Annotated in this window: 44 protein-coding genes and 4 pseudogenes; 28 read left to right on the plus strand and 20 right to left on the minus strand. The window is 57.9% G+C overall.

Annotated elements, in window-relative coordinates; genetic code table 11:
* Positions 1-478, minus strand: a pseudogene (locus tag EKM04_RS22625) (transposase); the annotation flags it as partial.
* A 134-nt stretch (positions 479-612) separates the two neighbouring features.
* Here EKM04_RS22625 and EKM04_RS22630 point away from each other — a divergent pair.
* Positions 613-921, plus strand: coding sequence for a type II toxin-antitoxin system RelB/DinJ family antitoxin (locus EKM04_RS22630; RefSeq protein WP_183897822.1), 309 nt, complete (start codon positions 613-615; stop codon positions 919-921).
* A pseudogene (locus tag EKM04_RS22635) lies at positions 918-1,186 on the plus strand (type II toxin-antitoxin system RelE/ParE family toxin). The gene EKM04_RS22630 and the pseudogene EKM04_RS22635 overlap by 4 nt, the downstream one beginning before the upstream one ends.
* 16 nt (positions 1,187-1,202) lie before the next feature.
* Here the strand turns inward: EKM04_RS22635 and EKM04_RS22640 are convergent.
* Genes EKM04_RS22640 through EKM04_RS22660 form a run of 5 tightly spaced genes read right to left on the minus strand, consistent with a single transcriptional unit; the run spans position 1,203 to position 7,023 of the window.
* Positions 1,203-2,318, minus strand: coding sequence for a glycerol dehydrogenase (locus tag EKM04_RS22640; RefSeq protein WP_183897821.1), 1,116 nt, complete (start codon positions 2,316-2,318; stop codon positions 1,203-1,205).
* A 30-nt stretch (positions 2,319-2,348) separates the two neighbouring features.
* Entirely contained in the window at positions 2,349-3,143 is a 795-nt protein-coding gene (locus EKM04_RS22645; RefSeq protein WP_183897820.1) for an SDR family NAD(P)-dependent oxidoreductase, read from the minus strand.
* Between the two features lie 54 nt (positions 3,144-3,197).
* Positions 3,198-4,757, minus strand: coding sequence for a GMC family oxidoreductase (locus tag EKM04_RS22650; protein WP_183897819.1), 1,560 nt, complete (start codon positions 4,755-4,757; stop codon positions 3,198-3,200).
* Positions 4,758-4,811: 54 nt separating this feature from the next.
* Complete coding sequence (locus EKM04_RS22655) at positions 4,812-6,350, minus strand: UxaA family hydrolase (RefSeq protein ID WP_183897818.1); 1,539 nt, start codon at positions 6,348-6,350, stop codon at positions 4,812-4,814.
* Position 6,351: 1 nt separating this feature from the next.
* Entirely contained in the window at positions 6,352-7,023 is a 672-nt protein-coding gene (locus EKM04_RS22660; RefSeq protein ID WP_174154496.1) for a GntR family transcriptional regulator, read from the minus strand.
* A gap of 302 nt (positions 7,024-7,325) precedes the next feature.
* On the opposite strand from EKM04_RS22660, the gene EKM04_RS22665 reads away from it, so the two are divergent.
* The 12 genes from EKM04_RS22665 (at position 7,326) to EKM04_RS22720 (ending at position 20,173) form a co-directional block, all read left to right on the plus strand.
* A complete protein-coding gene (locus EKM04_RS22665; RefSeq protein WP_174154498.1) occupies positions 7,326-8,438 on the plus strand; it encodes a 4-hydroxybutyrate dehydrogenase in 1,113 nt (370 codons plus the stop codon).
* Positions 8,439-8,501: 63 nt separating this feature from the next.
* Complete coding sequence (locus EKM04_RS22670) at positions 8,502-9,542, plus strand: sugar ABC transporter substrate-binding protein (RefSeq protein WP_113492351.1); 1,041 nt, start codon at positions 8,502-8,504, stop codon at positions 9,540-9,542.
* 66 nt (positions 9,543-9,608) lie between these two features.
* Entirely contained in the window at positions 9,609-11,117 is a 1,509-nt protein-coding gene (locus EKM04_RS22675; RefSeq protein WP_183897817.1) for a sugar ABC transporter ATP-binding protein, read from the plus strand.
* A complete protein-coding gene (locus tag EKM04_RS22680) occupies positions 11,114-12,094 on the plus strand; it encodes an ABC transporter permease (RefSeq protein WP_183897816.1) in 981 nt (326 codons plus the stop codon). The genes EKM04_RS22675 and EKM04_RS22680 overlap by 4 nt, the downstream gene beginning before the upstream one ends.
* 14 nt (positions 12,095-12,108) lie before the next feature.
* A complete protein-coding gene (locus EKM04_RS22685; RefSeq protein ID WP_234911057.1) occupies positions 12,109-13,098 on the plus strand; it encodes an ABC transporter permease in 990 nt (329 codons plus the stop codon).
* Positions 13,099-13,109: 11 nt separating this feature from the next.
* Positions 13,110-14,147 (plus strand): aldo/keto reductase, encoded by a 1,038-nt coding sequence (locus tag EKM04_RS22690; RefSeq protein ID WP_183897814.1) that lies wholly within the window; start codon positions 13,110-13,112, stop codon positions 14,145-14,147.
* 36 nt (positions 14,148-14,183) lie between these two features.
* Positions 14,184-14,606, plus strand: a complete 423-nt coding sequence (locus tag EKM04_RS22695; protein ID WP_113492586.1) for an RbsD/FucU family protein — start codon at positions 14,184-14,186, stop codon at positions 14,604-14,606.
* Positions 14,607-14,649: 43 nt separating this feature from the next.
* Positions 14,650-15,474, plus strand: a complete 825-nt coding sequence (locus EKM04_RS22700; protein WP_183897813.1) for an amidohydrolase family protein — start codon at positions 14,650-14,652, stop codon at positions 15,472-15,474.
* 143 nt (positions 15,475-15,617) lie between these two features.
* A complete protein-coding gene (locus EKM04_RS22705) occupies positions 15,618-17,096 on the plus strand; it encodes a sugar ABC transporter ATP-binding protein (RefSeq protein ID WP_183897827.1) in 1,479 nt (492 codons plus the stop codon).
* Complete coding sequence (locus EKM04_RS22710) at positions 17,093-18,037, plus strand: ABC transporter permease (RefSeq protein WP_412762998.1); 945 nt, start codon at positions 17,093-17,095, stop codon at positions 18,035-18,037. The genes EKM04_RS22705 and EKM04_RS22710 overlap by 4 nt, the downstream gene beginning before the upstream one ends.
* Positions 18,038-18,048: 11 nt before the next feature.
* Positions 18,049-18,990 carry an ABC transporter permease gene (locus tag EKM04_RS22715; RefSeq protein ID WP_183897812.1) on the plus strand — a complete coding sequence of 314 codons (942 nt, stop codon included), beginning with the start codon at positions 18,049-18,051 and terminating at the stop codon, positions 18,988-18,990.
* 61 nt (positions 18,991-19,051) lie between these two features.
* Positions 19,052-20,173, plus strand: coding sequence for a substrate-binding domain-containing protein (locus tag EKM04_RS22720; protein WP_327786373.1), 1,122 nt, complete (start codon positions 19,052-19,054; stop codon positions 20,171-20,173).
* A 182-nt stretch (positions 20,174-20,355) separates the two neighbouring features.
* Here the strand turns inward: EKM04_RS22720 and EKM04_RS22725 are convergent.
* The 10 genes and pseudogenes from EKM04_RS22725 to kdgD form a co-directional block, all read right to left on the minus strand.
* Positions 20,356-21,351 (minus strand): annotated as a pseudogene (locus EKM04_RS22725) (IS3 family transposase).
* Between the two features lie 126 nt (positions 21,352-21,477).
* Complete coding sequence (locus tag EKM04_RS22730; RefSeq protein WP_183897811.1) at positions 21,478-22,494, minus strand: dienelactone hydrolase family protein; 1,017 nt, start codon at positions 22,492-22,494, stop codon at positions 21,478-21,480.
* Positions 22,478-23,236: an ABC transporter ATP-binding protein gene (locus EKM04_RS22735; RefSeq protein ID WP_183897810.1), complete on the minus strand. Its 759-nt coding sequence runs from the start codon at positions 23,234-23,236 to the stop codon at positions 22,478-22,480. The genes EKM04_RS22730 and EKM04_RS22735 overlap by 17 nt, the downstream gene beginning before the upstream one ends.
* Positions 23,233-24,087 carry an ABC transporter ATP-binding protein gene (locus EKM04_RS22740; protein ID WP_183897809.1) on the minus strand — a complete coding sequence of 285 codons (855 nt, stop codon included), beginning with the start codon at positions 24,085-24,087 and terminating at the stop codon, positions 23,233-23,235. Before EKM04_RS22740 ends, EKM04_RS22735 begins: the two co-directional genes overlap by 4 nt.
* Positions 24,088-24,090: 3 nt before the next feature.
* Positions 24,091-24,975: an ABC transporter permease gene (locus EKM04_RS22745; protein WP_183897808.1), complete on the minus strand. Its 885-nt coding sequence runs from the start codon at positions 24,973-24,975 to the stop codon at positions 24,091-24,093.
* Positions 24,975-26,057 carry an ABC transporter permease gene (locus EKM04_RS22750; protein ID WP_234911056.1) on the minus strand — a complete coding sequence of 361 codons (1,083 nt, stop codon included), beginning with the start codon at positions 26,055-26,057 and terminating at the stop codon, positions 24,975-24,977. The genes EKM04_RS22745 and EKM04_RS22750 overlap by 1 nt, the downstream gene beginning before the upstream one ends.
* A gap of 78 nt (positions 26,058-26,135) precedes the next feature.
* Entirely contained in the window at positions 26,136-26,489 is a 354-nt protein-coding gene (locus EKM04_RS22755) for a cupin domain-containing protein (RefSeq protein ID WP_183897807.1), read from the minus strand.
* Between the two features lie 57 nt (positions 26,490-26,546).
* Entirely contained in the window at positions 26,547-27,704 is a 1,158-nt protein-coding gene (locus EKM04_RS22760) for a mandelate racemase family protein (protein WP_183897806.1), read from the minus strand.
* Positions 27,705-27,723: 19 nt separating this feature from the next.
* Positions 27,724-28,587, minus strand: a complete 864-nt coding sequence (locus tag EKM04_RS22765; RefSeq protein ID WP_183897805.1) for an amidohydrolase family protein — start codon at positions 28,585-28,587, stop codon at positions 27,724-27,726.
* A 174-nt stretch (positions 28,588-28,761) separates the two neighbouring features.
* Positions 28,762-29,679 carry a 5-dehydro-4-deoxyglucarate dehydratase gene (gene kdgD / locus EKM04_RS22770; RefSeq protein ID WP_183897804.1) on the minus strand — a complete coding sequence of 306 codons (918 nt, stop codon included), beginning with the start codon at positions 29,677-29,679 and terminating at the stop codon, positions 28,762-28,764.
* Between the two features lie 414 nt (positions 29,680-30,093).
* On the opposite strand from kdgD, the gene EKM04_RS22775 reads away from it, so the two are divergent.
* Together EKM04_RS22775 and EKM04_RS22780 are read left to right on the plus strand one after the other, a co-directional pair.
* On the plus strand, positions 30,094-30,891 hold the full coding sequence (locus tag EKM04_RS22775; RefSeq protein WP_183897803.1) for an NAD-dependent epimerase/dehydratase family protein: 798 nt from the start codon (positions 30,094-30,096) through the stop codon (positions 30,889-30,891).
* A gap of 1 nt (position 30,892) precedes the next feature.
* Entirely contained in the window at positions 30,893-32,407 is a 1,515-nt protein-coding gene (locus EKM04_RS22780; protein ID WP_183897802.1) for an aldehyde dehydrogenase (NADP(+)), read from the plus strand.
* Between the two features lie 92 nt (positions 32,408-32,499).
* On the opposite strand, the gene EKM04_RS22785 is transcribed toward EKM04_RS22780, so the two are convergent.
* Together EKM04_RS22785 and EKM04_RS22790 are read right to left on the minus strand one after the other, a co-directional pair.
* Positions 32,500-34,110 carry an ABC transporter substrate-binding protein gene (locus EKM04_RS22785; protein WP_183897801.1) on the minus strand — a complete coding sequence of 537 codons (1,611 nt, stop codon included), beginning with the start codon at positions 34,108-34,110 and terminating at the stop codon, positions 32,500-32,502.
* Positions 34,111-34,200: 90 nt separating this feature from the next.
* Entirely contained in the window at positions 34,201-34,836 is a 636-nt protein-coding gene (locus EKM04_RS22790; RefSeq protein ID WP_183897824.1) for an SGNH/GDSL hydrolase family protein, read from the minus strand.
* A 380-nt stretch (positions 34,837-35,216) separates the two neighbouring features.
* Between EKM04_RS22790 and EKM04_RS22795 the strand changes: the two genes are divergently transcribed.
* Positions 35,217-35,933 (plus strand): IS6 family transposase, encoded by a 717-nt coding sequence (locus EKM04_RS22795; protein WP_183897800.1) that lies wholly within the window; start codon positions 35,217-35,219, stop codon positions 35,931-35,933.
* 130 nt (positions 35,934-36,063) lie between these two features.
* On the opposite strand, the gene EKM04_RS22800 is transcribed toward EKM04_RS22795, so the two are convergent.
* On the minus strand, positions 36,064-37,923 hold the full coding sequence (locus EKM04_RS22800) for a sigma 54-interacting transcriptional regulator (protein ID WP_174154538.1): 1,860 nt from the start codon (positions 37,921-37,923) through the stop codon (positions 36,064-36,066).
* A gap of 156 nt (positions 37,924-38,079) precedes the next feature.
* Between EKM04_RS22800 and EKM04_RS22805 the strand changes: the two genes are divergently transcribed.
* From EKM04_RS22805 to EKM04_RS22855, 11 genes are all read left to right on the plus strand, one after another.
* The gene (locus EKM04_RS22805; protein ID WP_183897799.1) at positions 38,080-39,453 is read left to right on the plus strand and encodes a CmpA/NrtA family ABC transporter substrate-binding protein; all 1,374 of its coding nucleotides are present in this window, start codon (positions 38,080-38,082) and stop codon (positions 39,451-39,453) included.
* Positions 39,453-40,292 carry a nitrate ABC transporter permease gene (gene ntrB / locus EKM04_RS22810; RefSeq protein WP_183897798.1) on the plus strand — a complete coding sequence of 280 codons (840 nt, stop codon included), beginning with the start codon at positions 39,453-39,455 and terminating at the stop codon, positions 40,290-40,292. The genes EKM04_RS22805 and ntrB overlap by 1 nt, the downstream gene beginning before the upstream one ends.
* Before the next feature lie 5 nt (positions 40,293-40,297).
* Complete coding sequence (locus EKM04_RS22815; RefSeq protein ID WP_174154544.1) at positions 40,298-41,203, plus strand: ABC transporter ATP-binding protein; 906 nt, start codon at positions 40,298-40,300, stop codon at positions 41,201-41,203.
* Positions 41,204-41,236: 33 nt separating this feature from the next.
* Positions 41,237-41,719 (plus strand): cyanase, encoded by a 483-nt coding sequence (gene cynS, locus EKM04_RS22820; protein WP_174154545.1) that lies wholly within the window; start codon positions 41,237-41,239, stop codon positions 41,717-41,719.
* A 53-nt stretch (positions 41,720-41,772) separates the two neighbouring features.
* Positions 41,773-42,231, plus strand: coding sequence for a nuclear transport factor 2 family protein (locus tag EKM04_RS22825; protein ID WP_183897797.1), 459 nt, complete (start codon positions 41,773-41,775; stop codon positions 42,229-42,231).
* A 63-nt stretch (positions 42,232-42,294) separates the two neighbouring features.
* Positions 42,295-43,917: an ABC transporter substrate-binding protein gene (locus EKM04_RS22830; RefSeq protein ID WP_183897796.1), complete on the plus strand. Its 1,623-nt coding sequence runs from the start codon at positions 42,295-42,297 to the stop codon at positions 43,915-43,917.
* Positions 43,917-44,864, plus strand: coding sequence for an ABC transporter permease (locus tag EKM04_RS22835; protein WP_183897795.1), 948 nt, complete (start codon positions 43,917-43,919; stop codon positions 44,862-44,864). Before EKM04_RS22830 ends, EKM04_RS22835 begins: the two co-directional genes overlap by 1 nt.
* On the plus strand, positions 44,864-45,757 hold the full coding sequence (locus EKM04_RS22840) for an ABC transporter permease (protein WP_183897794.1): 894 nt from the start codon (positions 44,864-44,866) through the stop codon (positions 45,755-45,757). Before EKM04_RS22835 ends, EKM04_RS22840 begins: the two co-directional genes overlap by 1 nt.
* Positions 45,754-46,701, plus strand: coding sequence for an ABC transporter ATP-binding protein (locus tag EKM04_RS22845; protein WP_183897793.1), 948 nt, complete (start codon positions 45,754-45,756; stop codon positions 46,699-46,701). Before EKM04_RS22840 ends, EKM04_RS22845 begins: the two co-directional genes overlap by 4 nt.
* The gene (locus EKM04_RS22850; RefSeq protein WP_174154554.1) at positions 46,698-47,720 is read left to right on the plus strand and encodes an ABC transporter ATP-binding protein; all 1,023 of its coding nucleotides are present in this window, start codon (positions 46,698-46,700) and stop codon (positions 47,718-47,720) included. The genes EKM04_RS22845 and EKM04_RS22850 overlap by 4 nt, the downstream gene beginning before the upstream one ends.
* 54 nt (positions 47,721-47,774) lie before the next feature.
* Complete coding sequence (locus EKM04_RS22855; protein WP_234911055.1) at positions 47,775-49,361, plus strand: gamma-glutamyltransferase family protein; 1,587 nt, start codon at positions 47,775-47,777, stop codon at positions 49,359-49,361.
* 796 nt (positions 49,362-50,157) lie between these two features.
* Here the strand turns inward: EKM04_RS22855 and EKM04_RS22860 are convergent.
* Positions 50,158-51,074, minus strand: a pseudogene (locus tag EKM04_RS22860) (IS701 family transposase); the annotation flags it as partial.
* Between the last annotated feature and the right edge of the window lie 142 nt (positions 51,075-51,216).

Genomic DNA, 51,216 nt, shown 5'->3' on the forward strand with positions numbered 1-51,216 from the left:
GCGGCGACGTTCATGCGCCAGCGCCTTCATCCGCTCGCGAAGGTCATGGTCATCGCTGCGCCTGGTTTCGTAACGGATCGTCATACGGCAAAAGCCCATGGCTTTACACACCCGCCCCTCTCAGCGGTGTAAACACCGCCTGCCGGGCAATGGTTCGCTCATCTGGTGGTGATCCATCAGATGAGCGACAGCTTTCCGCCTTGCTGCGGGCGTCACCACTTCTTTCCCAAAAGGTCTTTCAAAGCGGCGTTGTCGAGCATGGCATCTGCCAGGAGCCGTTTCAGCTTCGTGTTTTCGTCTTCCAGCGTCTTCAGTCTCTTGGCTTCGGATACGTCCATGCCGCCGAACTTGGCCTTCCACTTGTAGATGCTCGCATCACTGACACCGTGCTTGCGGCAAAGCTCCGAGACCGGCGCGCCCGCCTCGGCTCCTTCAGAATGCCGATGATCTGTTCGTCTGTAAAACGGTTGCGCTTCATTCCCTGGTCCTCTCAATGGGCCAGAGCTTACTTCAAAATGGATTATTTCAACGGGGCAAGGTCGTAGCGAAAAGACAAGCGCTAGATTTTGTAATTCAATTGCATTACCAATAGATATCAATCTGGAGATAGCGATGGCTGCCAATGCGCTCGTCCAAACTCGCATCGATGCTGACGTTCGTGACCGGGCGTCCCTAGTTCTTGAAGGTATGGGACTTACGGTGTCAGACGCGGTTCGCATATTGCTGACGAGAACCGCCAGCGAGGGCGTTTTGCCGCTTGAACTTTTTTCAGGCAGCGAGGCTCACGATACTTGGTTTCGTGCCAAAGTGTTTGAGGCGCTAAATGATACGATGCCGGATATTTCCGACGATGAAGTCGAGGCTCATTTCGAAAAGCGTCGGCAAGCTGCGCGCAATAAGGCGGCGGGTATAACGTCTTGAGACTAACCTGGTCTGCGTTTGCCTTACCGGATCGCGATTCAATTTTTACTTTTATCGAGTTGGAGAACCCCGCCGCCGCCATTTTGGTCGACGAGGCATCGTAGTTGCAGTCCGTCGCCTGATCAATTTTCCCGCAAGTGGAAGAGTCGGGAGAATTGCTGGCACACGTGAGCTTGTAATCAGTGGAACGCGTTACTTAGCAGCGTACACAATCATGGACGCTACGGTTCGAGTACTGCGTGTATTACACGGGGCTCAGGAATAGCCTGAATCTTTTTCAATCAGTTAGACCTTGCCTCTTTTCGCTGTTCAGAGAGCATGCTCGCAGTCCATAAACAGTCTGCAATCATTTTTGCGTTGAGTGATACAGGGACTGAATGGATGACGTTCGTTGGCTGCATCGCAAGCTCTCCGACCATGGCAAGATCATCAGGCAAGACATCGTCCAGACCCAGATCAGCAAGCGTGGTCGGCAGTCCAAGGTCGATGCAGAAATCGATAGCCTCATCTAATTCGTCGGGTGCACGGTTTTCCAAAACCAACAGGCAGATAACACCAAAGGCTACCTTTTCGCCGTGGAAAAAGTGGTGGGTCGGCTCCAGCGCTGTCAAAGCGTCGTGAATGCCGTGTGCCGCCGACACGCCGCAGTTTTCGAAACCAAGGCCACTCAGCAACGTGTTGGCTTCGATGATGTTTTCAACTGCTGGCGTCAGCTTTCCGCCGCGCGCGGCATGAAACGCAGCGCGGCCATCGCGCATCAGTGTTTCATGGCAGGCACGGGCGATTTGCATGCCGGCAATCGTCGTTGAATACCCATCACCGATGTGGTTTTTGGATCGTGATTCAAGATTGGAGCGGGCCTCGTACCAAGTCGACAGCGCATCCCCCATGCCAGAGACCAGAAAGCGGACTGGGGCCTGAATGATCAATGCGCTATCGACCAATACGACATCCGGATTACGGCCACAGCGCACAACCCGGTCATAGACCCCATCTGCCGAGTAAATGACTCCAAGCGAACTGGTCGGTGAATCCGTGGAGGCAATGGTCGGCACGGTCACTATTCTGGCACCAAGATTGAAGGCAGTGATCTTTGCCGTATCAAGCGCCTTGCCACCTCCAATGCCGATAATGACACCGGCCCCCATGGCGCTGCCCTCATCGATGCATCGCGCTACTTCAGCATCGGTGGACTCTCCGCAAAACCGAACAAATCGTGTAGCAATGCGCTTTTGCGCCAGCTCTGCTTCGACAGTTAGTCGAAGCGTATCCCAGAAAAAGCCATCGATAATGATGAGTGCAGCCTTTGCCAGAGGTTCGACAAAGTAGGCAAGATCACCAAGTACGCCCTGGCCCTGAACATATCGAAGCGGGCCGCCATAACCGCGTTGTATCATCTTTCGCGTTCCTCTTTGAAATCAGTTGCGTCAACGCAGCGTCAGTCCACCGTCGATCGTCATGATCTCGCCGGTGGTAAAGCTTGCAGCATCGCTTGCAAGGTAAACGGTGGCTCCTGCCAATTCTTCAACGCCACCGATCCGGTTCTGCACCGCCCCTTTTGCCCAGTGATCACGCACGACATCGGGATGCTCTTTCAGCACGTCATCTGTCAGTTCCGTCCTGATGTAGCCGGGTGCGATGGCGTTGACCCGGATGCCGTGTTCGGCCCACTCGGTCGCGAGGCATTTGGTCAGCATGTGAACACCCGCCTTCGAGACATTGTAGGCAGCGTGGCGGAAAGGCCAATTGACGATGCGGCCCGACATGGAGCCGATATTGATGATCGAACCACTTTTCTGGGTGATCATCTGTCTGCCGACAATCTGCGAGACCAGAAAAACGCCATCGAGATTGACAGACATGGTCTGTCGCCACGTGTGGAGGCTGCACTCTTCTGCCGCAGCGGGAAATACGATGCCGGCATTGTTGACGAGAATGTCGATGCGTCCCCAGCGATCAATGACCGCGTCGGCCATACGCTGCACATCCGCCTCATCGGAAACGTCGGCCTGAATGGCGACGCTGTCGACACCGGTCGCCTTCAAATCGTTCACCAAAACCTGCGCTCTGTCCATGGAGGAGCGAACGACAATTGCTACATCCGCTCCTTGCGCAGCCAACGCCTCTGCCAGTGCCTTACCAATGCCACGCGAGCCGCCGGTGACGATAGCCTTGCGGCCTTTGAGATCGAAGATGGTTTTATAGTTGTTCGCGCTAGACATCGGCAACATCCTCCAGTTTTGAAAATATGATCCTGGTCCTCCACACGGAGCGGGTCAGGCGACCGACGACGTTGTGACCGGCTGCATCTTGACCTCACCCCATTGGCTCAGAATGTGGTCTGCCGTGCGTGTCGCTTGCGCGACAATCGTCAGGGACGGATTGAGAGCCGTTGATGAGGGCAGGAAGGACGCATCCACCACATAGAGATTATCGACGTCCCAGACCTTGCAGTGCGGATCAAGCACGGATGTCTTCGGATCATTGCCGAAACGGGCCGTGCCGCACTGGTGCATAGAAACCTTGATATCCATCTTGTTGGTGATGATCAGCTGGTAACCAAGAGAGCGCATGTGGCGGCTCCACACCTGAACGAGTTCGTTGTGGGATTTTAGGTTATTGGCGGTGTAGCTCAGACGGATTTTGCCATCGGCATCGAGTGTGACCCGGTTTTCAGGATCGGGAAGGTCTTCGGACATCAACCACCAGTCGACGCTGCGTTCGGCAAATATTGCCATCAGCCATTCCGGTGCCCAGCGCGCATTTGCCGTCAGCATGCCGCCCTGCAGTTTCCCAAGCCCCTGCACATTGCCCAGCGGATAGGGTTTTTCACTGTTGGCGAGATAATAATCATTGATCGCCATCGACTTCTGGAATGTCACGCGATTCTTCTTGAACGGAGAGATTGCCATCATCGCCGTGTTGTTGTGCGCCATGTAGTTGCGGCCAAGCTGATCCGACATGTTATTGCCAAGACCACGCTTGTGGGCGTCGTTGGCAGAGCGCAAGAGCAAGGCAGACGAATTGATTGCACCGGCACTGGAAATGAACAGGTCGGCAGAGATCGTGCGGGTTTGCCCGGCCTGTGTGATCTCGATTCCCGTCACGCGATTGCCGGTCGGGTCGGTCAACAATCTGTGGACGAAAGCTTCCGTCACCAGATCAACATCACCTTTGGCAAGGGCGGGATTGACCAGCCTGACTTCCGCATCACCCTTTGCACCCAGCTGGCAGGCAAAACCGTCACAGGTGCGACAGCGGATACAACTTCCACCCTGATGGTAATCGATAGCAATGGGCAGAGGAAAAGGACGAAGCCCTTTTTCACGCAGCTTCTTATCGAAGAAAGCGATTTCAGGCTCGTGACCGATAGCCGGATAGGGCATCGGCCCGGAACGCGGTGGCTCCGTCGGGTCCATGCCGGCGGTGCCGTGAGTTCCCATCAACTGTTCTGCTACATCGTAATAGGGTGCGAATTCGTCGTAAGTGACCGGCCATGCGGGTGCAACGCCGGCCTCGTGCTTAAGGTCACCGAAGTCCTCGGCCCGGAAGCGCAAGGTCGCGGCACCAAAGAATTTACTGTTGCCACCAACATAGTAATAGGTGCTGGGATTGAAATCCTTGCCGTCGCGGTCGCGCCATGTTTCCTTGGTTGCGTATTTGAGCGTATGGAAAACAGCATCGACGCTCCAGTTGTCGGGTTCGCGGGGCAGCCGTGGGCCGCGCTCGATCATCAAAATGCTGCGTCCGCGGCCTGCGAGCCGGTTGGCCATTGCACCGCCACCGACGCCTGCGCCGATGATAACGACGTCATAGAAATCTTTGATTGCGTTCATGTCATTCCTCCCGTTGGCGCGCCCATCCCGCGCAGCCACGTACCTTCACAGGCGTTACATCACTGCCCCGACTTGCCAGGGCACGAATTCGTTATCGCCATAATCGTAGGTTTCGCTCGCAGTCTTTCTTCCAGACGCGGTGTCGAGAACCAATTGGAAGATGCGCTCTCCGGCCTGCTCGACTGTTTCGTCACCGGTGACGATGCTGCCGCAATTGATATCCATGTCCTCGCTCATCCGCTCGAACATCGGCGTATTGGTTGCAAGCTTCAGCGACGGTGCAGGTTTGAAGCCGGAGACCGAACCGCGCCCGGTGGTAAAGCAGATGAGATTGCATCCGCCCGCCACCTGTCCCGTCACGGCCACAGGATCGTAGCCGGGCGTGTCCATAAAGACGAAACCGGACTGGGTGATTTTCTCGGCATATTCGTAGACGGCGTTGAGACGTGACGTGCCGCCCTTGGCGACGGCGCCCAGTGACTTCTCAAGGATCGTCGTCAAGCCGCCCGCCTTGTTGCCGTGTGAGGGATTGTTGTTGAGTTCGGCATTGCCGCGCTCGGCGTAATCCCTCCACCAATCGATGCGTTTCAACAGTTTCTCCGCAACGGCGGGCGATGCCGCCCTGCGTGTCAGCAGGTGTTCGGCTCCATAGATTTCAGGCGTTTCGGCAAGACAGGTCGTGCCGCCATGGCGGATCAGCAAGTCGGATGCATAACCGAGTGCAGGATTGGCGGAGATGCCGGAATATCCGTCGGACCCGCCGCATTCCAGCGCAAGCTTCAGCATCGAAGCCGGCTGGGACGTGCGCACATCGCTGTTGATGGCCGGAAGCATGGCCTCGATTGCCGCAATGCCTTCTTCGATCGTGCGCCGCGTGCCGCCTGTCGCCTGGATCGTCATCGTGCGGAAGCGATCTCCTTCCACCAAACCATGTGCTGTCAGCAGCGCAGGAATCTGGTTGGTCTCACATCCAAGTCCGATCATCACCACGCCACCGACATTGGGATGGGTCGCGTAACCTGCAAGCGTGCGGGTCAGAAATGAATAGCCCTCGGTTTTGGTGTTGATGGCGCAGCCACCACCATGGGTGAGAGCAATGATGCCATCGACATTCGCGAAATCGTTCAGTCGACCCGAAGTGGTAAAGTGGCTCGCGATCGCCCGCGAAACCGTGGCGGAACAGTTTACCGAGGAGATGATCGCGATGTAGTTGCGCGTACCGGCCAGCCCGCCTGGCCGCGCATAGCCCATAAAGGATGCGCGTTCGGATACGGGGACAAAGTCTGGCTCGTGGGCGTCGACGCAGAATTCATGAGCAAGTTCGACATCGCCCATGGCCAAGTTGTGGGTGTGAACATGCTCGCCGATGCCGATATCCTTGCTGGCAAAACCGATGATCTGGCCGTATTTGATGACAGCGTCTCCCGCCTTCATGGGCGAAATCGCCACCTTGTGGCCCTGCGTGATCCGCTCGAACAGCGACGCACCGCCAAGTTCGGAAAACGGTGCCGGGTCCAGCGAAACACGGGCAATCAGGACATTGTCGCGGGGATTTAGGCGCAGGAATGGAGAGCCGGTGCTGTAGGCTGTCATGTCAGTCCTCCTCCCTTTCGAACAAGGCGATCTTGTCCTCGTACATATTGGCCATGACCGCGAACGAGGAATCGAGATGGATGCGCATGGCCAGCTCAGCCTGGTCGGCGCTGCGGTTTTTCAAAGCCTTGACGATGGCTTCGTGCTGCTCTGTCACCATTGCGAGATGCCCCGGCACCGGCGCGCTCAGCTGGCGCATCCGGTCGAGGTGGACCTTGGCAAGGGTGATGAATTTCCAGATGCGTGGATAACCGCTGATCGCCGCGATCCTGCCATGCAGCGCGTCGTCGGCGTCGAGATATCGATCCAGCGTGTTGTTGGCCAGAAGCGTTCGCATACCCGCCACCATCGTGTCGAGCTCCGCAATATGGGCATCCTTGATGAGTGTGGCAGCCTTGCGAACGCTTTCGATTTCAAGCGCTCGCCGTATGACGAAACCTTCTTCGGCGACGGTAAAAGAGATGCGGCTGACATAGGTGCCGGAATGCGGAAAAATATCCACAAGGCCTTCTTCGGCAAGCCGCTGGAGCGCCTCGCGAACCGGCGTGCGTGACACACCCAGCTCAACACACAGGTCTTTTTCGGAGATCACTGCACCGGGCTGCATCTCCAAATGCACGATTGCCTGGCGGAGCGACCCATATATCAATTCGGATTTTGGAGCGACCTTCATCTTTAGTGTGTTCCTAGCGATTTCAACCTAAAGCCTCAGAAAACAGGCATTTCTATGGTCTATAATTTCCGTTGACAGACGAATTGTCATCTGCATTTATATAACTCATATATTAGTTGGCGGCGCAAGTGAAAATTTACCGCCGCCAACAGGGGAGGAGAAGCATCGGTCGGGAGCCCGGTGTGATCCAGCAAAGAGCAGGAAACCAACGGTGATAGTCATTGTTGTGCGCGAAAGGACACGGCGTCGCCTGTCCTTCGTCTTCAACTCTGACAAGCCTCGTCAACAGGTGAATACTCGACATGGCCTTGATCAATTATCTGACGCGTATCGAATTTGAAGAGGGGGCGATTTCACGCTTACCGGCGCTTCTTGCTGAGCTGGGCGTGCACCGACCGCTGATCGCGACCGATCGCGGCCTCGTTTCGACCGGGTTGGTGGAGCGGGTTCTTGGCCTGTTTTCCGAACGTCCCATCGTGTTTGACGGAACACCCGCCAACCCGACAGAAGAGGCGGTCGAGGCTGCTTATGCGCTCTATGTCAAGGAAGGGTGCGACGGGATTGTCGGGCTGGGCGGCGGCTCTTCACTCGATCTTGCCAAGGCTGTCCGCTTGCTCAGCGGCCATGAAGGACCGCTAGCGCAATATACTGCTGTCGAAGGTGGCGCATCCCGCATTCATGGGCGCATCTGCCCCATGATTGCCGTGCCGACTACATCCGGCACCGGCTCCGAAGTTGGTCGCGCGGCTGTCATCATTACGGCTGAGTGCCGCAAGTTAGGTATATTGAGCGGCTTTATGTTGCCCAGCATAGCGCTGTGCGATCCGGAATTGACCCACGGGCTTCCACCCTTCCTGACTGCGGCCACGGGCATGGATGCACTGTCGCACTGCCTCGAAACCTATATGGCGCCCTCCATCAATCCGCCTGCCGAAGCTATCGCCCTCGATGGCCTGAAGCGTGGCTTTCCCGCTATCCGGCAGGCGGTGAAGAATGGCCAGGATCGCAAAGCGCGCTGGGACATGATGATGGCGGCGCTCGAGGGTGCGATGGCATTTCAGAAAGGGCTGGGTGCCGTGCACGCTCTGACCCACCCCCTTGGAGCGATCAGGGAACTCAACCTGCACCACGGCACGCTCAATGCCGTGCTGATGCCAGCGGTGCTGCAATTCAATCGGTCCGTCATCGGCGAGAAATGGGATGTGCTGACGAACATTCTGGATGGTGAACCAGATGCTGTCATCTCGGCGCTCAATCAGGACATCGGAATGCCCTCCGGGCTCGGTGCCATGGGTGTGACGGAAGCCATGATGAACAAGGTTTCGGGCGAGGCGCTGAAGGATCATTGCCATGCAACGAACCCGCGGCTGGCCACGAAAGAAGACTATCTGGAGATCATGCGCCAGTCGTTTTGACGGCGGCGAAGGGAGATGAGACGGCCGGATGGTTCCGGTCGTGTTGACGGGAGGAAGTTATCTATGTCTGACACTGAAATCGGAATGCAGGGTGAAGAGACCGGTCTCTCCAGCCTCAAACTGACGCGACGTGGCGTGTTGAGCGCAGGCGCCGCAATGACGGTGGCCGCAGCACTCGGCAGACCCAATTTCGCCTACGCGCAGGATTTGAAATTCTGTGCGTCGCTGGGCTGGACAGTGTGGGAATCGGGCCGTCACATCGTCAATGGCTATAAGGATGCGATACAGCGTCTGGGTGGGTCGTTGACGATCGCCGACGCCAATTACGACATCAAGAAGCAAGCGGACCAGATCGCGGCATTCGTCGCCTCCAAGCCCGCCGCCATCTTCATCACACCAGCCGATGCCGCAGCTATATCTCCAGCCGTGCAGGCCGCTGTCGCTTCCGGTATTCCGATCTTCTGTGGTGACAGTTATGTGCCCAACACCACCGTTACCTCGACTGCCATGTCGAACAATTTCGGCCTGGGTGCTGCCGGTGCGGAATATATCGCCAAGCGCCTCAACGGTAAGGGCAAGGTGGCGCTGGTCAGTCTTCCTTCCAACGAATCCTGGGACCAGCGCACGCTCGGAGCGCGCTCTGTCTTTATCCGCTTCCCCGATATTACAATTGTTTCGGAAATTGCATTTGCGCTGGGCGGAACCACGACGCCACGCCAGGTGGTGGACAATATTCTGACGGCCAATCCTGAACTGGACGCCATATGGTGTGCTTGGGATGGCGCCGCCTCCGAAGGCACGCTTGCCATCCGCGCAGCCTCCCGCAAAGTGTTCATCACCGGCATCGATGGCGGCAAGCAGTCCTTTGAATACATCAAGGCCGGATCGCCCTTCGCACTGACGATGGCGCAAAGCTTTTATGAGATGGCCTACATGAACGCGTTTTACGCGCATGAGGTCGCAGCCGGGCGCAAAGCGCCACGCTTCGTCATCACGCCGTCCTACGCCGTTACCCAGGACAGTTTGAAAAACCTCTCCGAGATACCGGACAATTACGACCAACCCGGTGAGGCTCTCAAGCTTGGCTGGCCACGCGCACTCTAAAGCGCATCCATCAAAGGCGGGTCCGAAACGTTCGGCCCGCCGCACACCAACAATCGGGACATGATAATGGCCACCGTATTGAGCATGCGGCAAATCGAGAAACGCTTTGGTGTCGTCAAGGCACTGGATGGCGTTCACTTCGAATTGGAAACCGGTGAAATTCATGCGTTGCTAGGTGTCAACGGCGCAGGCAAATCGACGTTGATCAAGATTTTGTCGGGCGTCTACGCCAAGGATACCGGAACAATTGAAATTGCTGGCAATCCGGTCGAACTGGGAACGCCAGCAGCCGCAATCGCGGAAGGCATAGCCTGTGTCCAGCAGCACCCGGAGCTGGTCAACGACTTCACCGGTGTCGAGAATATCTTTCTCGGAGAAGAGGCGCACAAGCCGGGCCTTACCGGACGCATCAACCGTTCTGCCATGCGGCTGGCCGCACAAAAGTTGCTGCAACGGTTCCCTATCGAAATCGATCTCGAACGGCGCGTTGGCGAAATGCCAGCCGTGGACAGGGAAATTGTCGCGGTGCTACACGCCCTACGGCGTGACGATATTAAGATTTTGATCCTCGACGAGCCGACCTCTACCCTGACAGAGCGTGAAAAGGCATCGCTTTTCCAGTTGATGCGCACGCTGAAGGCGGCCGGGATCGCCATCATCTACATCACTCATCGCCTCGAAGAGGTGTTCGAAATCGCAGACCGTTTCACCGTGTTTCGCGGTGGCCGCAATGTGGCGACCTTCACTGCGAAAGAAGCGCTTGAGGACGGCGTTTCCATTCCAGAGCTCATGCTGGACGAAAAGTCCGGCGACATCTTCCCTCCCAAGGCAGACGGTGCGGGCGGTGACGTGATGATGGAGGTCAAGGGTCTCGAAAAGAAGGGACTGTTCACAGACATCAGCTTCACCCTCCGCCGTGGGGAAATTCTCGGCATTTTCGGCCTTGTCGGATCAGGCGTGGATGAATTGTCAAAAGCGCTCTTTGGCGTGATGCGGCCAGATGCAGGCGAAATCACCATCGATGGACAACAAATCAAGTTGAAAGACCCGCACGACGCGCTTCGGCGCGGCATCTTCCTTGTGCCCGGTGACAGGCGCACCGAGGGTCTGACTTTGTCAAAGGACGTGATTTTCAACACGGTGGTCGCGCATCTCGGCAAGGCCTCTTGGGCCGGCGGCCTCATGCGCTTCGGGCGCAACCGCAAGGCCGCCGAGGATCTGGCCAGACGCGTCGCGCTCCAACCGCCAAAGCTGGATCGGCCGGTCAGCGCCTTTTCGGGCGGCAACCAGCAGAAGATCGTGATCGCGAAAGGGCTCTACCGCGACGCCCGGATCTATATCTTTGTGGAACCGACCGTGGGTGTCGATATCGGCGCGCGCGCAACGTTGTATGCACTGATGCGGGAGTTGTCACACAAGGCCGGGGTGATCGTCATTTCGTCCGATTGCGATGAAGTCCACGGTGTCGCTGACAGGTCGCTTGCTCTTTACAAGGGGCGTCCCATCGCCCAGACGGACGCGGCTCCTAGCCGTGATCAGCTTCTTGCTGCAGGTATCATGGGGGTTCGGTCATGAACGAAGGTTTCAAGGTTCCACCGATCGCGCTTCGGCTGGGCGCATTCATTGTACTGCTTGCGTGTATCGCCGCCTTCTTCCAGACATTCGCGCCGGTCTATCTCAGCAATGGCAATCTGCACGGACTTTTGCGCCATATGGCCGTCAACGGTCTGGCAGCCATCGGCCTGACATTCGTCATCGTCGTCAGGCAATTCGATCTTTCATTTCCCGGCGTCGCATCCCTGGGCGCCATGACGCTCGGCTTTCTACTCGCAGCCGGTTATAGTCTCAGCCTTTCGATCAGCGGCGGCATCGCTATCGGCATCCTGGCCGGTGTGCTCAACGGCACTGTCATCGCCTATCTGCGGCTTCCCGATATCGTCGCAACCATCGCAACGGGCGGCGTCGCAATCGGACTGTCCTATTTCTACAGCAACGGTACCTCGATCTCGGAAAACTTCTTCATGTCGGGCATTCTCGACCTGAACGATGCCAAGGTTCTGACCTTCGATATGCCGGTTGTCATTCTGGCCGCAGCCGCAGTCATTGCCGGGATTGTGCTGCATGCATCGCGTTTCGGTCGCGCCTTTTATGCAACCGGCGAGAACCGCGTATCCGCCCGCTTTTCGGGTATTCGTGTCAAACTTTATGTACTGGCAGCCTTTGCGCTCTGCGGCGCCATGTCCTGCCTAGCCATTACGCTTTTGGTCGCTTCCTCGGGCGCGGCGAATGTGACGGCCGGCAACCAGTTGCTGATGCCGGCATTTGCTGCGGTCTACCTAGGAGCTGCTCTGTTCGGAGCGCCGTCCATTCCGGCAACTCTTGCTGGCACCTTGCTGATGTCAGCCATGCTGAACGGCTTCACGCTGCTCGCCATCCCCTACTACTACAGCGATGCGATCGTAAGCCTCGTGCTGATCGCCGCAATCTCGATTTTCGACCCTAAACTGACAGCGGCGCTGGGCAATCTGCTCGGCGGTCGCATGGCCCGATGACGGGAGGAAAAAGGATGACCGTATTGAGCGAAAACATGAGAGCGCAGCGGACGCGCCCGGATATCGAGACATTTTTTGTCCGCTATGGGCTCTTTCTTCTGGTGCTGGCCGCGTTCATTCTGTTCGCCTGGTTGAGACCGACTTTCGTCAGTGCTGGCAATATCAATGACATGCTACGGTCTGCAAGCATTGCCGCGATCATGTTCCTCGGACTGACCTGGATCATCGCAGCTGGTGAAATCGACGTCAGCTTCATGTCGGTGGCTGCACTAGCCAATATGATCGTCGCCGGTTTGGTACAGGCGGGTTACGGCTGGCCGCTTGCATGCTTATGCGGTCTTTTGGCGGGCGTCGTCATCGGCCTCATCAATGGCGGACTTGTTGCGGGTTTCAGGCTGCCTGCGCTGGTCATCACCATCGCAACAGGCGGCCTCGCAGGCTCAATCGCTGCCGCCATCGGCCTTGGCACCTCGATTTCACTGTCATCGACTGGCTTCGTCGGGTCGGTGTTGTCTGCAAATCTTGGCGTCGTTCCGGTCATCGCCATCGTGGTGGCTGTTGTTTACGCTATGTTCTACGTCGTTCAGGAACATCTCACCTTCGGCCACTATCTCTACGCCATGGAACAGAACCGCGCAGCAGTCGTGGAAGCAGGCGTACCGGTCAACCGCATCCTGTTTTTTCTCTATATTCTGTCAGGCGTTGTCTCTGCACTCGCCGGCATTCTGCTGACCGCCGATCTGTCCTCTGGTCAGCCTTACATAGGCAGTTCCTATTTCATCGACGGGCTAACGGCTGTCCTGCTGGGGGGCATGGCGCTGAAATACGGCAAACCCAATGTCGTAGGTACATTGGCCGCCGTTCTGCTGCTCGCTGCCCTTTTGAGCGGTGCCGCCCTTCTCGGCTGGACTGACCAGCAAAGGCAGATCGTTCGCGGCCTGCTGCTTCTCTTCGGCGTAACCGTTGTCGTCTGGGCGCGTCGCCAGAACCGTGCAAAAATCTAAGGCAAAGCATCATGAGCAAGACAATCAAGGCATCCACCCCGCGCCCCGTCGGCAAGACCGGGCTTGAGGTCACGGCACTCGGTATCGGCAGCGCCCCGCTCGGTGGTCTCTATGCACCGGTTACAACGGCTGACGCCGTCGACATGCTGCAAGCCGCCTGGGCGGCGGGCATCCGCTATTTCGATACGGCCCCCATGTACGGCAATGGACGCTCGGAACACTTGGTGGGTCAGGTGTTGCGCGAAACCGGCGAAAAGAGCTTTGTTCTTTCCACCAAGGTCGGGCGTCTGATGACCACCGAAAGGGCCGGTCGCAAACTCCCTCCGGCGCCGCCAAAGAACCCGCTCGACCCCGGCTGGTGGAACGGCCTGCCGTTTCGTGAAGTCTTCGATTACAGTTATGATGGCGTCATGCGCAGCTTCGATGACAGCCAGCAGCGTCTAGGCTTCTCCAATCCCGATATTCTCTACGTTCACGACATCGGCCGCGTCACCCATGCGGATCTGCATGATCACCACTGGACCGCATTGACCAAGGGCGGTGGCTTCAAGGCGCTAACGGAACTGCGGGCTGCGGGCGATATCAAGGGTTTCGGCCTTGGCGTCAACGAATGGCAGGCCATCCGTGATGCGCTCGATGAGGCCGATCTCGATTGTAGCATGCTGGCCGGTCGCTACACGCTGCTCGACCAGGATGCGGAGCGAGATTTTCTGCCGCTCGTGCAAAAGCGTGGCATGGCGCTGGTCGTGGCAGGTGTCTATAATTCGGGCATCCTGGCATCGACGTCGGCCAAGCCGAAGTTCAACTACGCCGATGCGCCGGTCGAGATCATCGAAAAGGCGGATCGTCTGCGCACGATCTGTAATCGCTTCGAGGTACCGCTACCCGCCGCTGCCATCCAGTTTCCCATGCGCCATCCGGCCACCACCTGCGTCGTCATCGGTGCCAAGACGGCGGCCCAGCTCAACGGAAACGTCGCTTGGTTCAATCAGGATATTCCCGAGGAGCTTTGGACAACGCTGGAGACCGAAGGCCTCATTGGTGCGTGATGCGCCGCCCATTCATTTTCACAGGAAGACATGATCATGCTGAAGAATATTCATCCTCTGCTTACCAGCCAGTTGCTGTCAGTGTTGGCGGATATGGGCCACGGCAACGAAATCGCCATTGTTGATGCGAACTTTCCGGCAGCCGCCTGTGGGGAACGCCTGATCGACATGCCAGGCATTCCCGCCACTGATATCGTCGATGCCATCCTCACCGTTTTCCCGTTGGACGACTTTGTCGATCAGCCGGTGAGTTACATGCAAGCTCCCGGCGAGCCGCTGCCGATCTATGCGGAATTTGCCGCCTGTGTCGAGAAGGGTGAAGGGCGCAAAATCGCGCTTGCCGGTATTGAACCATCTGACTTTTACCAGCGTGCAACAAACGCATTTGCCGTCATCGCGTCCGGCGAGCGCAGGCTCTACGGCAATATTCTGCTGAGAAAAGGCGTCGTCCGCCCCTGACGCGTCGTGCGCGGGAGGAGAATGTCACAATGGGGAGGACAATATGCTGGATTCCCATCAGCATTTCTGGATGACGAGCCGTACCGATTACGGCTGGCTGACGCCAGAGTTGGGCTCGATCTACCGGGATTTTATGCCCGATGACCTACGGCGCGAGATGCAGCGAGCAGGCATCAAGCGTACTATTCTGGTTCAAGCGGCAGAGACCGAAGCGGAAACCGATTTTTTGCTCGACATTGCCGCGAAAACGGATTTCGTCGCAGGCGTGGTCGGCTGGCTGGACCTCGATTCCGATGGGTTCGAAAGCAGGCTCGCGCACTATCGTGCCAATCCCCTCTTCGTCGGTGTCAGGCCCATGTTGCAAGGCCTTCGCGACGACGATTTCATCCTGCGACCACGGGTACTGAAAAGCCTGAAGGCCATCGAGGCAGTGGGCGTGCCGTTTGATATCCTCACGTTCACACGCCATCTTCCGCACGTGGCGCAAGCCCTTCAGCATGTACCGAAGCTGAAAGCCGTCGTCGATCACATCTCCAAGCCAGAAATCGCCGCTGGTCAGTTCGAACCCTGGGCAAGCCACCTGCGCGATATTGCTGCCTATCCGAACGTGTCCTGTAAAATCTCAGGAATGGTAACCGAGGCGTCGCCCGATTGGCGACTGGAGGACTTCCGGCGCTACGTTGACCATGTCGCATCGGTTTTCGGTGCGGACCGGCTGATGTTCGGCAGCGACTGGCCCGTCTGCCTGCTGGCCGCCAGCTATGGCGAGGTCTGCAATCTCGCCAGAACGCTCCTGTCCGCGCATTTCGACACCCATCAACTCGCTCGGATTTTCGAGACGAATGCCGCTGACTATTACGGCGTCTGAAACAGCCATGCCGTCACCCATGAACGGAATAGAGACATGACGCTACAACGACATCTGATGACCGCCGCCAAGATAACGGGAGGAGCAAGCCGTTGAGCGATGACGTTGGTGAGAGAAACAACGCAGATACGCCGGTGCTGGCAATGCGCGATATCGAGAAATCCTTCGGCCCGGTCAAGGTTCTCAAGGGTGTGGATTTCGAGATCCGTGCCGGTGAAGTGCATGCGCTGATGGGCGAAAACGGTGCGGGCAAATCCACTATGATCCGTATTCTATCGGGTACGCACCAACCGGATAACGGCGAGGTTCTGCTTGAGGGGAATGCAGCCCGCTTCGCACATCCGCGCAGCGCCCAAAGTGCCGGTATCGCGGTGGTTCATCAGGAATTGCTGCTGTTTCCCGACATGACGGTTGCTGAAAATATCTTTCTCGGTCACGCGCCCCGGACATCCATCGGAACCATAGATCGCGGGACCATGCGTGAGGAAGCGCGAAAGCTTCTGGTGCGGCTCAATTGCCCTGATCTGGATGTGGACGGCATGGTGGGTCAACTCTCCGTTGCCAATCGCCAGCGCGTCGAAATTGCCCGGGCGCTGTCCAGAAATGCGCGGGTTCTGACCATGGATGAGCCGACAGCCGCGCTTGCCGAGGCCGATGTGGTCCGACTGCTGGATGTCGTGCGCATGCTACGCCGCGATGGCGTCGGCATCGTTTATGTCAGCCATCGGATGAACGAGATTTTCCAGATCTCGGACCGCGTTACCGTTCTTCGTGACGGAAAGACCATCTCGACCAAACCGATTGCCGACGTAACGGAGGCAAGCCTAGTCTCGATGATGGTTGGACGGGAGATCACCCATCTCTTTCCCAAACAGGATGTGGAGATGGGCGCGACAGTTCTTGAGATCGCCAATCTCTCTTGCACCGGTCGCATCGAAAACGTTAGTTTCAGCGTCAGGGCGGGCGAAATTTTCGGGATTGCCGGGCTTGTCGGTTCCGGGCGCACGGAACTTGCAGAAACGATCTTCGGCGTCACGCCTTCGTCTTCCGGTACCATCCGCCTCAATGGCGAGCCGGTCAAGATATCCAGAATCCGTGATGCCATCGACCTCGGCATTGCCTATGTGCCGGAAGATCGCGGCCAGCACGGCCTCGTGCGGCAGCAAAGCATTCGCGACAATGTCGTCATGCCCATTCTCAACAGGATTGCCAAGGGATGGATGGTTGATCGCAGCCGTGAACTGAAACTGGCTCAGACCGCAATCGAGCGTTTTGCGGTTCGTGCCAGAGGGCCGATGCAGATCGTCGGAGAACTCTCCGGCGGCAATCAGCAGAAGGTCGTGATCGCGAAGTGGCTGGCAACCAAGCCCAGGGTTCTGATCCTGGACGAACCCACGCGCGGTGTCGACGTCGGTGCGAAATCCGAGATTCACAAATTGATGGTCGAACTCGCAAGGGAAGGTATCGCCATCGTGATGATCTCCAGCGAGTTGCCAGAGGTCCTGGGCATGAGTGATCGTGTGCTGGTGATGAACAGCGGCAAGGTCGCCGCTATCATCGACCGTGAACACGCGACGGCGGAAACCGTCGGCTCAGCCATGATGCAAGGACGGGCAGCATGATGAAGACGCGCTTTCAAAAGATCATCGGTCAGGAGATCGCACTCGCCGCTGTCATCGTCCTGCTGTTTATCGTCGTCACCGCGATCAATCCGCGATTTCTGTCTGCCAACAATCTATCCACCATCTTCGTTGGAAACGCGTATGTCGCAGTGGCAGCGATCGGCATGTCACTGGTCATCATTTCAGGGCACATCGATGTTTCCATCGGCGCCTTGATCGGCGTGCTCGCCACCATATCCGGTCTTCTTGTGACCAACGGATATCCCGTCTGGTTCGCTTGGATAGCCCCAATCCTTGCGGGTTGCTTCATCAACGCCTGTCTTGGTGCACTCATCGCCTATGTGCGCATTCCCTCGATCATTGCCACGCTTGCAATGCTCTCCATTCTCCGGGGGCTGCTGATCACGGTGACGGGCGGGGCCTGGATTTCCGGACTGCCGCCGGCCTATCAGCTGGCCCAGTTCCGTCTCCTGGGACTGCCTGTGCCCATCATCGCGATGGTCGCACTCACCACGGCGATGGCCTTTATCATGGCGCGCACCCCGTTTGGCAGGACCGTCTATGCCGTGGGGGGCAACAGCGAAGCCGCAGATGCTGTCGGAATTTCGCACCAGCGCACAACGGTGACGGTCTTTGCCATTCATGGATTGTTTGCGGGTGTGGCCGCGATCATGTTTGCCACGCAATTGCAGGTCATCCAATCGACGGTGCCGAACGGGCTCGAACTGCTGATCATATCGGCTGCGGTGGTCGGTGGTGTCTCCATTCTCGGAGGCATCGGCACTGTGACGGGGTCAACCCTCGCTGCTATCCTGTTTGCCGCCATCGGTTCCGCGCTGATCTTCGTCAATGTCTCCGCTTACTGGCTTCGTGCGGTTCAAGGCACCCTCATTCTCGCGACGGTCCTCGCGGATGTCGCCAGACGTAACCGGGCAGGGTGAGGACTAGATCGATGAATTACAAAATCCTTTTTCGGCACGAAACGTTGCTGTTTTTGATCCTTCTGTGTGTCGGCGCCGTGCTGGCCCAGCAGAACGACCGGTTTCTCACAAGTGCCAATCTGTTGAACCAGACGCGGTTGATGACCGAACTTGGTCTGATCGCCGTGGCCATGACGTTCGTTATCATCACCGGCGGCATTGATCTGTCGGTTGGCTCCATTTTCGGTCTGTCCGCCATTCTGGTGGGGGAACTGTGGAAAATGGGCGTGCCGTTGCCACTTGCGGCAGTCCTTGCCATTGCGGCGGGAACCCTGGGCGGCATTGCCAACGGCATCATCATCACGCGATTTCGCGTACCGCCGCTGATCGCAACCCTCGCAACGCTTGCTCTCTACCGCGGCCTCGCCGAAGGGATAAGTCAGGCGCAATCCGTGCGCGGTTATCCCGCGTGGTTTCTCAGCCTGGGGCAAGGCGACTTTCTCGGCATACCGGTACAATTATGGTTGCTGGCGGTAGTCGTCATCATCGCCATCGTCATTCTGCGGGCGACCCCGATTGGTCGCGCCGTCTATGCCATCGGCAACAACGAAGCCGCCGCCCGTTACTCGGGCATTGAGGTCGACCGGATCAAGCTGTGGATCTATGCCGCGTCCGGTTTTCTGGCCAGCACCGCCGCCGTCGTCTTCGTTGCCCGCGTGTCGACCACACGTTCTGACATGGGAACGGGGCTGGAACTCGACGCCATCACGGCAGTCGTTCTGGGGGGGACCTCGATCTTCGGTGGTCGTGGCACCATCATCGGCACGCTGCTGGGACTGATGCTCATACAAGTCCTGAAAAACGGGTTGTCGCTCTCTGGCGTAAAGGGCGATGGAACGGTCATCGTCATCGGCGTGGTTCTCATCGTCGCCGTCGTCATATCCAATCTGGTCAACCGCTTCTCGCGTGACTGACCATCCATCAACACGCACCCGAAAAGGGCGTGCAACGTGAACATAAAGAGGAGGAATTTTTATGCGATCCATTATCACGACCTTACAAGCGGGCGCCTTTTGCCTGGCAAGTCTAGCGCCGATGGCGCTGCATGCGCAGGAGGCGACATGGACGGGTGGCGACGGCGCCCCGACAAATCCGCTGGCCTGCGATTCAGCAGCACCAGCCGTTGATCCCGGCGCTTATAACGGCGCAAGCCCGACAAATGCTGTAGACCGCAAGGGCAAGCAGATAAAGATTGTCGATGTACCGAAGCTCGTCGGCATTGGCTACTTCATGTCCAGTGCAGCAGGTGCACAACTTGCCGCCAAGGAAATCGGCAGTATGCAGGTTACGACAGATGGGCCGACCAAGGCCAACATCGATGAGCAGATTACGTCCATCGACAACTATGTCACCAGCGGCATCGATGGAATCATGTTATCGGCAAACGATCCAGTCGCTGTGGCCCCAGTGTTGAAAAAGGCGCTCGAAAGCGGCATCAACGTCGTCACCTATGATGCCGACGCCGAGCCCGATGCCCGTCAGTGGTTCATAAATCCAGCCACGGCCAATGGTGTTGCCAAGACGCTCATCGACCAGCTTGCCGAGCAGATTGGCCAGGATGGTCACTTCGCCATTGTAACCTCAACCTTCACAACGCCCAACCAGGCGCGCTGGATCAGCGAGATGGCGGCATACTCAGCCAAGTGCTATCCGAAAATGAAGTTCCTGGAAACGGTAGAGGCGCAAGAGGACAACATCCTGTCCTTCAATCAGGCGCAGACCCTGATCAACAAATACGGCGATGAGCTTAATGGTATTGTCGGCATGACAAGTGTTGCGACACCGGCGGCATCGGAAGCCGTACAGCAGAGCAATCTCTGTGGTAAAGTGTCCGTCGTAGGTCTTGCCTTGCCCAACGCCATGAAGCCCTACGTCAATAGCGGCTGCGTAAAGTCCGCCGTGCTGTGGAGCACCGAGGATATGGGTTATGCAGCCGCAACCGCATTGCGGGCCCTTGCCGACGGTACGCTCAAGCCCGGGGACAAGACCTTCAAGGCCGGAAAACTCGGTGATCTCCAGATCATCAACAAGAGCCAAATCCTCCTTGGCGCACCGAAGGTCTTTACCAAGGACAACATCGGGACATTTAACTTCTAACTAAACATAGTTGAGGTCGGTGCGGCAATGGCCGGGCCGACTAACTCCCGATCTCAGGCCAATCAAATTTGGGATGTGTTGCACTACATCAGGCCCACTCTCCTGATTGTTCGTCTGCATCAGAGGTGGCTCGGTTTGTCTGAACAGTTTCGGGCGTTTCGTTAAGTGGATTTCTGCCTCGATTATGCCGCCACCATCATCGGTGTCAGCGCGTTGAAGTAGGCCTTTTCCGGTGTCTGCCGGTCAAGGGATGAATGTGGGCGTCGAGTATTGTAAAAGGTCAGATAGCGGCCGATGCGCGACGCGCGCCTCGGACACTGTTTTGTAGGCGTGGAGGTAGACTTCCTCGTATTTGATCGAACGCCAGAGCCGCTCGACGAAGACATTGTCTCTCCATGCGCCCCTGCCATCCATCGAGATGGCGATTTCCGCCTTCTTCAGCACCGCCGTGAAGTCCATCGAGGTGAACTGCGAACCTTGGTCGGTATTGAATATGTCGGGTTTACTATGCCGGGCCAGCGCTTCCTCGACTGCTACGATGCAGAAGGCTGCTTCCATCGTGATCGACAGCCGCCACGACAGAACCCGCCGACTGAACCAGTCCACGACGGCGCAGAGCCTTACGGCAATTGCAAGCAATTGCCGTAAGGCTAGGGTATAGACAAAGCCGCGAGCCATCGGAACATACGTTTATCCATTGCCCAGACCTGATTGGGACGGGTGACCGCCAGCTTGCGCAGGAGGTAGGGATAGATTTTGTGACCGGGTGCTGGTTTGGATGTGTTCGGGCGACGGTATATGACCTCGATGCCCATCTTCTTCATCAGCGTGGCGACATGCAACCGCCCAGCTTCCAGCCCATCTCCTCTCAAGAGCCCTTGCAACATCCGACTTCCGGCAAAGGGGTAGTCGAGATGTAACTCGTCAATCCGGCGCATCAGGGCAAGATCACCGTCAGGCACTGGACGAGGCAGATAATAGACTGTGCCACGGCTGAAGCCGAGAAGCTTCGCCTGGCGCACGACGGATAGCTTCTGCTCGCGGTCGATCATTTCTTTCCGCCCGGCAATCCCGCCTTGCCGAGCGCACCGGATGGCGGCAAGTGCCACCTTCGCCTTGAAAGCCGGGCTGTGGTTCCGGCTCGGTCGTCTCGTCACGGTATCTCCTGTTCCTGGCATCTAAGCCGACGTCAGGTAGAAATTCAATTTATCCCCCTGTGCACATTTCCCGAGCCAGCTCTCTTATGTCGTTTCGCTAAGGGCCATTTGTTATGCCCTTGCGGGCAGCGGTCTCACAAACTAAAATTATCCCTGATGTAGGCTGAGATGCGAACGCAGGAAGGCCATAGCGGCGGTCTGGTTTTCCTTCGAAAACGAATGACCGCCCGGAACCACGGCGTTATCTGGGCGCTTCCCGAATGCCCTTCCTGCGTCTTCGAGCCTGCAAAAGAAATCCCGGGCGCTCACGGCCGGGAAATGACGATCCTCGGAGCCTGACCGCATGAAAAGCGGGCGATCTGCCGCAAGTGCTGCCATGTCTGGATAGTCGGCAATCGCTGCGAGATGCGGATGGAGTGTATAGAAAGCCGACTGGCCTTTGAGAAGTGTCATGCCCGGCGCAAGCATTCCGGACCGTGTTCCGGCCCACGAAACTGCCGCACATGCCCGGACCCGCTGTTCGAGCGCCGCCAATTGCCAAGCGCGAAACCCGCCGAAGGAATGCCCGAGCGTGCCGATGCGCGCGGGGTCGATCTCCGGCTGCCAAGACAGCCAATCGAATGCGGCGAGATCGTCAGCCGCCACAAGTCCTGCAAGGCTCCAGCCCGCCTGCATGGCTTGAGCTGCCAGCGCCTGCTGTTCTGCATATCCGTCGGCTAGGCGCGAACCCCAGCCGATAGCATCACAAACCAGTATCGCATAACCTTGTTTGACCAGATCGTTCGCCAGGAACTGGCGATCGTAGTGTTTCGCGACGTGCGCCTCTCCAGCCTCGCCCGAGATCATTTTCCGCCAGCCGATGTCGAACACGCCACCGTGGTCATGCATTAGGAGGATCGCGGGGTGAGGACCCTGGGCGTCCGGTAGCATCAGCATAGCCTCGCCGATATCGCCGCTGGCATACTGAAACAGCAGATGCCGGCTGTTCCCGCGATTGTCCAGCATCTGGAAACCGCTAATGCCCGATGGTGGCAGACCGGCCTGCCAGATTGACCGCAATTCGGCCTGCCATTCTGAAACCGGCTCGCGAAAAGCGAGCGGATAGCGATGTGTTGCGATCCGCTCTGCCAGGAAAGGGCGAAGCTCCTCAGATGGCGCTGTCATATCTCAGCGATGCGTCTATAAGCTGGCGGGCGTAGGGGTGGGTCGCCTTGTTACCATCGAGCACGTCCCTGTCCAGGATTTCCACAATATCGCCGGCCTGCATGACCGCAAACCGGTCGCACATGTAATCGACAACTGCCAAGTCATGGCTGACCATGATATATGTGAAACCCTTTCGGGCGCGAAGGTCGGACAGAAGATTGAGGATTTCGGCCTGGACGGAAACGTCAAGTGCCGAGGTCGGTTCATCCAGAAAAAGCACGGACGGCTCGAGGATCAGTGCACGGGCAATCGCCACGCGCTGGCGCTGGCCGCCGGAAAGCTGGTGCGGATAACGATCGAGGAAATCGAGCGGCAGGCCGACCTCGGTGATCGCCTGTTCCATGCGTTCACTGTGATGATCCATTTTGTGGATCCGCAGAGGTTCGGAAAGGACGGTTCGGACGGACTGACGGGGATGGAGTGAACCGTAGGGGTCCTGGAACACCATCTGTACGGTGCGACAACGTTCTATCAGTGGCATGTCGCGCACCGATTGATTGCCCACCCAAATCTCGCCTTCCCACTGCTTAAACAGCAGTGACATGCAGCGAAGGATGGTGGACTTGCCGGAGCCGCTCTCGCCGACCAGGCCGAAACATTCGCCCGGCTCGACGTTGAACGACACGTTGGGCAGGATGGTAACGGCTTTCGGGCCTTCGCCCAGCGAGATCGTCAGGTTCTTGACGTCGACCGATTTCATGCCTGCACCTCCAGCGGTTCTCTCCACTCAGGCCGGCGATCCAGCACTTTGAGGGGCTCCCGACCTCCGCCGATGCGCGGCTGCGCTGCAAGAAGACCCTGTGTGTAAGGATGCTGCGCGTTATGGAGCTCGGAAGCCTTCAGGCTTTCGACCACCTGCCCGGCATACATGATCAGCACACGGTCGCAGAAGTTGCGGACCAGATTGAGGTCGTGGCTGATCATGATCAGGCCGATACCACGTTCGCTGACCAACCGGTCGAGGATGCCGAGCACCTGCAGGCGGACAGTGACGTCGAGCGCCGATGTCGGCTCGTCGGCGATCACCACGTCCGGGTCTGTCAGAAGCATCATGGCAATCATGATGCGCTGGCCCATGCCCCCGGAAACTTCGTGCGGATAGAGATCGTAGACGCGGTCGGGGTCGCGGATCTGTACCGCTTCGAGCATGGCGATCGTTTTATCGCGTGCTTCCGACTTCTTGCATTTGAAGTGCGTCAGATAGGCCTCCGAAATCTGGTCTCCGACACGGCGGATCGGATTAAGGGAAAATTTCGGGTCCTGCAGGATCATCGACATCCGACGACCGCGAACCTTCAGCATCTCCTTTTCAGAGATGTTGTGCAGGTCGAGTTCTTCGAAACGGATGCTTTCCGCGGTGATCCGCGCAGTCGGTAGCAGTTTCAGCAGGGCGCGGCCAATCGTCGACTTGCCTGAGCCGCTTTCGCCGACGATGCCGAGTTTTTCACGGCTGAGCGTGAAGGAGACATTGCGGACGGCATCCATATAACCGCCATCGCTGCGATAGCTGACGCAAAGCTTCTTGACGTCGAGAATAGGTTCACCGGTCATGAATTATCTCCGGTTCATCTGTTTGGGATCGAGCGCGTCGCGCAGTCCATCACCAAGAAGGTTGAAAGCGAGGCCCACAAGGAGAATAGCCAGGCCGGGAAAGGTAACGAGCCACCAGCTGTCGATCATGTAACGACGGCCCATGGCAATCATCGCGCCCCATTCAGGAACCGGCGGCTGTGCGCCAAGACCCAGGAAGCCGAGACCGGCAGCGGTCAAAATGACAGTCGCCATGTTCAGCGTCAGGCGGATCAGCACCGAAGGCAGGCACATCGGCACAATCGACTTTAAGATGATACGCGAAGTTGAAGCACCCTGCAGACGGGCGGCAGCAACATAGTCCGCACTGCGGAATGTCAGCGTTTCGGCGCGGGCCAGACGCGCGATCGGCGGCCAGGAGGTTAACGCGATCGCGATGATAGCGTTGTTGAGGCTTGGACCAAGAGCTGCAACGAAAGCCAGAGAGAGGATAAGGCTTGGAAAGGACAGGAATATATCGGTGATCCGCATCATGATCGTATCGTATTTTCCACCAAGATAGCCGGCGGTCGTACCGACGAAAATTCCGATTGGACCAACGACGATCGAGACGAGGAAAATGATCGTCAGGGTAATGCGCGTTCCGTAAACAAGACGGCTGAAAATATCTCGACCGAGTTCGTCGGTGCCGAACAGATGGGCTCCTCCGGGTGCGGCCAGCGTATTATTGAGATCTTGCGCGTAAGGTCCGACTGTGGCGATCCAAGGCGCGAAGATTGCGACGACGATCAGAACTGAGATCACCAGCAATCCAAAAGCGGAGGTCGGGCTTTTCAGCAGGAAGCGAAGGATGTTGCCGAGCGCCAGCAGTGGGCCGGGTACGGAGTATTTTGCAGCTTGCGTGGTCATCAGCGCGTCCTCGGATCAAAGATGCGATAGAGCAGGTCAGAAATCAGATTGAGGGTGATGAATATCACACCGACGATCAGCACACATGTCATGACCGCATTCATATCGCCAATCAGCATGTTGTTGGTGAGATACTGTCCGAAGCCGGGCCATGAGAACACGGTCTCGATCAGAACCGCCCCTTCGAGCAGGGATCCATAGGCCAAAGCGACAATAGTGACGAGCTGGACGCGAATGTTCAGAAACGCATGGCGCCAGATCGTCTGGCGGCTTGAAAGGCCTTTGACGCGGGCGGTGGTGATGTATTCCTGGTTGATCTGGTCGAGCATAAAACTGCGCGTCATGCGGGTTATATAGGCCGAGGACGAATAGCCGAGGATGCTTGCCGGCAGGATCAGATGGTTGAGCGCCGAGCGGAAGACTTCCCAGTCTCCGGCCAGTGCGCTGTCTATCAGCAGGAAGCCAGTGCGCTCGTCGACCATGCCGATATAATAGTCGGACATGCGACCGCTGCCGCCGACCCAGCCGAGCGCAGCGTAAAACACCAGAAGGCCGATCATCCCGGTCCAGAAGATTGGCATGGAATGGCCCATCAGGCTGAAGACCCGCACGACATGGTCCGGCCAGCGATCCTTGTTGACAGCTGCGAGGACGCCGAGGGTGACGCCAAGCGTTGCGCCGATCAGGATCGCCAATGTAGCAAGCTCGATCGTCGCCGGTAAAACGTGGAGGATATCGTTGATAACTGGCTGACCCGTACGAATGGACACGCCAAAATTACCAGACAGTACGTCGCGCAGATAGAAGAAAAACTGCTCCCACAGCGGACGGTCGAGACCAAGCTGACGATAGACCATCTCATAAGTTTCACGCGTCGCGTCTTCGCCAACGATGGCGCGCACCGGGTCGCTCGGCATCATGCGACCAATCACAAAGGTAAGGACCAGCAAACCGAACAGCGTGACCGCCACGGTGAAAAGCTGTGACAACAGCGGACCCAAGTGAAAACGGTATCGGATATTCTTGGCAGGTGTTGCTGCGGAGGTTGGGCTCCAGCTGGCAATTTCAGAATCTTTTGACATTCACTCCTCCCGCACGATGGGCGCTAGACACTCTCATCATACATATTTATTTTATTTGTCATATGTCATCGCGGATTGTCAATCAAATACAAGGTTTGCGAGCGGGTAGGAAATGATCAATTCGAGTGGCGTCTCGCCAATCTGGCGGATGCCGACCGTATCGCCGCTGTAAAGATAGGCCATCATTCCAGCCCCGAGAAAACTCGTCTGGTCGTTGGAATGAACCTCGCCCTCGCCTGAGACGACATAATAGACTTCGTCATGATCGATCGGGTGCGTGCCGATGGCCGAACCGGAATGAAGGATGCGTTTCCTGAATTCCATCGTCCGGTTCGGGATATCGGCCGTCATCCGGAATGCCGTCGACATTCCAATCTTGCCATGCGGCGTCGCTTCCTCACGACGCATGTCTTCCTCCGCGACGATTATCATGAAACCTCCACCGACAGATGAACTCTCCCGATGTCCATCTGGCTTGTTGCAGTCTGTTTATGCGGGGTTCTTGACGAGGTTGTTGTCGATGAAATCGAAGTTGATATCCTCGCCAATGCCCGGACGGTTGGGCACGTGAACATAACCGTTCTCGTCCATCGGATCGGACAGTGAATTCAGGTAGTCGAAGCCATCGTCGTATTCGAGGAACGGGTGCAGCAGGCCGCGCTCGTACCAACGGCAATTCTTGGCGGATGCGACGACATGCAGGTTCATCGCGGTGTTGCCATGGACTTCGCAATCCATGCCGAAGGATTCTGCAAGACGCATCGTCTTCAGTGCCGGGGTGATACCGCCGACGTCGTTGACGCCGGTGCGCAGGATATCGACTGCACCGGAAGTGATCCATTCGGCGCGATGCCAGTGCTTGCCGCCAGCACTTTCAGGCCCAAGTACTGGAATATCGAGATTGTCGGCGAGCCACTTGTAGGACGCCATCGACTGCTCGTCCATGCTCTCCTCGATCCAGTCGAAGCCAAGCTTTTCCAGCCCCCGGCCGAGTTCCAGGGAATCAACGCGGCTATACCAGTGGAAAGCATCGATCATCAGATGGATATCCGGGCCGACCGCTTCGCGAACGGCGGCGCAGGCCTTCAGATCCATCTTGACATTCGGCGCCCAGCTGACGGGCGGCATCCAGGTGTGAAGCTTAATTCCCTTGTAGCCGCGCTTGACGAGTTTTTCGGCAAAACGTGCGTAGTCTTCAGGCGTCGCCAGACCACCTGCGAGTTCGTCTCCGCACATGATCGAACCATAGGTCAGAACCTTGTCGCGATAGGCGCCGATCAGCTTGTGGACTGGCTGGTTGAGTGTGCGACCTGCCAGATCCCAGAGGGCGACATCGACTGCCGCAAGCGTACGATCGGTCAGTTGCGCGGCAGAACCACGCTGCCAGTGGGCCAGATCCTGCCAGAGGCGTTCGCGGTCGCGGTGGTCCTGACCGATGAGCACCTTCTTGACGAACTTCTCGATCAGGTGCGGGCGAACAATTTCCGGCGCAGTGAAGCTGTAGCCCTCGTGTCCGTCCTCGGTACGGATGACGAGCATAGCCTGCTGCACCTGATGTGGGGCACCTGGATGTGCATGGCCCGCGCTGTCGGAATGACGGCGCGTCGTGGTCAGGAAGGTTTTGACCGAGACGTCGGTAATGATCATGATATCGTCTTTCTTACATTCAAACTGCTGGGAAGCCGAACAGCTGCTGCGGGTTTTCAACGAGCGCCAGATGACGGGCTTTCTCATCGCGGAACCAGCCAAGTACGGTATCCGTCAACGCTGCATCGTCGGGATATTCTTCCGTCGTTTTGGCGAGATTGTGCGGCCAGTTTGTGCCCCAGATGATGCGTTCAGGCGCGTAGTCAGCGATCTCACGGGCAACCTCTGCGATGTCTTCGTAACCCGGGCCTCCCGTCTTCGAGGATTCGTAACCGCCGGCGAACTTGAACCAGACATTGCCTTTGTCGATCAGTTTTTTTAACGCGTCGATATGTGCAGCCGTAACACCGTCGAAGAACTTGCCGTGGTGATCAAAGACCCAGTTGGAGCCGATCTTCTCAAGGTGCGGCAAGTGGGTGAGAAGATCGCTGCCGTTAAACTGCACGGCCATCATCCAGCCAACGGACTGAGCCCGCTCGTCCACGCCTTCAAGAGCGGAAAGGCCGAGCGCGCCGCCCAGAAGGTCCATGATGCGAGCGCCGACAACGCCAGCATCCGACAGTTGCTTGAGCTCCGCATCGGTCGCATCCGGCTTGATGACTGCGACGCCACGAGCAAGGTCGCCCATCTCTTTGAGGCAGGCAACCAGATTGCTATTGTCGGCCTGATGCGCATTGCCCTGCGTAATGACAACGCGCTCGATGCCAATCCATTGCATGAATTCTCGATACTGTGCCGCATCGGGTAAAGCGCCGCCCGGCAGCGGTGGCCCTCCTTCGCGGGCTTCAAAGCCCGGTAGATACATGTGCATCTGGCTATCGACTGCGCCGCGCGGCAGCTTGATTTTAGGGGCTGGGCCGGATTGCTTGCGAATGATTGTCATGCTTCTTTCATCCTGAATTCTTGAACAATAACAACGCGCTGCCGCAGGTCCCGGAGCGCGCTATACGGCAGCGCCTGGATGCCTTCGATTTCCAGCGGGTCTTGGTCGATCAGCCAATTCTCGCTGGTCTGGACGATAGCAGCGTTGGCATGAGCCGGACCGAGGCTATTGTCATCAGGCGGCCTGCTTGCGGCGGTAAGGCTGAATCAGAGCTTCCATCATACCTTCTTCCTCACGTGTCAGGTCTGCCAGCGGGCTGCGAACCTTGCCGGCGTTGAAGCCCTGCAGGCGAACGCCAGCCTTCACGGCCGAGACCGCATAACCCTTGTTGCGATTACGGATGGCCATGAACGGGTAGAAGAAGTCGATCAGGATCCGTTCGCAAGTGGCGCGCTCGCCGGCACGAAGTGCCTTGTAGAAATCGACGGCAAGGCCTGGCACAAAGTTGAAAACTGCCGAGGAATACGTTGTGAAGCCTGCGCCGAGATAGGCTTCGGCAAACAGTTCCGCAGTCGGCATGCCGCCGAGGTACATCAGTCGGTCGCCCATCTTGGCCGTGATCTGACGAACCAGGCCGATATCGCCGGTGCCATCCTTGAAGCCGATCAGGTTCGGGCATTCATCGCACAGGCGAGCGAGTGTATCAGCATTCAGGACCGAGTTGTCGCGGTTGTACACCATCACGCCAACGCCAACGGAATGACATACCCGCTTTATGTGCTCGAAGAGACCTTCCTGTGGTGCGTCGATCAAATAATGCGGCAGCATCAGGATACCGTCCGCGCCAGCCTTTTCAGCCGCCTTGGCAATCTCGATGGCCATATCCGTGCCATAGCCGCAGCCTGAAACAATGGCGGTGTCGCCGGCAGCTTCCTTGGCGGATGAAACGATGGTCGGGATTTCAGAAGGGGAAAGCGAGAAGAACTCGCCAGTGCCGCCTGCTGCGAAAAGGACGGGTGCGTCGAAGCCGGACAGCCACTCTACGTGAGCCTTGTAGCTCTCGGGCGCAAAACGGCCTTCTGCATCGAAATGCGTGACGGGGAAGGAGAGAAGGCCCGAGCCGAGCCGCTGCTTTATTTCTGAAGGATTCATGTTGCTGACCTCATCGGAGACGTTCCGAACGGTATAGGCGACTTAACATATGTCTGTCAACAAGTTGTATTATATGTATGGTTACGAGCGGCGAAATAATTTTCCGGACTGACATCCTGTCCGGTTCGCAAGGCAGCGCGCGGCTTGACGCCGCTGCCGATCATTGACAAGAATGCCCCGGCTCAATCTGTTAGCGGAGGATATTACCCACGCACATTGCAAGATTGCCAGCCTTGCAGACGTTTTTTGTCGGCTTGCGCTGTCACTGGGTCTTTTCTCTGTTTCTCCGGCGTAAACAAGGCGCGGGCGCGTTATATGTGAAGTAGCGGCTTCAAAGCATGCTGATTGACTGCAAACGACCAACATGTATGATATGTTGGAAAACCGACATAGCAATCAGAGGAGCTTTTCAGCGTGAAACGACTACTGATAACCGGCGCGGCAGGTGGACTTGGCCGGGTCATGCGGGAGCGACTTGCCTCGCACGCAGAAATCCTGCGGTTGTCCGATATCTCCGACATGGGGATACCCCGAGCCAATGAAGAGATCGTCCAATGCGATCTGGCTGATGCGGCGGCGGTCGACCAACTCGTAGAGGGATGCGACGCAATCCTTCATCTCGGCGGGGTATCGGTCGAAGCCTCGTTCAACAAGATCCTGAATGCCAATATCATTGGGATCTACAATCTCTATGAAGCGGCTCGGGCACACGGCCAGCCTCGCATCCTGTTTGCAAGCTCCAACCATACGATCGGATTCTATCGACAGGATGAATATATCGATGTCGATGCCCCGATCCGTCCTGATGGTTTGTATGGTGCATCAAAATGTTTTGGTGAAGCAATCGCGAAGCTCTATTTCGACAAGTTCGGACAGGAAACTGCTATCGTGCGTATTGGCTCGTGCTTTGAAGAGCCGCGCAATCACCGAATGCTTTCGAGCTGGATGTCATATGATGACTTTACGTCGCTGATCGAGTGCGTGTACCGGGCGCCCATGCTCGGATGCCCGACAATCTGGGGCGTGTCGAACAATGACTCTTCTTGGTGGGACAATAGCAAGGCCCGTTTTCTTGGCTGGAAACCCAAGGACAATGCCGAAAGATATCGCATCGAACTCGAAAAGACGGTAACGCGCCCCGAAGCCTGCTCCCCGCTCGCGGTCTATATGGGTGGCCCGTTCACACAAGATCCCATCTACAAGGACAATTGATATGAGTTTCATACCCCATGGCCGTCATCTGATCGCCGGCGAATGGGTCGAGGGGCCGTCACGTTTCGCCTCTTCGCCCGCATCCGGTCCAGTCCATCAGTTCGCAACCGGTACGCCCGAGCTTGTCGCTCTTGCAGCCGACGCGGCGGAGGAGGCTTTCTGGTCCTACGGCTATTCCACCCGCGAAGAGCGGGCGACATTCCTTGAGGCGATTGCCAACGAGATCGAAGCGCGTGGCGCCGAGATCACTGGAATCGGTACGCAGGAAACAGGTTTGCCTGCTGGTCGCCTCGAAGGTGAACGCGGCCGCACGACCGGGCAACTGCGCCTGTTCGCCGCACATATCCGTGAGGGCGCCTATCTCGACAAGCGCGTCGATGCGGCGCTTCCGGAGCGCAAGCCTGCCGCACGTCCGGAAATCCGCCTGCTCCAGCGCCCGATCGGCCCCGTTGCTGTGTTCGGAGCGTCGAACTTCCCGCTGGCATTTTCCACCGCGGGCGGCGATACGGCTGCAGCGCTTGCAGCCGGTTGCCCGGTAATCGTCAAGGGACACTCCGCTCATCCGGGAACCGGCGAGATCATTGCAGAAGCAATTCATGCAGCCATCGAAAAGACCGGTGTGCACAGGGGTGTGTTCAGCCTCATCCAGGGAGGCGACCGCAAGGTGGGCGAGGCACTGGTCACTCATCCGTTGATCAAGGCTGTCGGCTTTACCGGTTCTCTCGCGGGGGGCCGGGCGCTGTTTAACCTGTGCGCCCAGCGCGACGAGCCAATCCCATTCTTCGGAGAGCTTGGCTCGGTGAACCCGATGTTCGTTCTACCGGAAGCGGTCAAGGCACGTGGCCAGTCGCTCGGCGAGGGCTGGGCCGGATCGCTGACAATGGGTGCCGGACAATTCTGCACCAATCCCGGCATCGCGGTGGTTATCGACGGTTCGGAAGCCGATGCTTTCGTAGAGAGCACGCGGGCTGCACTGGAAAAGGTCGCTCCGCAGACCATGCTGACCGATGGTATCGCCAAGGCCTATCGCGACGGGAAGGACCGCTTCGACGTCCGCAATTCTACCAAGTCCGTTCTGTCGACCGCAAGCGCGGAGCGACAGGCATCACCTAACCTCTACGAGACCACCGGCGAGGAATTCCTTTCCGACCATACGATCGGCGAGGAGGTTTTCGGACCTCTAGGCGTTGTGGTTCGCGTGGGTTCCGTCGATGACATGGTGCGTTTGGCCAAGGGCCTCGAGGGCCAGCTTACTACGACGATCCACATGGACGCTGGCGACACCGAAGACGCTCGCCGTCTTCTTCCGGTTCTGGAGCGCAAGTCCGGCCGCGTGCTTGCAAACGGCTTTCCGACAGGTGTCGAGGTCGTCGATTCCATGGTGCATGGCGGGCCTTACCCAGCCTCGACCAACTTTGGCGCAACCAGCGTCGGGACCATGTCGATCCGTCGCTTCCTGCGCCCGGTCAGCTACCAGAACATTCCGATGGATCTGCTGCCAGCCGATCTCGTCTGAAAAACAGATAAGGGCCGGACGAAAGTCCGGCCCTTATCTGGCTTGGGAGGTATAAAAAAGGCGGGCTTGCAGGCCCGCCTTTTCTCTTGATGCTACCTGTCTTTGGTCACGGTCTCGAAGCGTGAGATCCACGGATTGACGATCAGACCCTTGACGTCGGCGCGGTAGGCCGCAGTATCGACGACTTCGGAGAACGGCTGGATCGCCGGGATCATCTTCTCGTAATAGACCTGAATATCCTCATAGTCCTTGATCTGCTTTTCCCTGTCCTTTTCAAGCAGGGCATCAACGATCAGGGTGTTGAGCTTTTCATCGTAGAAGCTCGTGCGCCAGGCTTGATAATTCGAAAGTGCAGCCTTGTCGGAATTGTCCGGATTATAGGCGAGGGCCCGCAGGTTGCTGTCCGGGTGCAGGTGCTGCCCGCCGCCGCCGCGACCAACCAGCAATTCGAACTTGCGATCGCGCATTGCGCCGTAGATCTGGTCGCCAGAGCCGGTGATGACTTCCGCCTTAATGCCGGCCTGTCCCAGTGTCGCCTGGATCGCGGTCGCAACCGTGATGAACGGTGGCTCTGACAGGGCGCGCAGGCTCACGGTCATACCATCCTTGAAGCCAGCTTCTTCTAGCAATTTTTTGGCCCGCTGAACGTCCAGTTTATAGCCCGGATCCGGTAGCAATCCCCTGACGCCGGTGCTGAGCGGGCGCTGGTGCGATACGCCATAGTACGGCATGACTGACTTGTTGATGCCCTCGTAGTCAATCAGGTAACGCAGAGCTTCACGCACCTTGGCGTTGGCCAAACGCTCGTCCTTCATTGAGACCGCCAGATAGTAGAAGCCTGCGCCGGGCGTGGATTCGACTTTTATGTCCTTGGTTGTCTCAAGCGCCTTCAGGTCGGCTGCAAGCAGTGCATAGGCGACGTCGATGTCACCACGCTCCAGTTGAAGACGCTGGGACTGCGATTCCGGCAGGTGACGGATCATCACCCGGCGCATTGCCGGAGCAGTGCCCCAGTATTCGCTGTTGCGATCGAGCAGGACATATTCGTTGGAACGCCATTCACGGAGATTGTAGGCGCCGGAACCAGCCGAATTGGTTTTTAGCCATGCTGCACCCCAATCACCAGCGGTCTCATTGGCCTTGACGAGCGCGCTATCGACAATCGAGCCGGGACCAGCCTGCGAGATCGTCATCAATACGAAATTTGGATCGTCAGCCTTTGGAAGGTTCATCTTGAAGGTTAGTTCATCGACGACTTCGAAAGATGCATTGGCATTGTCGGCATTGAAGCCACGGGTCTTCAGGAAAGAGGCCTGCGCGAGGTTCAACGTCATCAGGCGCTTGAACGAATACGCGACATCTTCTGCCGTAAACGTGTTGCCGGATGCGAACTTGACGCCAGATCGCAGCTTGAAGGTGATCGACTTGCCGTCCGGTGAAATTTCCCAGCTTTCGGCAAGGCGCGGCAGGAATTTCGTTCGATCTGCCGGGTCTGCGACAATCAGGCTATCGTAGACGCTGGAAAGCACCAGCACCGCATCACGGCCTGTGATGCCAGCCGGATCGAGCGACAGAATGTTTGCCATCGACATGGCAACGACGAGCTGGTTGGGGGGCGTCTCGGCGCTTGCCGGCAGGGACTGCATGCCCACTATACCAACGCCGAGAGCGACGGCTGCGACCGTCGATAGCAACTTGTTCATGAAACCTCCAAGATATACGCCCGGCCTCCACCAGCCAGCGATTGGATCAAACTGACCACATATGATATCCATTGTCAATTGTAGGATGAGTTAGATATCGAGCAGTGTTCGAACCGGCGTGGCAAGAGCAATTCCCAGCTTGCAACTGTCCTCTGCATCGAGATGTACGCCGTCTTCGGCGGAGGCCTCGGCGACAGTTCCGGCATCGAAGAACCCCGTAGCCATTTCTTTGGCCAGTGCAGCATAGAGGGGGGAGAACTTCCTCGATTCCTCGATTGAGCGATTCTGGGCCGGAGGACGGCCGTCACCGGTAAGCCGGCAGGGCGGAGGCGCGACGATCAGGATCTTTGGTACCTGCGTGCCGCTCTTCCATGGGTAAAGCTGGACAAGCTGGACAAGGCGGCGCATTCCGCCCTGTGCCCCGTTGGCGAAGCCGCAAAGTTGCGGTTTTAGGTCGTTGGTTCCAAGCATGATGATAACGAGATCAAGGGGATAATGACTTGCGAGCAGCATCGGCAGCGCCTTGACGGCATTGCGCTCGTTTGGCGCGGCGTAGTCGTCGAAACACGTGGTACGGCCACCCAGCCCCTCCGGGATGACCTGCGCTGCACTCTTCAGTTCCCTTTCTAGGGACGTCGACCAGCGTTGCTCGAACGGGTGCCGTTCACCGGTCGAAGGATCAGCCCCCCAGGTCAAACTGTCGCCAAATGCCAGGATCTGTTTCAATGCCATCTACCTCATGTTTAGATGAGGCATGAAGATCACAAAAAAACATGTCAGACAAGTAAGGGCGATCTGGTGATGCCGAAGTCACTCCAATTTGCGGTCGCGGGGTGATCTGCAGGTCCAACTCGACGATAGCAGCGCTTCGGTCGACCCGTTTGTCGAAACGATGAGTTCTCGAATTTCCGGTTACTTCAGTGACGCAGCGAAATTATATCGCATGTCGGCGATCAAAGCGTGTCGAATGTAATCGCACTCATATCCTGATAAGTATCTGAGTGCTGGTACAATCGAGCCAACCTTTACGATACCAGACTGTCCGAGCAAGCTTGACGGCACTGTAACGTTAACTGGCCCTCGATTTACGTGAGAGATTTTCCGGCATGACCCAAGCCGTTCGTAATCCCCTTTATCGCCGCCACAGGTTTCCGGCTGAAGTGATTGCTCATGCCGTCTGGCTGTATTTCGAGTTTCCGCTCAGCTTTCGAATGGTTGAAGATCTACTGGCGGCGCGTGGGATCACCGTCTCGCATCAGACCGTACGCTTTTGGGCCGAGAAATTTGGTCGGCACTTTGCAAATGACATCCGGCGCCGCGCCGCCGGGCGGCTCGGCGATAAGTGGCACCTCGATGAGGTCGTCGTCTCCATCGGCGGAGAAAAACACTGGCTCTGGCGGGCCGTCGATCAGGATGGCTTCGTTCTCGACGTGCTGGTGCAGAGCCGCCGCAATACCAAGGCCGCAAAACGTCTGATGCGAAAGCTTCTGAAAGGACAGGGGCACGCGCCGAGAGTCATGATTACCGACAAGCTGCGATCCTACGGCGCTGCAAAGCGCGACATCATGCCTGGTGTTGAACATCGACCCCACAAAGGCCTGAATAACCGGGCGGAAAATTCTCATCAACCGACACGACGGCGAGAGCGGATCATGAAAGGCTTCAAGTCAGCCCGGCATCTTCAGCGTTTCGTCTCAATTCATGATCCTGTCACCGTTCTCTTCCACGTTCCACGCCACGATATCCCGTCCGACCACCACCGCGAACTGAGAACCGCCGCCATGCTGTTGTCGAATGAAATCGCATGCCTGCAGGCCGCATAAGCAAAAGCGGAGGACAAAACTCTTGACCGCTGCTCGTTAAGTTTCCAGTGCCATGTTGGTTTCCACGCGGAACTGAGCCGACGGCTTGAAGATGCTAACGTCGCCTTCGAGCCGAGCACGGTAGATGATCCTAATTAATCCCGAGCGCCTTCATCTTCGACGCGAGCGTTGTCGGCTTCATGTCCAACAACTTGGCGGCCCCTTCTTTTCCTGAAACCTTCCCGCCGCAGCGCTGCAGGGCATTGCGGATGTTCTCCCTGTCGCGTTGGCGCATCTCGGCTTCGGTCAGGATTGCTGAGCCGGGATCGGACGGGCGTGGCTGCGATTTTCTCGGTGCCGGAGCGTCCGGAAGGTCGAAATCCATTCGGCCATGTCGCGACAGGATCGCGGCGCGTTCGATGACGTTTTGCAGTTCGCGGACATTTCCCGGCCAGGCATATCGCTGCAGCGTCTGAATATTGGCGTTCGAAAGGGTCAGTTCGCGCCGATGCGCGATGCTCTGGCGCCCTACAAAATGCTGAGCGATCAGTGGGATGTCTTCAGGTCGATCCCGCAAGGGCACGGATTCGATCGGGAAAACTGCCAGACGGAAATAGAGGTCTTCGCGAAACTCGCGATCCTGCACGGCTCGCTTTAGGTCGAGGTTGGTTGCGGCAATGATGCGGACGTCGACCTTGCGGGTCCGCTCTTCGCCGACCCGTTCGAACTGGCCCTCCTGCAGGATACGCAGCAGTTTACCCTGCAACTCGGAGGGGATTTCGCCGACTTCGTCGAGAAACAACGTGCCGCCGTCTGCCAGTTCGAAGCGGCCGATGCGATCGCGCAACGCGCCGGTGAAAGCGCCCCTGACATGGCCGAAGAACTCGCTTTCGAACAGCTCGCGGGGAATGGCGGCGCAGTTGACGCGAATCAGCGGCCGGTCCTTGCGGCTGCTCGCCTCATGGATGGCACGCGCGATGAGTTCTTTTCCCGTTCCGGATTCGCCCGTGATCAGAACCGTGGCATCGGTCGGTGCTACCAGGGCAACCTGGCGCAGCGTCGCCTGGATAGCCTCCGAGCGACCAACGATCCCGGCTGTATTGGTCTCAATACGGATTTCTTCCTGCAGATAGGCGTTTTCCAGTTCCAGCCGTTGTCGCAACTGATCGACCTCCGTGAGCGCCAGATGCAGCTTCTTGTCGGCCTCCTTGCGCTCGCTGACATCCCGGAAGACGATAACTGCGCCGACAATGACGTTGCGATCGCGGATCGGCGTCGAGGTATATTCAACCCAGACCGGGGTCCCGTCCTTGCGCCAGAACACCTCATCGTTGACGCGATGCACGGCGCCGTCGCTGAATGCCGCGTAGATCGGGCACTGGTCGTGCGGATAATGACTGCCGTCAGGTCTGGTATGGTGGATGATGGTGTGGATGTCGCGACCGGAAAGTTCCTCGGCCGTCCAGCCGAGCAGGCGTTCCGCCACCGGATTGACGAACGTGGTCTTGCCCTCGGCATTGACACCGTAGATGCCTTCGCCGGCGGCCCGAAGGATCAGCCGGTTCTCCCGCTCGATATCCCTGAACACCCGCTCGGCCCTTTGCCACTCGGTCAGACCTCCCCCCATGAAATCCTCAGCGGCATCGTCTATGGTACGGCGCTGTCGCTCTCCGAGATCCTCGATGATCAGCAGGATCAGGCGTCTGTCAGTGCTCTTGCCGATCAGCGATCCGATACATTCCACATGCAGCTCGCGACCAAGAGCGTGACGCGGGAGAAGCCGTGTCGTTCGATAGGTGCCCTTTGCGAGAACGGCCTGGGTAAAGACGATCAGTGTCGGCAGCTGCTCGGCGTGAAGATCGCTCACCTTCGTCTCGAGAAGGAGAGCACGATCGTAGCCCAGCAGACGACAGGCAGCGGCATTGGCGTCGACGATCGCATCCTGATCGGCATCGATGACGATCTGCGCCTGTGGCGACTGGTCGAACAAAAGCTGGCGCAAGCTGAACATACGAAATCTCGTGACTCGGAATAACGAGATTTCGTTTAACACGAGAATTCGTCAGGTGGAAACATTCGTGAGACGCGAGCTTCTCTGCGTTTTGCCAGGTTCGGCACGATCTGGCACGCAGCTTGCAGAGCTCCTCTTCAAAAGGGGAGCAGCACAATGTTCGACAATCCATTTGATGCCAAAACCGTATTGAAGTCGCATGGCTGCAGTTGCGGCCGTCACAGTAACGAGGCCGAACATGCGTCCGCCATTCGAGCGACTGAGGTCGTCGACGGCAGCGAGAAGATGTATGAGAATGTCGTGGCGTCAGCGGTACTGCGCGCCATGTTTCCGAGCGACGTGTCACGTCGTGCGTTCCTAAAAGCGGTCGGCGGTGCCACGGCGGTGGCGGCGTTATCGCAGGTGTTTCCGCTTGCGACAGCGACCGAGGCATTTGCGCAGTCGGGCCCGCTCGAGAAAACCAATCTTAAGGTCGGCTTCATCCCCATCACCTGTGCGACGCCGATCATCATGGCGCAACCGATGGGCTTTTATTCGAAGCAGGGCCTTGATGTCGAAGTGATCAAGACCGCAGGATGGGCGGTCATTCGCGACAAGACGATGAACAAGGAATATGACGCGGCCCATATGCTGTCGCCCATGCCGCTGGCGATCACCATGGGCATCGGCTCGAACCCGCAGGCCTATGCCGCTCCCGCGATCGAGAATATCAACGGTCAGGCAATAACGCTCGCCATGAAGCACAAGGACCGGCGCGATCCGAAGGACTGGAAAGGCTTCAAGCTCGCCGTCCCGTTCGACTATTCCATGCACAATTACCTGCTTCGCTACTATCTGGCAGAGCACGGGATAGACCCCGATGCGGACGTGCAGATCCGCGCCGTGCCGCCGCCGGAAATGGTGGCGAACTTGAGAGCCGAAAATATCGACGGTTTCCTCGGTCCTGATCCGATGAACCAGCGGGCGGTCTATGACGGGGTCGGGTTCATCCACCTGCTGACCAAGGAAATCTGGGACGGGCACCCCTGCTGCGCATTCGCGGCGTCGAGCGAATTCATCATGCAGATGCCGAATACCTATGCGGCGCTGCTGCGGTCGATCATTTCGGCGACCGCCTATGCGCATGATCCGAACAATCGCAAAGAAATCGCCACCGCAATCGCGCCGGCAAACTATCTCAATCAGCCGGAAGTCGTGCTGGAGCAGATCCTCACCGGCACCTATGCGGATGGGCTCGGCAAGGTCATCAAGCAGCCTGGCCGGATCGATTTCGATCCCTTCCCCTGGCAGTCATTTGCCGTCTGGATCATGACCCAGATGAAGCGCTGGGGGCAGGTCAAGGGCGATATCGATTATGCTGGTATCGCAAACAAGGTGTTTCTGGCAACCGACACGGCAAAGCTGATGGCCGAGGTTGGTATGGTCCCTCCGAAGGAGACCACGAAGACATTCGTCGTGATGGGCAAGACTTTCGATCCCGCCACGCCGCAAGCCTATATCGACAGCTTCCCGATCCGGAAACTCAACTGATGCAGTCCTCTCTGACAGTAAGGGCAGGACTGCTCTCGGTTCTCATTCTGGGGGCATTTCTGGCGCTGTGGCAATTCTCTGTCATGGGGGTTGGCCAGACCACGGCGATGGATCCGGAATATGCGCGGTTGATGGGGCTGACGGCGACGACCGGAAAATCGGCCTTGCCGGGACCGATGGATGTCGGGCGGGCGCTGTGGGGACACCTCAGCGATCCGTTCTACGACAACGGCCCCAATGACAAAGGGCTCGGCATCCAGCTCGCCTATTCCATCGGACGAGTGCTGATCGGTTACAGTCTGGCGATCATTGTAGCGATACCGCTGGGGTTCCTCATCGGTATGTCGCCGCTCATCAGCCGGGCTGTTGATCCTTTCATCCAGATCCTTAAGCCGATCTCGCCCTTGGCGTGGATGCCGCTGGCGCTCTACACGATCAAGGATTCGGCGCTGTCTGCGATCTTCGTGATCTTTATCTGCGCGATCTGGCCGATGTTGATCAACACCGCATTTGGTGTGGCAGCGGTGCGCAAGGAATGGATCAACGTCGCCCGGACGCTCGAGGTCGGCACGCTGCGGCGCGCTTTCACGATCATATTGCCAGCGGCAGCACCGACCATTCTGACGGGCATGCGCATCTCCATCGGCATCGCCTGGCTGGTGATTGTCGCGGCGGAGATGCTCGTGGGCGGAACCGGCATCGGCTACTTCGTCTGGAACGAGTGGAACAACCTTTCCATCACCAATGTCATCATCGCCATTCTGGTCATCGGTGTCGTTGGCATGGTCTTCGACATGGTGCTCGCGCGGCTGACGCGGCTCGTGACATTTCCGGAGTGAAGACAATGTCGAAATTCATCTCTCTTGAAGGCATTGCACGGCGCTACCCCAGAAAGGGATCCGCGGCGCCGACCACCATCTTCGACAATCTCTGGCTTTCGCTCGATCGGGGCGAGTTCGGCTGTGTCATCGGTCATTCCGGCTGCGGCAAGACGACGGTGCTCAACATTCTGGCAGGGCTTGAAGGACCAGACGATGGCGCTGTCATCGTCGATGGTCAGGTCGTCTCGGGACCAAGCCTTGATCGCGCAGTGATCTTCCAGAGCCATGCCCTTCTGCCTTGGAAGACCGTCATGGGCAATATCGCCTATGCAGTCTCGTCGCGCTGGCCGCAGTGGAGCGGCAAGGAGGTTCGCAACCACACGCAGACCTTCATCGATCTTGTGGGTCTGTCGGGTTCGGAAAACAAGCGACCCTCGCAACTTTCGGGTGGCATGAAACAGCGCGTCGGCATAGCAAGAGCTCTGTCGATCACCCCCAAAATGCTTTTAATGGACGAGCCGTTCTCCGCGCTTGATGCACTGACACGCGGAACCTTGCAAGACGAAGTTCGACGCATCTGCCAGGAAACCGGCCAGACGTCGTTCATGATCACCCATGATGTCGATGAGGCGATTTATCTCGCCGACAAAATTTTCCTGATGACCAATGGACCCGGTGCCGTTCTAGCCGAGGTCGTCCAGAACCCCCTGCCAAAGCAGCGCTCTCGCGTCGATCTGCATCACAATGCCGACTACTACGCCGTGCGCAATCACATCATCGATTTTCTGATTGCCCGCAGCAAAAGCTTCGCGACCGCCACGGCGTCTTCGGGCGTCCTCCACGACCCGCGCAACGTCCCAATCAACACCCCGCGCGCAACTTCGTCCGAAGATGGTGCCGCACTCATTTCCGCAGGTTTGGCGCGCTGACGCCCACCCAGATGAATTTTTAAGGAGAGACCAATGAAACGTGCCGACCTCACCGAAAAGCTGCTCGATATCAAGCGCGACAATGGCTGGAGCTGGAAATATATCTGCGAAAAGATCGGTGGCTCTTCCGAAGTGCTGATCGTCGGTGCAATTCTTGGACAGATGAAGCTCGCCAAACCGCAGGCAGAGAACGCACGCGAACTGTTCGGCCTTACGGATTCGGAAGTCCGTATGATCAACGAGACGCCCATGCGTGGCTCGCCGATGCCGCCTACGGATCCGTTGATCTACCGTTTCTATGAGCTGGTCATGGTCAACGGACCTGCCTGGAAGGCGCTGATCGAGGAGGAATATGGCGACGGCATCATGTCGGCGATCGACTTCGACATGGAGATCGAACGCGTGCCAAACCCCAGAGGCGACAGGGTCAAGTTCACCATGTCGGGCAAGTTCCTGCCCTACAAATACTACGGTGCCGCAGGCAATGTACCGGAATACGGTTACCGTGAAGATTAAATCGGCAGGGCGGAACGCACACAGCGTCCCGCCTTTTTCATTGGGAGCCCTTTATGAGCATTGCACCGCCATTCACGCGTGAAACCGCGATTGCCAAGGTCCGGATGGCCGAAGACGGCTGGAACAGTCGTGATCCGCAAAAGGTGTCACTCGTCTATACGGTCGATAGCCAGTGGCGCAACCGCGCCGAGTTTCTGCGCGGCCGCGGCGAAATCGTCTCGTTTCTCACCCGCAAATGGGCGCGCGAACTCGACTATCGACTGATCAAGGAACTCTGGGCCTTCGGCGATGATCGTATCGCCGTGCGCTTTGCCTATGAATGGCATGACGACAGCGGAAATTGGTTCCGCTCCTACGGCAATGAGAACTGGCACTTTGCAGCGGATGGCCTCATGGCTCGCCGCTTCGCATCGATCAACGATATGCCGATCGCGGAAAAAGACCGGAAATTTCTCTGGCCCTTGGGGCCACGACCGGACGGACATCCCGGACTTTCCGACCTCGACCTCTGATCCGCGGGTTAGCCGCCGGCCAGGGAATTATGACTGCCAACCATAAAAAGGGGAACTTCGAAAATGACCAATGATCATTCCAACAGCGACGATCACCGCAGGATCCTTGAGGAGCGTATCTCCGCCCAGCTCGGTCGACGCGCACTTTTGAAAGGCGTCGCCTCCGGTCTCGTGGCTGCCGGAGCAGCGAGCTTTTTCCCGGACATCGCATCGGCCCAGCAGAGCGGCCATATCCGCATTGCGGCGATCAAGCATATCGATACGCTCGATCCGCATTTCACCTTCTTCCTATCTGCGGTGCAGATCATCAACAACATCCACAACGGCTTGCTCAAGGTGACCTACGACGGTCAGAACGTCCGCTTTGAGCCGGATCTCGCTGCGTCCTGGGATTTGGAGGACGACCGCACCCACCTCTTCAAGCTACACTCAAACGTGACATTCCACGATGGCACACCCTGCGATGCGGAGGCGGTCAAGTTCTCGCTGCTTCGTGTCAAGCAGGGCAAACCGGTCTCGCCGCACGCCTGGAAGCTTGAACTTCTCCAGGATGTCGAGGTGGTGGACCCGCTGACCGTGCGGTTGCGTTTCTCGAGGCCCTACGCATTCCTGCCGGTGGCCCTCACCGGCTCAACCGGACGCGCAGGAACGATCGTCAGCCCTGCAGCCGTCGCGAAATACGGTATGGATTATGGCCGCAACCCGGTCGGCACTGGACCCTTCAAGTTCGTCAGCTGGAAAGACAACAATTCCATTGAGCTTGAAGCCAATCCGGACTATTTCGAGAAAGGAATGCCCAAGTTGCAGCGTGCATCCTTCGTTCTGATCGATGAAGCAAGCACGGCTCTTGCCGCGCTCGTATCAGGGCAAATAGACGGCATGACGGATTGCCCGATGCAGCTCGTCAATCAGGTGAAGAAAATCCCCAACCTGTCGCTCTATGGCGAGATCGAGGGCAACTACACCTATGTCGGCATGAACAACAAGTCGGCTCCCTTCAACGACATCAATCTGAGACGGGCAGTTGCTTTTGCGATCGATCGCGATGCGATCATCAAGCAGGCCTATTTCGGTCTCGCCAAACAGGCCTTCAGCCCGATCTCGCCACCCATGACGGGGTATTATGATCCCGATATCGCCAACACCGACCGAGGCCATCGGTTCGATCTCGCCAAGGCCAAGGAGTTCCGCGCCAAGGCGGAAAACCAGGGTGAAATTGAGGTGACCTATATCATGGCCGAGCGCGGCCCGGTCGGCACACGTGTCGCACAGGTCGTCGCACCGATGCTCTCCCAGATCGGCATCAAGGTGAAGCTCGAACTGCTCGAGCCGGCAGCATGGGTCCAGCGCATGAAGGACGGTAACTTCCAGATGCTGGACTTCGACTGGGTGGCAGATCTCGACCCGGAGGAAACGATCTTCCCGGAATTCAAGACCGGCGGTTCGTGGAACTACTGGGGATGGGCAAGCCCCGAATTCGACCGCTTGTGCATCGAAGCGCAGACGGTCATCGACGTTCCCAAGCGTGCCGAACTCTACCGCAAGGCAGAGGACATCCTCATGTCGGAGGCCCCGGTTGCGATGCTCGCGCATATGCCGATCTACAAGGTGTTCTCCAAAAAGGTGCAGGGCTTCAACTACATTCCCTGCGATCTCGTCAACCTGCACGGCGTGAGCAAGGTCTGATGCTGGCCCAGTCCGCCGCAAAAGTTTTCCAGACCGGGGTCGTCCTGCTCATCGTCTCTGTCGCCAGCTTCAGTCTTCTGAAGCTGGCGCCGGGCGATCCGGTGGTGTTGATGCTGGGATCGGAATTCTCGCAGGAAAGTTACGATTCGCTGCAGCGGGAACTCGGGCTTGATCGCCCGGTCGTCCTTCAATATCTGACATGGCTCGGAAACTTCATCACCGGCGACTGGGGCACATCCTTCGTCAGCCGGACAGACATCTTCACGTTCGTCGTCAAAGAGGCTTTGCCGGTCACTCTGACGCTGACGGCCTGTTCTATGCTGCTTGCCATCGCGGTCGGCATACCGCTTGGCGTTATAGCCGCAGTCAGAAAGGACACGATCTGGGATACCGCGATCGCCGTCTTTGCGCTGACCGGCTCGGCCTTCCCATCCTTCTTTCTCGGCATCGTCCTTATCTGGTTTCTGGCCGTCCAGTTCGGCATCTTTCCCGTCATGGGCTTCGTTGCGCCCTGGGAGGATTTCTGGGGCGGCCTGTATCACATGACACTGCCGGCACTGACGCTCTCAACCTATTTCATCGGCATGATCGTCCGTGTCACTCGCTCGTCGCTGATCGATGTGATGGAGCAACCCTTCATTGCTGCGGCCAAAGCGAGGGGCGAACCACGTTGGCGGGTCATATGGGTGCATGGCGTGCGCAACATCGCCATGCCAGTCGTCACCATGATCGGCTTGCAACTCGGCGGCATCCTGCAGGGCGCTGTGCTGACCGAAACGGTGTTTTCTCTTCCCGGCCTTGGTCAGATGCTGACCGATGCAGTGCTTGGGCGAGAATATACTCTCGTCCAGGCGGGCGTGATGCTGACGGCAACCATGTTCATTCTGATCAACCTGCTCATCGATCTCTCGTATCCGCTCCTCGATCCAAGACTGAGGCAACGCTGATGTCGTCTACAGAAACACGTTTATCGAACCTCACCGCGGTCCCGGCCGCAGCGTCTGCGTCGCGTCGCAAAAGCATGTTCGTGCGGCGACCGTTCTTCACAATGGCCTTGCTGGTCACCGTCTGTTTCGCCGCCTGCGCCATCTTCGCGCCGCAGCTTGCGCCCTTCAGTCCCACCCAACAGTCGATCGAGGCAATGATGGCGCCTCCAGATGGCGTCCATCTACTCGGAACGGATAGTTACGGCCAAGACATCCTGAGCCGCATCATCTATGGAACGCGATACGCGCTCCTGATCGGCCTCGTCTCCGTCGTTCTCGGTGCCATCGGTGGGCTAGTGCTTGGCCTTGCTGCAGGCCTTTCGTCCGGCAGGACCGAATGGCTGCTGCTGCGGATCATCGATTCGATCCTCGCCCTGCCATCCCTCATACTTGCCGTGGCATTCATCGCGATCCTGGGACAGGGCGTCGATAAGGTCATCATCGCGGTCGCACTTTCTCTGATCGGTCCGTTCGCCCGCACCGTCCGGTCCGACGTGCTCCAAGTCAAGGTTCAGCTCTTTGTCGAGGCGGCAAAGTTGATGAGCATTCCGCGCTTCACCATCATTCGCAAGCACATCCTGCCAAACGTGCTGTTTCCGCTTCTCGTCCAGATCACAGTGCGGATTTCGGAAGCCATTCTGGTCTCGTCGTCGCTCTCATTCCTCGGCATCGGCGTTACGCCGCCCACGCCGGATTGGGGGCTCATGATTGCCGAGGGAAGAAGCTTTGTCAGCTTCGCCGCCTGGATGTCCGGCATGCCGGGCTTGGCGCTTGCTTTGCTTTTGATCGCCCTTTCGATCGTCGGCGATGCAGTGCGAGAAGAGTTCGATCCCAAACTGAGGGCAAGCCAATGAACGCGCCTCTGCTCGAAGTCAAAGGCCTGACCCTTCACCGCGGCGCCAAGCGGATACTGGACGACGTCTCACTCTCGATCGGTCGCGGCGAGACCCTGGCGCTCGTCGGCGAAAGCGGAGCCGGCAAGTCGACGATCGCGATTGCTCTCATGGGGTTGCTCGACGGCGCCGATGCCCGGATCGAGGGCAAGGCGAAACTGGATGGCGATACCGATCTCATCGGCATGCGCGAGAAGGACTGGGCGCAGCTGCGTGGCAGGCGGCTGTCGATGGTGTTTCAGGACGCCGGTGCAGCGCTCAATCCCTGTTACACGGTCGGTAGCCAGTTGTCCTCCGTCCTGCGCCGCAATCTCCGCCTAGCGCGATCGGACGCTGCCGCGAGGGCCTTGCAGCTGATGGAAAGCGTCGGCATCAACGATGCGAAGGCAAGGATGTCCGCCTATCCGCACCAGCTATCAGGCGGGATGCAGCAAAGGGTTATGGTTGCCATCGCACTCGCCTGCAATCCGGATCTGCTACTTGCCGATGAACCGACATCAGCGCTCGATGTCACGATCCAGGCCCAGATCATCAGACTGATCCTCGATGAGACGAGGGCCCGCGGCGCAAGCTGCCTCTTCGTCCTTCACGATCTCGCACTGGCAAGCCAGTGCTGCGACCGGATCATTGTCCTTTATGCGGGCCAGGTGATGGAGGCAGGACGCTCGGATGTCGTTCTGCAGCAGCCTCTGCACCCCTATACACGTCTCCTCAAGTCCTGCGTCGTGGAAATTGGCTCGGACGATCTTGATCCGCCGTCAGGAAGCGTTCCCTCCTATGATTCCATGCCGACGGGCTGCAGGTTTTCGACACGATGTCCGCGCGTGCAGTCGCGGTGCATAGAGGAGCGTCCTCCGCTCTTGCAGACAAAAGGACGAGACCTCGCGTGCTGGAACCCGGAATGACGATGATGGCAGAGATGACAACGACGCTTACGCCGGATCGCGGCGTTACGCTGTTCGAGCTTCTGGACGTGCAGAAGCTCTACGAGGTCCGCCGTTCGGATCGGTTCTGGAACCGCGAGATGAGATCGCTTACAGCCCTTGATGGCGTCCGGTTGCGGATCGACCAAGGCGTCAGCATGGCGCTGGTCGGCGAAAGCGGATCGGGCAAATCGACGCTTTTGCGTGTCCTTCTAGGTCTTGCCGAACCGAGCCAGGGCCTGGCACTCTACCGGGGAAAGCCGGTCACCGCGATGCGCGCTGCTGGAACCGATTTCGCCCGCGAAGTCTCCATGGTCTACCAGGATGCGCGCGCCTCCCTCAATCCGCGGATGACAGTCGGCCAGCTTATTGCCGAACCGCTTCGTCATTTCAACATCTGTCCGAAGGAAGAGATCGGCGAGCGTGTCGCGTCGCTTCTGGCACGGGTGGGTCTTGCGACGGATCTCGCCGGCCGTTATCCGGCGGCAATGTCCGGTGGCCAGATCCGCCGCGTGGCAATCGCTCGGGCGCTTGCCTCCAACCCGATGGTCTTAGTCGCCGACGAAGCGGTTTCCGGCCTTGACGTTTCCACCCAGGCGCAACTGCTCAACCTGTTGAGAAAACTGCGGCGCGAGATGAACCTGACACTTGTTTTCATCACCCACGATCTCGGGGTGGCGAGCTATCTCTGCGATGAGATCGCCATCATGTATCTCGGACGGATCGTCGAGACCGGGCCAACGAAAGAAGTACTGGCCAATCCCGCACATCCCTATTCGCGGGCGTTGCGCCATTCGGCTCCGGAGTTCTTCGAGCCGATCTCCGATCCACTTCCCGGTGAAATCCCAAGCCCGCTCGACCTTCCGCCCGGTTGCAGGTTTGCCGGTCGCTGCACTATCGTGCAGTCCGATTGCCTGACAGAGGATCCTGTTCTCATGCGGCAGACGCACCAAAGGTCTGCGGCCTGCTACCATCCCTTGTCCCGAGCTGATGAAGTTTAGACCAGAAGACGTTGAGGCCACGATTGATGGCCGTTAGTGAAATGAAGGAACGACATGTCTGATTTCGATTTCTTTTCGGCCAAGCGCCCGTCCACCCTGTCGACCGGCGCGATGATTGCCACGTCGCATCCGCTTGCCACCGCAGCCGGTCTGGAAATCTTGCAGGATGGCGGCAATGCTGTCGACGCAGCGATTTCGGCTGTCTCCGTCCAATGCGTCGTCGATCCCCTGATGACCGGTATCGGTGGCGATTGTTTTGCTCTCTACGCACCTGCGGGGGGCGCGGTAAAGGCGCTCAACGGTTCGGGCCGCGCGCCTGCCGCGGCCTCCGTTGCAGCCCTTGCGGAGCTGGGCTTGAGCGGCGAAATTCCCCAGACAAGCCCGCACGCGATCACCGTTCCGGGCGCAATCTCCGCTTGGTGCCGTCTTCACACAGACCATGGATCTCTGCCGCTCGAGCGATTGTTCAAGCGCGCGATCGGCTATGCACGTTCCGGCTTTCCCGTCACGTCACGCGTCGCAATGGACTGGAAGGGCAATGAGACTGTCATCGCCGGCGACAGCCACGCCGCTGCAGTGTTTCTGCCCGAAGGCAAGACGCCCGTTGTTGGCACTGTCATCCGCCAGCCGCTTCTCGCAGACCGTCTTGAAGAGATCGCCGCCAGCGGTGCTGCCGCCTTCTATGAAGGCGCCACGGCAGAAAAAATGGTAGCCCATCTGCGCTCGCTCGGTGGACTGCATACGCTCGCGGATTTCGCGGCAGGGAAGGATGGCGCGAACTGGGTGGATCCGGTCAGTGCCAGCTACAAGGGTTTCGACGTCCATGAATGCCCGCCCAACGGACAGGGGCTGGCAGCACTTCTGATCCTCAAGATCATCGAAGGCTTTGATCTCGCCGCTATGGACGAGGCGGATCGGATCCATGTCCACGCCGAGGCGACCAAGATCGCCTATCATCACCGCGACGCCTTGATCGCAGACCCCGACCATTGTGCGGGCGTTGCCGAGCAACTGTTGTCCGATGAAGTCGTTGCGACGCTCCGCAGCCGTATCGACATGAAGAAGGCACTGCCGCCGGTTCTGTGGGACGAGCCCGAGCATAAGGACACGATCTATCTCTGCGTCGTCGATACACAGGGCAATGCGATTTCCTTCATCAACTCGATCTTCCATCCCTTTGGCTCGACACGCCTCGACCCTAAGACCGGTGTACTGTTCCACAGCCGTGGCGCATCGTTCCGGCTGATCGAGGGGCATCCGAATGCGATCGGCCCATCCAAGCGCCCGATGCATACGATCATTCCGGGCATGGTGACGAAGGACGGCAAGACGGTGATGCCATTCGGCGTGATGGGCGGTCATTACCAGGCAGCGGGTCATGCGGCGTTTCTGTCGGGCGTGATCGACAGGGGCCTCGATCTGCAGGCCGCCATGGACGTGCCACGCAGTTTCGGCTTCGGCGGCGTGCTGGAAGTAGAGCCGACCGTCAGCACGGCGGTACAGGCGGACCTTGAAGCGAGAGGCCACGTGCTGAAGATCGTCACCAGCCCGATCGGCGGCAGCCAGGCCATCCGCATCCGCGACGGCCTGCTGGAGGGAGGATCGGACAGCCGCAAGGATGGCATGGCGCTCGGCTTCTAGCGCTATTTATTTTATCGAAACCAAAGTGGTACTTTATGTAACTTGTATCATTCCCGGAATGGTGGCCGCATGCATCGTTCAACCGACGATAATCATGGCCCATCTGAATGTTATGGTGATTTTGAATGCATCGGTTTCGTAGAATGGGATTGGCACGGCGCGTGGGATGCTCGCCTTGAGAGACTTGTCGAATTGGGGCTGACCGATAAATGGCAGCACATGAACCGATAGCATCACAGTTGGAGGCCATTCGCAGGCTGCGGGCGATTGAAGGGAGCTTATACTTACAAATAGGCCTTTGGTCGATCACGCGGCGGCTTTTCGACGAAAATCTATGCTCGTGCAGACGGTCCCTGACGCCCTCTTGGCTTTATCCTGACTGATGTGAGGCTTTAGATCACAATGCCGTTCCGATCTGCTGGCAATGTCGGTGGCAAGCCGACTGTTTCTCGCAGATAAGGGCTATGACAGCGACGCTCTGCGCGAAGAGTGCTGACATACGAGATCATGCCGTCATCCCTCCGAGGGCCAGCCGCAAAGACCCGCCTGCCTGCGAATAACGAGCCTCTAAGGATCAAAGCCGCATCGAGAGATGGTTCAACTGTCTCAAGCAATTTCGGCGCTTCGGAACCCGTTACGAGGAGAGCAGCAAACCTTTTCGGCATTTCTCGCCTTGGCGGCCGCCAAAATATGGTTGCCTTACTTTGTCAACAGGTCCTAGCACTACTTTGGCAGAATTGAATTTTTGCTTTGAAAGTGCTATTAACAGTACGGACATGGGATTTGTGCTGTCGGTTTAGCAAGCGCATTGATCACGGCTCGACGGACGGGCGGTTGGCAAGGTCGGTTTAGGCGGTCCTCGGCGAACTCGTTGCTTCTTTTTTTCCCACTTTGCAGTTTGCAATTTCTGGTGCTGGAGAAAAGCATAAGCGATCATCGTCATCAGAGCGTGCCGATGTAGGCCTTGCCACGATCGGCCCTCTAAGGGATCGAAACCGAGCTCCTCTTTCGTCTGCTGATGCGCCTGTTCGCAGACCCATCTCGCCTTGATCGCGGCCGCCAGCACTTTCAATGTCGCATCGACCGGCAAGTTGGACAGGTAGTATTTGCGCTCGTCGTTTGATCGCCACTCGCTAACTAGCCAGGCCGCTTCGCCCGGCATGTGCTGCTGTCCCTTGTCATGGATGCGCTGCGGCGTGCCATCGGCGATCCGGATGCGCAATGCTGCAAACCGTGCGGTCAGGCGACCTTTTGTGCCACGGCGCCAACTGGCCTTCTTCCAGCTTGCAGATGCCAACATCGTTTCGGCGGCAACCGAAAGGGTGTCGGGGATCGAATGCTTGCGAGAACGGCCATGACCGGAGACGGGAAAGATCAATCCGACATTATCGGGATAAGGCTTCTGATGCTTGGGGATACCGACCGCCCAGGTGAGGCCACGTTCAATCAAGCCCTTCGGAACGCAGCCGACAGGCCGTAACCTGCGTCAGCCAGCACTGTGCCAAACCGGACACCGGTCACGATCAACCGATCAATCTCGGCAAAAGCAATCTCAGGCTTCGTGCGAGAGGTCCGCATGTCGTCGGGGACCCCAGCCTTCGCCATGCGCTCCTGATCACCGATCCGGCTATCCGGCAGGAACAGACGCAGGCCAACCGGGACTGGCACCTCTTCTCGCGCAAGCGTCACCGACACCAGCGTCTGGCAATTTGCTTGCTGCTTGCTTGCCTTGCTGATCGTTACCCAGGGAGTGGTTTAGCTTCGGCCATCGCCGTGACTTCCGGACGGAGCCGGGAATGAATCAGCTTGCGGCTTGCAGGCTAATGAGTGGATCATCGCTCATTGTAGCGATTGT

Source organism: Rhizobium skierniewicense Ch11 (genome assembly GCF_023757665.1).
In the GTDB taxonomy this organism is placed as follows: Bacteria; Pseudomonadota; Alphaproteobacteria; order Rhizobiales; family Rhizobiaceae; genus Agrobacterium; species Agrobacterium skierniewicense.

What these genes read in the sequence shown, in the direction of transcription:
- EKM04_RS22630 (WP_183897822.1), top strand. Translation starts at nt 613, where the DNA reads ATGGCTGCCAATGCGCTCGTCCAAACTCGCATCGATGCTGACGTTCGT.
- EKM04_RS22640 (WP_183897821.1), bottom strand. Translation starts at nt 2,318, where the DNA reads ATGATACAACGCGGTTATGGCGGCCCGCTTCGATATGTTCAGGGCCAG.
- EKM04_RS22645 (WP_183897820.1), bottom strand. Translation starts at nt 3,143, where the DNA reads ATGTCTAGCGCGAACAACTATAAAACCATCTTCGATCTCAAAGGCCGC.
- EKM04_RS22650 (WP_183897819.1), bottom strand. Translation starts at nt 4,757, where the DNA reads ATGAACGCAATCAAAGATTTCTATGACGTCGTTATCATCGGCGCAGGC.
- EKM04_RS22655 (WP_183897818.1), bottom strand. Translation starts at nt 6,350, where the DNA reads ATGACAGCCTACAGCACCGGCTCTCCATTCCTGCGCCTAAATCCCCGC.
- EKM04_RS22660 (WP_174154496.1), bottom strand. Translation starts at nt 7,023, where the DNA reads ATGAAGGTCGCTCCAAAATCCGAATTGATATATGGGTCGCTCCGCCAG.
- EKM04_RS22665 (WP_174154498.1), top strand. Translation starts at nt 7,326, where the DNA reads ATGGCCTTGATCAATTATCTGACGCGTATCGAATTTGAAGAGGGGGCG.
- EKM04_RS22670 (WP_113492351.1), top strand. Translation starts at nt 8,502, where the DNA reads ATGTCTGACACTGAAATCGGAATGCAGGGTGAAGAGACCGGTCTCTCC.
- EKM04_RS22675 (WP_183897817.1), top strand. Translation starts at nt 9,609, where the DNA reads ATGGCCACCGTATTGAGCATGCGGCAAATCGAGAAACGCTTTGGTGTC.
- EKM04_RS22680 (WP_183897816.1), top strand. Translation starts at nt 11,114, where the DNA reads ATGAACGAAGGTTTCAAGGTTCCACCGATCGCGCTTCGGCTGGGCGCA.
- EKM04_RS22685 (WP_234911057.1), top strand. Translation starts at nt 12,109, where the DNA reads ATGACCGTATTGAGCGAAAACATGAGAGCGCAGCGGACGCGCCCGGAT.
- EKM04_RS22690 (WP_183897814.1), top strand. Translation starts at nt 13,110, where the DNA reads ATGAGCAAGACAATCAAGGCATCCACCCCGCGCCCCGTCGGCAAGACC.
- EKM04_RS22695 (WP_113492586.1), top strand. Translation starts at nt 14,184, where the DNA reads ATGCTGAAGAATATTCATCCTCTGCTTACCAGCCAGTTGCTGTCAGTG.
- EKM04_RS22700 (WP_183897813.1), top strand. Translation starts at nt 14,650, where the DNA reads ATGCTGGATTCCCATCAGCATTTCTGGATGACGAGCCGTACCGATTAC.
- EKM04_RS22705 (WP_183897827.1), top strand. Translation starts at nt 15,618, where the DNA reads ATGCGCGATATCGAGAAATCCTTCGGCCCGGTCAAGGTTCTCAAGGGT.
- EKM04_RS22710 (WP_412762998.1), top strand. Translation starts at nt 17,093, where the DNA reads ATGATGAAGACGCGCTTTCAAAAGATCATCGGTCAGGAGATCGCACTC.
- EKM04_RS22715 (WP_183897812.1), top strand. Translation starts at nt 18,049, where the DNA reads ATGAATTACAAAATCCTTTTTCGGCACGAAACGTTGCTGTTTTTGATC.
- EKM04_RS22720 (WP_327786373.1), top strand. Translation starts at nt 19,052, where the DNA reads ATGCGATCCATTATCACGACCTTACAAGCGGGCGCCTTTTGCCTGGCA.
- EKM04_RS22730 (WP_183897811.1), bottom strand. Translation starts at nt 22,494, where the DNA reads ATGACAGCGCCATCTGAGGAGCTTCGCCCTTTCCTGGCAGAGCGGATC.
- EKM04_RS22735 (WP_183897810.1), bottom strand. Translation starts at nt 23,236, where the DNA reads ATGAAATCGGTCGACGTCAAGAACCTGACGATCTCGCTGGGCGAAGGC.
- EKM04_RS22740 (WP_183897809.1), bottom strand. Translation starts at nt 24,087, where the DNA reads ATGACCGGTGAACCTATTCTCGACGTCAAGAAGCTTTGCGTCAGCTAT.
- EKM04_RS22745 (WP_183897808.1), bottom strand. Translation starts at nt 24,975, where the DNA reads ATGACCACGCAAGCTGCAAAATACTCCGTACCCGGCCCACTGCTGGCG.
- EKM04_RS22750 (WP_234911056.1), bottom strand. Translation starts at nt 26,057, where the DNA reads ATGTCAAAAGATTCTGAAATTGCCAGCTGGAGCCCAACCTCCGCAGCA.
- EKM04_RS22755 (WP_183897807.1), bottom strand. Translation starts at nt 26,489, where the DNA reads ATGATAATCGTCGCGGAGGAAGACATGCGTCGTGAGGAAGCGACGCCG.
- EKM04_RS22760 (WP_183897806.1), bottom strand. Translation starts at nt 27,704, where the DNA reads ATGATCATTACCGACGTCTCGGTCAAAACCTTCCTGACCACGACGCGC.
- EKM04_RS22765 (WP_183897805.1), bottom strand. Translation starts at nt 28,587, where the DNA reads ATGACAATCATTCGCAAGCAATCCGGCCCAGCCCCTAAAATCAAGCTG.
- kdgD (WP_183897804.1), bottom strand. Translation starts at nt 29,679, where the DNA reads ATGAATCCTTCAGAAATAAAGCAGCGGCTCGGCTCGGGCCTTCTCTCC.
- EKM04_RS22780 (WP_183897802.1), top strand. Translation starts at nt 30,893, where the DNA reads ATGAGTTTCATACCCCATGGCCGTCATCTGATCGCCGGCGAATGGGTC.
- EKM04_RS22785 (WP_183897801.1), bottom strand. Translation starts at nt 34,110, where the DNA reads ATGAACAAGTTGCTATCGACGGTCGCAGCCGTCGCTCTCGGCGTTGGT.
- EKM04_RS22795 (WP_183897800.1), top strand. Translation starts at nt 35,217, where the DNA reads ATGACCCAAGCCGTTCGTAATCCCCTTTATCGCCGCCACAGGTTTCCG.
- EKM04_RS22800 (WP_174154538.1), bottom strand. Translation starts at nt 37,923, where the DNA reads ATGTTCAGCTTGCGCCAGCTTTTGTTCGACCAGTCGCCACAGGCGCAG.
- EKM04_RS22805 (WP_183897799.1), top strand. Translation starts at nt 38,080, where the DNA reads ATGTTCGACAATCCATTTGATGCCAAAACCGTATTGAAGTCGCATGGC.
- ntrB (WP_183897798.1), top strand. Translation starts at nt 39,453, where the DNA reads ATGCAGTCCTCTCTGACAGTAAGGGCAGGACTGCTCTCGGTTCTCATT.
- EKM04_RS22815 (WP_174154544.1), top strand. Translation starts at nt 40,298, where the DNA reads ATGTCGAAATTCATCTCTCTTGAAGGCATTGCACGGCGCTACCCCAGA.
- cynS (WP_174154545.1), top strand. Translation starts at nt 41,237, where the DNA reads ATGAAACGTGCCGACCTCACCGAAAAGCTGCTCGATATCAAGCGCGAC.
- EKM04_RS22825 (WP_183897797.1), top strand. Translation starts at nt 41,773, where the DNA reads ATGAGCATTGCACCGCCATTCACGCGTGAAACCGCGATTGCCAAGGTC.
- EKM04_RS22830 (WP_183897796.1), top strand. Translation starts at nt 42,295, where the DNA reads ATGACCAATGATCATTCCAACAGCGACGATCACCGCAGGATCCTTGAG.
- EKM04_RS22835 (WP_183897795.1), top strand. Translation starts at nt 43,917, where the DNA reads ATGCTGGCCCAGTCCGCCGCAAAAGTTTTCCAGACCGGGGTCGTCCTG.
- EKM04_RS22840 (WP_183897794.1), top strand. Translation starts at nt 44,864, where the DNA reads ATGTCGTCTACAGAAACACGTTTATCGAACCTCACCGCGGTCCCGGCC.
- EKM04_RS22845 (WP_183897793.1), top strand. Translation starts at nt 45,754, where the DNA reads ATGAACGCGCCTCTGCTCGAAGTCAAAGGCCTGACCCTTCACCGCGGC.
- EKM04_RS22850 (WP_174154554.1), top strand. Translation starts at nt 46,698, where the DNA reads ATGACGATGATGGCAGAGATGACAACGACGCTTACGCCGGATCGCGGC.
- EKM04_RS22855 (WP_234911055.1), top strand. Translation starts at nt 47,775, where the DNA reads ATGTCTGATTTCGATTTCTTTTCGGCCAAGCGCCCGTCCACCCTGTCG.